The organism is Streptomyces sp. NPDC015171, assembly GCF_043079545.1.
Lineage (GTDB): Bacteria > Actinomycetota > Actinomycetes > Streptomycetales > Streptomycetaceae > Streptomyces.
In genome coordinates this window covers 1-57,671 of sequence record NZ_JBIBUO010000028.1, presented here as the reverse complement: position 1 = coordinate 57,671, position 57,671 = coordinate 1, and the positions used below count along the sequence as shown (strand labels likewise).

The following is a 57,671-nucleotide window of genomic DNA, read 5'->3' as shown; positions in this document are numbered from 1 at the left end:
CGCCACGCCCACCAGGTCGCCCCGGCCGATGCCGCGGGCGGCCAGCCGGCCGGCGAGGTCGCGCGCGGCGCCGAAGAGGCGGGCGTAGGTGACGCTGTCCCCGGCGTGCTCCACGGCGACGGCTCCGCCCCGCCGTGCGGCTTGCTCGGCGATGAGGCTCACCACCGGGCGGGCGGGGGCGCGCAGCGGGCCGCCGTCCAGGACGGGTACGGCGGCCGGAAGCAGCGGCCGGTCGGGGCCCGCCGACGCCTCGTCGAGCAGGGCGAGCAACCCCTCCTGGAACGCGGCGGTTTCCTCTTCCGTGTACAGGTCCGGGTTGGCGTCCACCGCGATCCGCAGCCCGGTGCCGTCGGAGCGGTCGTACACGTTGACGGCCAGGTCGTCGACGGGGCCGGCGGAGACGTTGTGGACGGTGCTGCGGTGTCCGGCGAAGCGCAGGTCGTACGCGAAGGGCATGATGTTGACGCCGGGCCCGGAGAGTCTGCGCCGGCCGCCCACCAGCCTCAGGTCGCGGCGCAGTTGCTCGTAGCGGTAGCGCTGGTGCGGCAGACCGGCGCGGAGTTCGCGGGAGACGCGGGCGGCTAGGTCGCGCAGGCTGTCGTCGGCGAAGACGGCGACGCGCAGGGGCAGGATGTTGCGCACCATGGCCGGTACGCGCAGCGACACGGAGCCGAGGCGGCCCATGGCCGGCAGGCTGAGGACGATCTCCGGCGCCCCGGTGAGCCGGTGCAGGTGGGCCGCGGTCGCGGCGAGCAGCACCTCGGACCAGGTCACCGACAGCTCACGGGCGACCGTGCGCAGGGTCTCGGCCCGGGCGGCGTCGAGGTCCGTGACACGGCGGTGGAAGGTGCGGGCGGGCAGCGCCGAGCGGCCGGCCGCAGTGGCCACCGCGGGGCGGTCGGCGTACCGCTCGGTCCAGTAGGCGCGGTCCTCGGCGTACCGGGCGGACTCCCGGTAGGCAGCTTCCTCGGCGCGTACGGACTCCAGGGTGCCGAAGCCGCAGGCGGGGACGGGTTCGCCCGCCATGAGGGCCGTGTAGACCTGGGCCACCCGGCGGGCCACCAGGGAGAGGCCGAAGCCGTCGAGGGCGATGTGGTGGACGCGGTGGTACCAGAGATACCGGTCGTTCGCCGTCTTCAGCAGGGCGTGGCCGAACACGGGGCCGCGGGTGAGGTCCGCCGGACGGGCCATGTCCGCGGCCATCCAGGCGAGCGCGGCGGCGTGCGGGTCCGGTTCGGCGGAGAGGTCGGCCGTGTGCAACCGCCAGTCGGAGGCCGGGGTTTCGGTCTCCCAGGGGCGGCCTTCGCCGTCCGTGACGTAGGTGACGTTGAGGGCCTCGGTCTCGGCGACGACGTGGCGCAGCGCGGTGCCGAAGACGGCGGCGTCCACCGGGCCGGCTATCCGGACGTACTCGGCCGTGTTGTAGGCGGGGCTGTCCGGGTCGAGCTGCTGGCCGGTCCAGATGCCTTCCTGGGCGGCCAGCAGCGGGTGGCGGGGCACGGGTTCAGGTGTCGGCATGCGCCGTACCTCCCTGCCGTTCGGCCAGCAGCTGCCACCACTGGGCGAAGGAGGTGCGCTCGGCGAGGTCCACGAAGCCGACGTCCGCGCCGGCGGCCCGCCACCGTTCGATCAGGGTGACGATGCGCAGGGAGTCGAGGCCCGCGTCCAACGGGGCCTCCTCCAGGTCGACTTCGTCGGGCCGCAGGTACAGGAATTCCGCGAGGTCGGCGCGGAAGCTCTCCTGGGTGAGGGGTTCAGGCATGGGTTCTCTCTACGACGATGGACTTGATGGCGGTGCCGGTCACGACGGTGCTCTTCACGACGGTGCTCGACCGCGTTCCCGGAGGCGTCAGTTGACCTTGCGGGCAGAGTCGCCCCAGAAGCGGTCGCGCAGTTCGCGGCGGAGGATCTTGCCGCTGGGGTTGCGCGGCACATGGCCGAGGAACTCGTAGGCCGAGGGCAGTTTGAAGGCGGCGAGCCGCGGGACCAGGAAGGTGTGCAGGTCCCGCGGGGTCGGTTCGGCCCCGGCGACAGGGACGACGAACGCGTGGACCCGTTCGCCCCAGCGCTCGTCGGGGGCTCCGACGATCACCGCCTCGGCCACGCCCGGATGGCTCTCCAGGACGTTCTCGATCTCGGCCGGGTAGACGTTCTCGCCGGCGACGAGAACGGCGTCCTTGATCCGGTCCCGGACGAAGAGGTAGCCGTCCTGGTCGATGTACCCGGCGTCGCCGGTGTGGATCCAGCCGTCGACCAGGGTCTCGGCGGTCCTGTCGGGCAGTCCCCAGTACTCCGCCATCCGCGCCGGGGTGTGCAGACACACCTCGCCGATCTCGCCCGACGGCAGTTCCCGGCCCTCGTCGTCGATCACCTTGGCGCGGACACCCGGGTACGGGCGGCCCGCGGCCTGCATGCGCGGGCCGCCGGGGAGATGGTCGCCCGGGGGGAGGCACACCGCGGTGTTGCCCGTCTCGGTGAGCCCGTAGATCTGCGCGAACTCGCAGTCCAGTACGGCGATGCTCTCCTCCAGCAGGCTCTCGGAGATCGGCGAGCCCCCGTAGACGGTCTTGCGGAGTGTGGTGAAGTCCTGGGCGCCGACCCCCGGTTCGGCGAGCATCATGCGGAGCATGGCGGGGACCACGCAGGCGGTGGTGACGCCGAGGTCGCGGATCAGCTCGACGGCCCGGCGGGCGGCGAAGGCGCGCATCGCCACGATCGTCGTCCCCGCGTTGAGGTTCTGGGTGGCCCACCACAGGCCGCCGATGTGGAAGCCGGGGATGCCGACGAGGGCGATGTCGCCCTCCCGCCAGTCGATCCAGTCGAGCCCCTCGCTCGCCAGTGCCTCCCGGATGGCGAAGAAGCTGCGGTGCGCCAGCACGACGCCCTTGGGGAGGCCGGTGGTGCCGCTGGTGTAGAGCTGGGCGACGGGGGTGTCGGCGGTGGCGTCCGTCGTCGTCCCGGAATCCGGGTGCCCGGCCTTCCAGCGCCCGAAGTCCGGGCCGAGGGGTACGACCGTCTGGGGCGGCGCCGTCGGCATCCGCGCGACGACGGGCGCGAACTCGTCCTCCAGGAAGAGGAGCCGGGTGCCGGAGTCCTGGAGGATGTGGCTCACCTCGGGTGCGGTGAGCCGCCAGTTGACGGGCACCAGCACGGTGCCGCTCTTGGCGCAGCCGAAGAGGATCTCGTAGTAGTGCTCGGACTCCTTGCCCAGGTACGCCACCCGGTCGCCCTCGGTGAGTCCGGCGGCCCGGATCGCGTGGGCGACGCGGTTGCTCTCGCGGTGCAGTTCGCCGTACGTCAGGCTGCGGCCCTCGCAGAGCACGGCCGGGGTGTCGGGCCGGCGCTCGGCGTGGAAGCGGGTGGTCTGGACGAGCGTCTCCATGGCGGTCCCTTCGATGGCTCAGCTGACGTTGACGAACGCGAGGGTCGCCTCGCCGTCGCACCGGCCGCCGTCGGCGTCCCAGTAGCGGTAGGCGGTCTCGGCGTGCAGGAACGGCTTGCCGCCGGCCGGCTCACGCCGGGTGACGGACCGGAAGGCCAGCTCCCCCGAGAAGGAGCGGGGGTCGACGGGACGCCGGAAGGTGCCCGCGAAACGGGTGAGGAGGATGTCCGGGAGCTGGTGGTGCCAGAAGTCGTCCAGGGTCCAGTCCCGGAGGGCGGGGAGGAGCCCCTCCCGCACGGACTTGGCGACCAGGTAGTACATCATCTGGTTGTAGGCGATGTTGGCCTCGACCGAGTTCAGGTGGCCGGTGTCGTCGATGTAGCAGGACTCCGCGATCGCGAACGCGCAGCGGACCGAGGTGTGTTCGGGGCCGGCGAGGACCTCGGCGGACTTCAGGTACTTGCAGTGCTCCTTGTACGGCACCAGGACGCGCGCGAGCAGGCCGGCGTCGGTGGCGTACGAGCGGTCGGCGGCGGGTGCGGTCACGGCACGCGGATCCCGTCGTGCAGCTTGCGCTCGTCGTGCACGGTCACCCGGTAGGACACGGTCGGCTCGGGGGCGGCCGTGTGCCGGGCGCGGTGGATGAGGCTGCGGTTGTCCCAGATCAGCAGGTCGCCCTGCTCGAAGCCCTGCAGGTGGATGTTGTCGTGCTCGAAGGTGTCGTCGAGCTGGCCGGTGGCCTCGAAGAGGCGCTTGAGCAGGTCCTCGTCGAGCGGCTCGCCGTCCGCGTCCTCGATGCCGACGGTGAATCCCTCGCTGATGTACAGGATCGTTTCGCCGGTGAGGGGGTGGACGAAGGTGGTGGGCTGCCGGACGGCCGGGGTCTTGCGCTCGACCTCCTCGATGATCTCGGAGAGGGGGCGGTAGACGTCGTGCGGGCGGATCTTGAAGTACTTGCGGACCGAGTGACGGCAGTGCGTGCCGGCGATCTCCTTCTTCAGGTCCTGGGGGAGCCGCTCGTGGGCCCGGCCCATGTCGATGAAGTAGGTACCGCGGTTCTCCCGGGGGATGACCTGGGGGTAGATCAGCGTGATGCCGAAGGGATCGGGCATGAACTGGTAGTCGGCGTGCCAGAACTTGCCCGTCTTGGGCACGCCTATCTGCCGGCCGTTCTCCGGGACGTTGGAGGAGACGAAGACCTCCTTGATCTCGGGGTGGTGGTACATCGGCTCGTAGTAGGTCTCGGGCCGTCCGAGACGCCTGCCGAGGTCGAGGAACTGCCGCGGGGACAGGCTCTGCCCCTTCAGGACGGCGATCTTCATGGCGTAGACGGCCCGCTTGAGCGTCTCGATGTCCGCTTCGGAGGCGGTGGCGTGGTCGAAGCCCTCGACGGTAACGCCGAGGACCGAGCCGGGCTGGTCGGTGATCTTCATGGGTGTCTTCCTTCGGGGCGGGTCGGCCGTGGGAGGTCAGCGGGACTTCTTGGCGTCGATCAGTGCCGCGGTGCCGCCGAGGGTGAGGGTGGGCGGCAGTTCGCTGTCGTGCACCGGGACGCCGAGGTCACGCTCGATGCGGATGCTGATCTCGACCATCGTGAGCGAGTCGACGTCCAGTTCGGCGTAGGTGGCCTCGGGGGTGAGGCGGTCGGCCGGGGCGTCGTGCACCTTCGCGAGGATCGCGGTCAACTGGTCGTAGGTGGTGGTGCTCATGAGGCGGTCTCGTCTCCTCGGTCGTGCGGGTCGGCGGGTACGGGAGGCAGTTCGGGCCAGGTCAGCAGGCAGGAGCCCCAGGTGAGGCCGCCGCCGAAGGCGGTGAGCAGGAGCCGGTCGCCGGGGCGGAGCCGCTGGCGGGCGACCGCGTCGGCCAGGGCGAGCGGGATGGAGGCGGCACCGGTGTTGCCGACGGAGCCGAGGTTGGCGACGCAGCGGTCCCTGGGCAGTCCGAGGTCGTCGGCGACCGAGTGCAGGATGCGCAGGTTGGCCTGGTGGGGCACGAAGTGGTCGACCTCGTCGGTCTGCCGGCCCGCCATGGCCAGGGAGGCGCGCGCGGACTCGGCCATACGGGTGACCGCGTGCCGGTAGACCTCGTTGCCGCGCATCGCGAAGTGCCGGTCGCGCAGCGGTGCTTCGCCGCCGGCCGAGCGCTGACGTGAGCCGCCGGCGGTGACCGTGATCAGGTCCTCGTGCGCGCCGTCGCTGCCGAGGGCGAAGTGGCCGACCGCGCCGGGGTCGCCGGCCCGTCCGGCGCGCAGGACCACGGCTCCCGCGCCGTCACCGAAGATGATCGCGTTGGCGCGGTCCAGGGGGTCCACGATCGTGGAGTAGGTGTCCGCGCCGATGAGCAGGACCCGTTCGGCGACGCCCGACGTGATCAGGCCGGCCGCGGTGGCGAGGCCGTACACGAAGCCCGTGCACACCGCTCCGACGTCGAAGGCCGCGGTCCCGGCCAGGCCCAGCCGCGCGGCCACGGCGGGCGCGGTGGCGGGGCAGGGGCGGTCCGGTGTGGTCGTGGTGACGATCACCGCGTCGACGGAGCCTGCCCCGGCGTGGCGCAGGGCACGGCGTCCGGCCGCCACGGCCAGGTCCGAGGTCGCCTGGCCGGGCTCGATGACATGGCGGCTGCGGATTCCGGTGCGGGTGCGGATCCAGGCGTCGTCGGTGTCGAGCCGCTCGGCCAGCTCGTCGTTGGTGACCACGCGGGGCGGCACCCATCCGGCCAGGCCGCAGAGCACGGCGGCCGGCGGGCCGGGAGCGTTGTCGGGCACGGCTGTTCTCCAGGTGAGGCAGGTTCCGGGGGCACCCGGAAGGGACGGGACGGGAAGTGCGGGGGTGTTCTAGGGGCTCGCGGCCGTCCTGCGCACGGCGAGGGCCAGCGGGACGCCGCAGGCGATTCCGGCCGCTGCCGCGAACACGGCGGCCCTGATGCCGGCCAGCGCGGTGCCGTCCGCCGGGTGCGGGCCGGCCGCGCCGGCCAGCGCCACCAGGACCGCGAGGCCCACCGCGCCGCCGACCTGGAGGCTGGTGGAGGCGAGGCCCGACGCCACGCCCTGGTCGCCGGGCGCGACTCCGGCGGCGGCGGTGATCCACATGCCGGTCCAGGCGGCACCCTGCCCCAGGCCGAGCAGCACGATGCCGGGCAGCAGCAGGGGGTACGAGCCGTGCTCGGTGAGCGCGAGGCCGAGGGCGGCGGCTCCGGCCGCGCCGAGCGCCATGCCGCCGACCAGCATCCGGCGTACGCCGACCACGGCGACGGCCCGCTCCCCCAGCTGGGTGCCGGCGGCGACCACCAGGGCCGGGACGAGGAAGGCGAGGCCGGTCGCGAAGGCGCTGTAGCCGCGTACGTTCTGGAAGTAGAGGGTGAGGAAGTACGGGAGCGAGCTGAAGGTGGCGCTGTAGACAGCGGTCACCGCCATCGCGATGACCAGTCCGCGGTGTCCGAACAGCCGGGCCGGCACCAGCGGTTCACGCGAACGCGTCTCGACCAGGGCGAAGAGCGCCAGCAGGGCCGGTGACAGCACCGCGCTCACCAGGACGGACGGGCTGCTCCAGCCGGCCCCGGGCGCGTGGACCAGCAGGAACACCAGGAGGGTGACGCCTGCGGTCCCGGTCAGCGCCCCCGTCACGTCGAATCCCCGTGCTCCGGTCCGCGGGGCGTCCGCGGGAAACAGCACCCGGCCCGCCCAGGCGATCGCCGCCGCCACGGGGACGTTGACCAAGAACACCGACGGCCAGCCGAACGCCTCCACCAGCACCCCGCCGAGCAGGGAGCCGAAGCAGAGGCCGCCGGCCCCCGCGGCTCCCCACACCGCCAGCGCCCGGTTCCTGGCCGGTCCTTCGGCGTAGAGCGTGTTGATCAGGGACAAGGTGGCCGGGAACAGCAGGGATCCGCCGAGGCCCTGGACCGCCCGCACGGCGACCAGCGTCCCCGGGGTCCCGGCGAACCCTCCCGCCAGTGAGGAACCCGCGTAGACCAGCGCCGCGGCGACGAACGTCCGGCGCCGGCCCAGCAGATCGGCGACCCGGCCGCCCAGCAGCAGGAAGCCGCCCGTCGTCACGACGTAGGCGCTCACCACCCACTGCAGGTCGTGCTCCGCGAAGCCGAGGCCCGCGCCGATGTCGGGGAGCGCCACGTAGACGATGTTGTAGTCGAGAGCGATGACCAGCTGAGCCAGCGCCAGGACGAGCAGGGGCAGTCGTGCCGACATCGCCCGGTCCCCCTCACCAGCAGAAAGAAAATAGAAAACGAGACGAATTCCGAATCCGTCGATCATTTTCGGTCACGATAGCACCCCGAAGAGAACTTGAGAATGGCCGTCCCGCGCACTTCCTTTGGGCCGGATATTCACTTTTCCAGGCAGCACTGATAACCGACAGTGCGAAACTGCCGGTTCATTTCACAGGAGTTTCAGGCGGTCAGCCGTCTCCCATCAGTCGCCTGATCTCCGAGATGAGTACGACCAGTGCCCGGCGTTCCGCGACGGTCGTCTCCGGGTGCCAGAGGTCCACGAGCAGGCAGGTGCGCGGCCGTTCGCCGCCGTTGTGCGCCGCATGCTCGAAGGAGTAGTCGAAGAGCAGGCAGCGGCCCTCCTGCCAGGAACGGGTCTCACCGGCGACGGTGATGCCGCACCCGTCGGGGATGTCCACGGCGAGATGCAGGTTGATACTGAAGTTCCACAGGTCGCAATGCGGGGCGATGGACGCGCCGGGAAGCAGCGTGGAGAAGTGGCATTCCAGGAGAGGGCATATCGTCTCCGTTTCCACGGCGAACTCCCGAAGCACCTTGTAGGCGGTGGGGACGGTCGCGGCGGATTCCTCGACCAATACCCCGTCCCGGTAAAGGTAGAGAGCCTGCCAGTCCTGCTGCCTGGTCAGATAGTGCTCATAGTCGGAGAACGCCTCCCGGCGCTCCGTCCAGGCCGATTCCAGCTCGTTCTTGATGGCCGGATGAGCGGATTCCAGTGCCGCGACGACGGGGGCCAGTTCCGGATAGGCGTAGGGCTCGTGCCACGGGGTGGGGGACAGGCCCGGCAGGATCCACTTGGCGCCCTTCTGGAGCGGATGCCGCGGCCCGCCCCCGCCGGGTGCCAGCATCCGTTCCACCCTGCTGAGGGATCCGGCGCCGTGTTCGCTTCTGATCGCCGCGAACGCGTTCTCCATCTCCGGTGTCATGAGTCCCTCCTGACCGATGCCGCGACCGTGTGTCGTGCCGCGCCGTCGCACCAGTAGTCGGACGGGCGGCCGGACGAGTTCCCGCGACTTCCGGTCAAGGCCGCCCTCTTGGAGGCGAATCGATGCCTCCGTTCACCGCGCGGGGCCGGGCAGGCGTCGGGCGGGGCCCCTGCCTGCCGGACGGCCGGGCCCCGGGAGAGCCGCTGCCGAGCGCGGTGTGATCGCCATCTGGTCTGTCCCACGTCTCAGTAGTCGTACGCCCGCGCCCACGAGTTCCCGCCCGTCGCGGCGACCGGACCGGGAACTCGCGACCGCGCATCCCCGACTACTACTGCGTGACCTGGAACACACGACGTATCGCCGCCTCGTTCAGACGCCCGGCCGGTCCGGTCCTGGCTCCCCTCGCCGCGTGCGCCGGAGCGCTGGCACTGCTCGTCGTCTACGCGGAGAGCGGCGCGGCCGGCGGTGCGCCGCCGCGGATCAGCGTGGTGGACGCGCGACTCGTCGCTCCGCCCGGAGCCGCCTCCGCCATCGCCTACTTCGAGATCCGCAACGGCGGTGCCGCCGGCGACACCCTCCTCCACGCCGACTCCCCAGCGGCGGGCATCAGCATGATCCGCACCACCGGACCCGGACGGACCGAACGGGTCCGGTCCGTCCGGGTGCCGGCCGGCGGCCGGGTGCGCATGGCTCCGGGCGGACTCGGCGTCGTGATCCTGGATCCGCCGGCCCTGGCCCCCGGGGCCGTGGTCGACTACAACCTCTGGTTCCGGTACGCGGGCAGGGTGTCCGTGCGGACGCCGGTGGTGGCGAGCCCGCGGTGACGGGCGCCGGCGCCGCCTCCCCCGTCGCTGCGGAGCCGGGCGCCGGCACCGTCGCCCTCAGGCCACCGCGGCGCCCTGGGCGGACGTACGGCGGTCGGCGTCGCGCGCGTCCGCCCGCGGGCCGCTTCCGTCGGCCTCGACGAGCAGCCCCAGGAGGGTCATCCGGGCGCGGGCCACACGGGAACGGACCGTGCCGATCGGGCAGCCGGACAGCCGGGCCGCCTCCTCGTACGACACTCCCACCACCTGCGTCAGGACGAACGCCGCACGGCGTTCCTCAGGCAGTGCTTCCAGCAGGTCGAGCAGCGCGACGCCGTCGTCGAAGCCCGGCAGGCCGCGCGGCTGGGCGCACTCGACGGCCAGCTGCCAGTCCTGGGTGTCCGCCGTCCGGGGCCGTACGGCGGCGCGGCGGAAGCTGTCGATCACCGCGCAGCGGGCGATGGACAGCAGCCAGGTGCGGGCCGAGGCGCGTCCCTCGAACCGGTGCAGGCTGTCGAGTGCGCGCACGAAGGTGTCCTGGGCCAGGTCGTCGACGTTCTGCGGATCCGCTCCCAGGTGGGCGACGTAGCTGAGCACGTCGGCGTGCAGGGCGCGCACGAAGCGTTCGGCCGCGTCCGGGTCGCCGCTCCCGGCGGCCAGTGCCCAGGCGGTCGCCGCCTCGTCCGCCGCGGCTCTCTGCGTGCGCGGAGCGTGCAGGACAGAAGTGATCACGAGGTGTCCTTCTCAGGTCATCCGGAGCCCGGCCCATGGCGGGGCCGCAGCTCTCCGGCGAGTGGGGTGCAGCCGTACTGCTGGTACGGCGGTGCCCGGGGCTCGCGCAGGCTCGCGTCGGTGGGACGGCGCGCTCAGATCGCGCTGGAACCGCTCACGACACGGCTGGTGAAGTCTCCTCAGGACGGGTCAGGACGCCTGTCGGAACAGGAGGCCTGCCGAGAGTAGGGAGAAGAGGGAAAGGTGAGCCCCGGTGGATCCGGCTGTCTCAGGCGACAGCGGTACCCACGGGCGGCCCCCGGGAGACGATCGTGTAGCAGAGAAGGAGCCGTGCCAGGGTCCGGCGACCGGAGTCGCGGCCCCTGCGCACGGGTACCCGGCGCGTCGGCACGGGCAGGGCCAGCAGCATCCGCAGGGGTGCCACCAGCCGGGCGGCCATGGCCCGCAGGATGCGGAAGACCGCGCGTTCGCCGTACGCGAGCCAGAGGCCGCACAGGACCGCGGCGAGCAGGTGGGCGGCGAACATGCCGAACGCGGCGCCGCCGCCTCCCATGCTGTGCGCACCGTGCGGGCCGGCCCCCAGGTGCGCCATGGAGCCCGCCCCCATATGGCCCATGCTGGACATGTCCATCGTGTCCACAGGGATGGAGCCCATAGGCATGGCGCCCATGTCCCGGGCCGGGCCGGACGGGTGCGGCTGTGCCAGGGAGAAGACCTCGTGGAGCACCGCCTGGGCCGCGACCACGACGGCGACGATCAGTGCGGCTCCGCGCTCACGGCCGGCCAGGCACCAGCCGGCGGCGCCCGTACCGGCGGCGCCGGCCGCCATGGCCCACCAGGGCACCGGGACACCGGACATCAGCACGTGGCCGAGGGCGGCGAGCAGTACGCAGGCGGCGGCGAACACACCGGCCCGCAGCGTGCGGCACCACCCACTGACAGTCATGACGCGCCCATCTTCGCACCCGGGGTCCGATCGTTGTCAGGGGGTACGTACGGACACCTGCCCCCGGACTCAGCCAGAGCAGGGTGACACACGCCACACCCATCGTGGGGGAACTCGACACGCCTCGGCGGCGACTTCCCCCACGCGACCACCTGGCGGCCGGTCCCCGCCACGCACACCAACCGCTCTCAGAAAGCGACCGTTCCGGGCCGGACCACGACGGCGGGCAGCTTCACCCGACCGCTGCGGCTGAACGTCAGCGTGAAGGAGACCAGGTCTCCCGCACGCCACTCGCCGGCCGGGGCCGTCACCGTCAGGTCCACCCCGTGCGGCGACATGGCGAGGCTCTCGCCCGCCCGTATCTCGACCGACCCGACCGGGGCGCGGTAGGCCGCCGTGCCGCCCCTCATACGGGGGCGGGCCAGACCCACCCCGCCGGGAGCGTCGGGCGAGGTGACGCCCACGAGGCGGTCGGCCGAGCCGCCCTCGTTGGTGATGCGGAAGAACGCCGCCGTCTCGGCGGACCCGGCTATGGGGAGGAGGACGCGTCCCTCGGTGACGGTGACCCGGGGCGGACTGCCCGCGTTGCCGGTACCGACCCAGGTGGTCAGGCCGGCCAGGGCCAGACTGGACGCGGCGACGGGTACGAGGACGGCGAGGAGGGTGTCGGCCAGGCGCCGGCGGTCCGTGGACCGGGCCGGCAGGCGGGGGCGGAATCCGTTCACCGGTGACCGGCCCTCCCCTGGCGTCGCCCGCGCACCGGGGCCGGCGACGGCTGCCAGGCGCGCAGCCGCAGGCTGTTGCCCACCACCAGCACGGAGCTGGCCGACATGGCGGCTGCCGCCACCATGGGGTTGAGCAGACCGACCATGGCGAGCGGCACGGTGACGACGTTGTAGCCGAAGGCCCAGGCCAGGTTGGCCCGGATCGTGCCGAGCGTGCGCCGGGCGAGCCGGACGGCGTCCCCCAGGGCTTCGATGTCCCCGCGCACGAGCGTCAGGTCGGCCGCGCCGATGGCCACGTCCGTGCCGCTGCCCATCGCGATGCCCAGATCGGCGGCGGCGAGCGCGGCGGCGTCGTTCACGCCGTCACCGACGACCGCGACCCTGCCGCCCTCCTCCTGCAACCGCCGGACCAGGGCGGCCTTGTCCTCGGGGGCACAGCGGGCGTGCACCTCGTCGATGCCGAGCGCCTCGGCGACGGCCCCGGCGGGGGCCTCGCGGTCGCCGGTGGCGAGCACCGGGCGGATCCCGAGCCTGCGCAGCCGGTCCACGGCACGGTAGCTGCCGGGCCGGACGACGTCTCCGACCGCGATCAACGCCTCGGCCGCCCCGTCCACCCGCACGAGGACCGGAGTGTGCGCGGCGCTCTCCGCCCGGGCGAGGGCGTCCGCCAGCACCGCCGGCAACGCGCCGTCAGGCGCCAGCACCTCCACCGTACGGCCGTCCACCCGGCCACGGACCCCGCGCCCCGGCGTGGCCGCGAAGCCCCGCACCGGGGGCAGCGGCTCCTCGGCCGCGCAGCGCCGCGCGTGCGCGGTGACGGCCCGTCCGATGGGATGCTCCGAACCCTGTTCCACGGCACCGGCCAGACGGAGGACGACGTCGTGACCCGGGCCGTCCGGGGCGGCGGTGACCTGTGCGACGCTCATGTGGCCGCTGGTCAGCGTGCCCGTCTTGTCGAGGACGACCGTGTCGACGTGCTGGAGCGCCTCCAGCGTCCGCGGACCGCTGACCAGCACGCCCAGCTGGGCCCCGCGGCCGGTGGCGGCCATCAGGGCGGTGGGCGTGGCCAGGCCGAGGGCGCAGGGGCAGGCGACGACGAGTACGGCCACGCACGCGGTGACCGCCGCCTGCGGGTCGGCGCCGGCCCCGAGCCAGAATCCGAGCACGGTGACGGCGACGGTCAGCACGACGGGCACGAACACCCCGGCGACGGCGTCGGCGAGCCGCTGCGCCCGTGCCTTGCCCGCCTGGGCCTCCGTCACCAGCCGGGTGATACGGGCCAGCCGGGTGTCGGCCCCGACCGCCGTGGCACGGACGAGCAGCAGGCCGCCGGCGTTGACGGCACCGCCGACCAGGTCCGAACCGGGCCCCACCTCGACCGGCTCGCTCTCGCCGGTGACCAGCGAGAGGTCCGCGGCGGAACTTCCCTCCACCACCCGGCCGTCGGTGGCGACCCGCTCGCCGGGCCGCACGACGAAGACCTGCCCCACCCGCAGCTGCTCGACGGGGACGGACCGCTCACCGTGCTCGTCCCGTACGCACACCTCCTTGGCCGCCAGGTCCGCCAGCGACCGCAGGGCCGCTCCGGTCCCCCGCCTGGCCCGCGCCTCCAGGAAGCGTCCGGTCAGCACGAACAGCGGGACGGCGACCGCGGCTTCCAGGTACACGTGCGCGGCGCCGTCCGACGCGGACGGCAGCCAACTGAACGCCATCCGCATACCGGGGTCGCCCGCTCCGCCGAGGAACAGCGCGTAGGCCGACCAGGCGAAGGAGGCCACGACACCGAGCGAGACGAGCGTGTCCATGGTGGCCGCCGAGTGGCGCAGGCCGCGTACCGCCCGGGTGTGGAAGGGCCAGGCACTCCACACCGCGACCGGCGCGGCGAGCATGAAGCACAGCCACTGCCAGTTGCGGAACTGCAGGGCCGGCACCATCGACAGGACCAGGACGGGCAGGGCGAGCAGCGCCGTGACGAGGAGCCGCTCGCGTTCGCGCCGGGCCGCCGCCTCGGTCCCGTCCCCGTCCGCCGCCGTCCCCCGGGGGGGCTCGGGCGCGGGAGGTTCGGGCAGCGCCGCCTCGTATCCGGCCCGCTGGACGGCCGCCACGAGGTCGTCCGGCAGGACGCTCGCCGGATGGCTGACCCGGGCGAGGCCGGTGGCCAGGTTGACGGTGGCCGTGACGCCGTCGAGTCCGGCCAGCTTCTTCTCCACCCGCCGCACGCAGGCGGCGCACGTCATCCCGCCGACCGTCAGGTCCGTGACCACCGGCGGCGCCATCGGTTCGGCTTCCATCACTCACCGCCCCCGTGCATCCCGGGCATGTCACCCGTGCCGCCGCCGCCGTCGCCGCCCGGACCGCCACCGGTCCCGGTGCCGTGCATGCCGGGCGCCACCGGGCCGGAGGCGGACCCCACGGCGTAGGAGACGGAGAAGACCAGCACCAGCAGCACCATGAAACCGCAGAGGGCGGGTGGGGGCATCAGCTTGCGGGGGACGAAGCCCGCGAGGCGGGACGGGTGTCGGGGCTCGGCCATCTTCGGCCTTCCTGGTCGCGTCGAACCGTCGTACGGCGGAGAGCTGTCGCAGCCGTACCGGTCTAGGAGTCGGACGGATCGGGGGCCGAGTTCCGCCGCCGGACGATGACGTACGCCACACGGCTGACATGCGCCCACGGCGCCCTCTCCGCGACCGGCCTGACCTGGTCGCGCTTCGCGGGCGGCCACTTCGGTGAGGCCCTGGACGCGTTGCGCGCCGGTACGCCCGGTGTGTCCACCGCCCTGCCCGGCGCCTCCGCCGGCGCGACCGGGGGCCACCACGGTGGCCCGGCGCACTCCCCCGGCGCGGCGGGCGCCGACCCGAAGGCCGTCGACGGCGTCCTCGGCACGGCCCGCCGTGACGGTCTGTCCGGTCCCGTGGAGATCAGCGTGCCGTAGGACGGCGCCACGGCCTGGACCGTTTCGCGGACCCGCGACCAGTGGCCGGTCGGACGGGACAGCGTCGCCGTCGACGCGGCCACCGGCCGGGTGGTCGACCGGTGGACTTCGCCGACTGGCCGGTGCCGGGCAAGCTGACCCGCCGGGGCGTCAACGCGCACGCCGTCGCCGCTGTCGGCTGGGCACTCCCCCTGTTCGGCATACCCCTCGCCGTCTTCCTGGCCGTGGGCGCCGGCGGGCGGCGACGGCGACGGCGGGGGGCTGCCTCCGGTAGCTGGGTTCAGGTCCTGGTCACTGAGGTGTCTCCTCCCGGGACTCCTCCCCGGCGGGCAGGCCCTCCGGGCGGCGGCCCTGCGGCTGCTGGGGCTCGGGGCGCGCGGGAGCGGGCGGTACCCGGCGCTCCACCGGCGCTTCGGCGGTCACGGTCAGGGGCTCCCCGAAGTGGCGCACTTCGAGCGGTTCGCCCTCCACCAGCCGGTAGCGCACCCGGGTCTGCTCGATCTCGACCTTCAGCCGGCGTCCGCGCACCAGCACCGTGAACGCCACCCGGGACAGCGCCTCGGGCAGGCGCGGTGCGAAGCCCAGCACGTCCGGCCGGCCGTCGGCGAGGTGTCGCCGCATACCGCCGAAGCCGGCGATCAGGGCGATCCACGTACCGGCGAGGGAGGCGATGTGCAGACCGTCACGGGTGTTGTGCTCCAGGTCGCCGAGGTCCATGAGCGCGGCCTCGCCGAGGTAGGCGTAGGCCAGGCGCAGATGCCCGGTCTCGGCGGCGAGCACCGCCTGGCAGCACGCCGACAGGGAGGAGTCGCGCACGGTCATCGTCTCGTAGTAGGCGAAGTTGCGTGCCTTCTCCTCATCGGTGAACGCGTACGGGCACTCCATCATCGCCAGCACCACGTCGGCCTGCTTCACCACCTGCTTGCGGTACAGGTCGAAGTAGGGGTAGTGCAGCATGAGCGGGTAGTTCTCGGGCGGTGTCGCCTCGAAGTCCCAGTGCTGGAAGTGCGTGAAGCCGGCCGACTGCTCGTGCACGCCGAGCGTCTCGTTGTAGGGCAGCGCCATCCGTGCCGCCGCGTCCCGCCAGACGGCGGTCTCCTCGTCGTCCACACCGGCTTCGGCGGCCCGGTCCGCATGGCGCGTGCACACGTCCGCCGCGGCCACGAGGTTATGGCGGGCCATCAGGTTCGTGTACAGGTTGTCCCGCGCGATGGCGCTGTACTCGTCGGGTCCGGTGACCCCGTCGATGTGGAAGACGCCCTCCGCGTCGTGGTGGCCGAGGGAACGCCACAGGCGGGCGGTCTCCACGAGGAGGTCGAACCCCTCGCGCCGCTCGAACTCCTCGTCCCCGGTCATCATGACGTACCGGACCGCGGCCGTGGCGATGTCCGCGTTGATGTGGAAGGCGGCCGTCCCGGCCGGCCAGTAGGCGGAGGACTCCGAACCGTCGATCGTCCGCCAGGGGAACACCGCCCCCGACAGACCCAGCTGACGGGCGCGTTCCCGCGCCGCCGGCAGCATCCTGTGCCGCCACCGCAGCGCCGACGCGACGGCCTCCGGAGCGGTGAAGGTCAGTACCGGCAGCACGTAGGACTCGGTGTCCCAGAAGGAGTGCCCGTCGTATCCGGTTCCGGTCAGCCCTTTCGCGGGGATCGCCTGGTTCTCGCCGCGGGCGGCGGCCTGGAGCACGTGGAAGAGGGCGAACCGTACGGCCTGCTGGATCTGCGCGTCCCCGTCCACCTCCACGTCCGCTCCGGCCCAGAACCGGTCCAGGTAGTCCCGCTGTCCGGCCACGAGACCGTCCCAGCCGGTGCTGACCGCGGCCGCCACCGCCGCGTCCACCTGGTCGTGCACGGCCGGCAGCGAACGCTCACCCGACCAGCCGTAGGCCACGAACTTCACCAGCCGCAGCGGCTGTCCGGGCGCCAGGTCGGCGGTCACCGTCAGCCGGCTGACGTCGGGCTCGCTCTGCGCGGTCCAGCGGGTGCTGTCCGGGCCCTCGACGAGATGGTCGGCCGCCGCTCCCACCCGCAGCCCGCTGCGGTCGGTGCGGTGCACGAGCCGCAGCCTGGTCTCCTGCGCGAAGCTCTCCTCCGCCCTCAGCGGGGACTCGGTCGCCGCGGCGACGCGCGGGTCGCCTTGGAAGCGGGGCAGTTGTTCGTTGGCGACGAGTTCGGACTGCACCGCCACCGTGGCCGGTCCGTCGACCGGCTCGACCTCGTACACCACGGCGGCCACCGCCCGCTGGGTGAACGACACCAGCCGCCGCGAGGTGATCCGGACCGTCCGGCCACCGGGCGAGGTCCACCGCGCGGTGCGGCTGAGCACACCGGTACGGAAGTCCAGCACCCGCTCGTGTGCCAGCAGCCGGCCGTACCGCAGATCGCAGGGGTGATCGTCGACCAGGAGACGGATGATCTTGCCGTCGGTGACGTTGATCATGGTCTGGCCGGACTCGGGATATCCGTAGCCCGCTTCCGCGTAGGGCAGCGGATGCAGCTCGTGCACGCCGTTGAGGTAGGCGCCTGGCAGCCCGTGGGGCTCTCCCTCGTCGAGGTTGCCCCGCCATCCGATGTGCCCGTTGGACAGCGCGAACACCGATTCGCACTGGGCGAGCACGTCCAGGTTCAGCTCGGTCTCGCGCAGGCACCACGGTTCGACCGTGAAGCTGGGATGGGTGATCACCGTGACTCCAGGAGTTCGGCCAGATCGCGGACCACCACGTCCGCTCCGTGCGCTCGCAACTGCTCCGCCTGGCCGACCCTGTCGACCCCCACGACCACGCCGAACCGCCCGGCCCGCCCCGCCTCGACACCGGCAAGGGCGTCTTCGAACACGGCGCCCCGCGCGGGCTCCACGCCCAGCGCCCTGGCCGCCTCCAGGTAGGTGTCCGGAGCGGGCTTGCCCCGCAGCCGGCGTTCGCGCGCCACCACCCCGTCGATCCGCTCGTCGAACAGGTCCTCGATGCCGGCGGCGGCCAGCACGTCCCGGCAGTTGGCGCTGGACGACACCACCGCGCAGCGCAGGCCGGCGTCCCGCACCGCGTGGACGAAGCGGACCGAGCCCTCGTACGGTTCCACCCCGTCCTCGCGGATCCGCTCCAGCACCAGGTCGTTCTTGCGGGTGCCGAGTCCGTTCACGGTCTCCGCCTCCGGCGGGTCGTCCGGCGATCCCTCGGGCAGGCGCACACCGCGTGCGGCGAGGAACGTGCGCACCCCGTCCTCACGGGGCCGGCCGTCCACGTACGCGTCGTAGTCGTCGACCGCGTCGAAGGGGACGAAGTCGGTGCCCTCGCGTGCCGCGCGTTCGCGGAGATAGCCGTCGAACATCTCCTTCCAGGCGGCCGCGTGCACCTTGGCGGTCCGGGTGAGCACCCCGTCGAGGTCGAACAGGCAGGCGCGGACGTCAGCAGGCAGCCCAAGCATGGTGCCGAGGCTAGGCGGCGCCGGCGGCAGGCGACCGCGGGGCACGGCCCGGCACGCCGGAACACACCCGCTCGGTCGAGAGCCGCGAACGCCCTGTGCGCCACCCGGCCGAAGGCGACCCCGGGGGACGGCAGGAACACGCGGCGTACGCCGGGTCCGCGCCGGGGCCGGGGCTCAGTCGAAGCGCAGGTCGGAGAGCTGCCGTTCGAGCGCGGTGTCGTCGTCGCCGCGGGTCTCCGCCGCCGGGCGGCCGGCCATGAGGGCGGCCAGCTCGGCGCCCGCCCGCGGTCCGGGCGGACCGACGGCGGACCGGTGGTGGGTTTCATGCGGATTCTTCCTCGCCTGTCAGATTGTTCACGGGCAGCGGACGCCTGAGCATCCCGAACGGAAGATGACTGAAAAGCGAAATGCGGCGCCGATGGAATTCAGCTATCGGGCACTAAGCACCAGGGAAACGGGAGGGCGAACGGCACACGACGTTAGTGCACGCCAGGTACATGCACCGTGCACTGCTCGCGGCGCGGCCCGGCAGTCCGCCGGCGAAGTGCCGCGACAGCAGGTGCATTTTTGGACATCAGCCGGTGCGCCCATCGGCAACATCCCTGGCAGGACCTGGCGTACGGTCGTCCGGAACCGTACGAGCACTCAGAGCAGGGGGCGGAGTGAAAATCCCTCTTTCCAATTCCGCGGACGCTTTCCCGATCGTTTTCCCCACGGAAGTCCGGATCAGTGTGGCCGGCGAACGGTGGGTACCCCTTCCCGCGGAACTCCGTTACGAGGTGACCGACCCTTATGCCGTGCGTCTGTCCATAGGCGCCCCGCTGGCCTCCTCCGTCGACTGGGTCTTCGCCCGGTCGCTCCTCGCCCGGGGAATCCACCGGCCGGCGGGGATCGGGGACGTGGTGGTCATCCCGCGGCACCGGTGCGATCCGCGGTCGGTCCGCATCCTCCTGAGGACCCGTGCCGGGGCGGCGCTCCTCGCGGTCTCCGCCTACGCGGTCAGGGACTTCCTGCGCCGGTCCGACGCGCTGGTGCCGCCGGGCACCGAGCACCGCCTCATCGATCTGGACCGGCTCGTCCGCCGGCTGGCGCCCGACGGGGAGTGAGCCGGGCGGGTGCGGTGAGGATCCGCCGCGCCGGCACGTCGCGCACAGCGCGAGCGAGAGCGAGAGGGAGAGGGAAGGGCCCGTGTGCCGCCGGCCGCTCTGACCGGCCGCGGCGCCGCGGCCGGTCAGGCATCGTCCCGGCCTTCGGCCCGCGCGCCCCGGCTCCCCGCACCTTGGCCCGGAGCGCCCCGGGCCCGCACACCCTGCCCCCGCACGCCCTCGCTCCGCACGCCTCGGCCCGGTGCGCCTCGTCGGCCCTGAGCGCCTCGGCCCTGAGCGCCTCGGCCCTGTGCGCCTCGGTGCGGTGCCGCCCGTGGGGCCGGGCCGGGGCGGCTGCGGAGCAGTGAGGCGGCGGCGGCCACCAGGGCCATGGTGATGGCCAGGGTGAAGACGACGGTCAGGCCGTCGTGGAAGGGCTGGGAGATCAGACGGGGGAAGAACTCGCGTCCGGTGAGCACCTCGGCGTCGGGGCGGGGCAGCCGGCCGAGGAGGGCCGGGCCGAGCAGTTGCCGGACGGGGTTGTAGCCGAGGAAGGCGGCGAACAGGATGCCGACCGGCGGCAGCACGGCGACGGTGTGGGCGGCCGGCGCGGGAACGTGCCGCGCGGTGAGGCCGGTGCTGAGCGTGTGCGGCAGGGAGCCGGCGAGTCCGGCGACCATCAGGGAGAAGAACAGGCCCATGGACAGGACCGTGCCGGCGTTCTGGAAGGTGGCGCGCATGCCGGAGGCGGCGCCGCGGGCGTCCGCGGGGACGCTGGACATGATGACGGAGGTGTTCGGCGCCGCGAACAGCCCGTTGCCCAGGCCGTTGAGGAAGCACAGGAGGGCGAAGAGGGAGTAGGGGAAGTCGGTGGGCAGGAGCAGGAGCCCGGCGAAGGACACCGCCGTCACGACACAGCCGGCCGCGGCGAACGGCCGGGCGCCGAACCTGTCCGACAGCGCTCCGGACACCGGCCCGGCGGTGAGGAAGCCGACGGTGAGGGGCAGCAGGTAGATGCCCGCCCACAGCGGGGTGTCGGCGTAGTCGTAGCCGTGCAGCGGCAGCCAGATGCCCTGCAGCCAGATGATGAGCATGAACTGCAGGCCGCCCCGGGCGATCGCGCCCAGCAGCGTGGCCGCGCCGGCGCCGGTGAACGCGGCGTCGCGGAACAGCCGCAGCGGGAACATCGGTTCGGCGACCCGGGTCTCGACGACGCAGAAGACGACCAGCAGGAGCATGCCGCCGAGGAGGCCGGTGAGCACCCAGGGGTCGGTCCAGCCCATGGTGTGGCCGCCGTAGGGCTGGATGCCGTAGGTGATGGCGGCCAGCAGGGCGGTGAGGCCGGCGGCGAAGGTGAGGTTGCCCCACCAGTCGATCCGTCCGGGGGTGCGGGTGCCCGTCTCGTGCAGGGACTTGTACGCCCACACCGTGCCGATCAGCCCGATGGGCACGTTGACCCAGAAGATGTAGCGCCAGTCCCACTCCACGAGCACCCCGCCGAGGACCAGTCCGATGAACGTGCCGGCGATACCGGCGACCATGTTCACGCCGAGCGCCATGCCGCGCTGCCGGGCGGGGAAGGCGTCGGTGAGGATGGCGGCCGAGTTGGCCATCAGCATCGCGCCGCCGACGGCCTGCACGATCCGCCATCCGATCAGCCACAGCGCCCCGCCCGCGCCCTGCAGCGGATCCAGGGACAGGATCACCGAGGTGACGGTGAAGACGAGGAACCCCGCGTTGTAGGTGCGGACCCGGCCCCGCATGTCGCCGAGCCGGCCGAGGGTGACGACCAGGACGGCGGTGACGAGGAGGTAGCCCATCAGCATCCACAGCAGGTAGCTGACGTTGCCGGGCCGGAGCGGGTCGAGGTGGATCCCGGTGAAGATCCCGGGCAGGGAGATCAGCACGATCGAGCCGTTGACGCTCGCGATCAGGATGCCGAGCGTGGTGTTGGTCAGCGCCACCCATTTGTAGCGGGGATGGCCGGCGCCGATCCGGGTGCGGCGCGCGCGGGGCGGCCCGGCGGGGGCGGTGCCCGCGGGGCGGGGCGTTCGATCGGTGGCCACCGCCTCTCCTCCCTTCCCTCCTTGCTTCCTGTGGGCGAGCCCCCTCGGGGGCGCTTCCCGGGGCCCGGGTCAGTTCACGGCGGCCGGTCCGAGTGCCGGCGCGGCGGCCGTGACGGCCGTCCAGGGCGCGCGTTCGACGACCAGCCGGCGCAGCATGCGTGCCTGGCGGGGGGTGTTCCAGCCGAGTACGCCGACCACGCGGCCGTGGTGGCCGTAGGCCGCGGTGAACCGTCCGTCGGCCGGGGTGCCGTGGACGATCCGCGGCTCCGCGCCCTGCGGGAAGATGCCGTAGGCCTGGATCCGGGTGTCGTACTGGTCGGTCCAGAAGTAGGGGACGGGGGCGAACGGGACGGCGTCGCCGAGGAGGTTGCCGGCCGCCGCCATGGCCTGCTCGGTGGCGTTCATCCGGTGCTCCAGGCGCATGCGGGTGCCGAAGCGGGGGTGGGGCCAGGAGGCGACGTCGCCGGCGGCGTGGATCCCGGGCGCGGCCCGGCACAGCGCGTCGCACTCGACCCCGTCGCCCAGGCGGAGCCCGGAGCCCGCGAGCCAGTCGGTGGCGGGCGTGGAACCGAGGGCCAGGACGACGACGTCGGCCGGCAGTGTGCCGCCGTCGCCGAGTTCCACCGCCGTCACCCGGCCGCCCGCGCCGTGCAGCCGGCGCACCCCGACCCCGCAGCGCAGGCGGGTGCCGTGGTCGCGGTGCAGTGCGGCGACCAGTTCGCCGATCCGGTCCCCGAACGGGCGCCGTACCGGGAACGGTTGCGGCTCCACGACGGTCACCTCCAGGCCCATGGTCCGGGCAGCGGCGGCGACCTCGGTGCCGAGGAATCCGGCGCCCACCACGACCACTCTCGGCCCGGCGAGCAGTGCCGCCCGCAGGGCGAGTGCGTCGTCCAGGGTGCGCAGCACGTGGACCCCGGCCGGCTCGCTGTCGGGGAGCCGGCGGGGTGTCACACCGGTGGCGATGAGCAGACCGTCGAAGGGGACGTCTCCGCCGTCGCCCAGGCGCACCCGGCGGCCCGGGACGTCGAGGGCGACGGCGCGCTGCCCGAGCCGCAGATCGGCCTTCAGCGCGGCGAGGTCCTGCGGGGAGCGCAGGGTGACCTGTGCGGGCTCCCACGCTCCGGTCAGGATCTCCTTGGACAGCGGCGGGCGGTCGTACGGGGGACGGGACTCGTCCCCGATCAGGGTCAGGTGACCGGTCCAGCCGCGTCGGCGGAGGGTCTCGGCGGCGGTGAGTCCCGCGGCCGAGGCTCCCACGATGACGATCCGCTCCATCGGCCTCACTGCCCCTCCCCCTGGTCCCCGTGTCCGGCAGCCGTCTCGTCCGTCACCCAGATGACCCGGGCCGGGCACAGGGCGGCTGCCTGCCGGACCTCGTCCGCCAGGTTCTCGGGCGGGGTCTCGGTGAGCAGGACGACGATGCCGTCCTCCTCGCGCTGGTCGAACACCTCGGGCGCGCTCAGCACGCACTGTCCGGAGGCCACGCACTTGCTCTGGTCGACGATCACCTTCATGGGATGCTCCTTTCCCACACGGCGCTCGGCCGCGGTCACCAGGTGACGGGCAGTTCGTAGACGCCGTAGACGAGCCCGTCGTGCTTGAACGGGATCCGGTCGAAATCCACGGCCAGGCGCAGGCCCGGGACGCGGCGGTACAGGGTGGCGTAGACGACCTGCAGCTCGACCCGGGCCAGCGGCTGGCCGAGGCACTGGTGCACGCCGAAGGCGAAGGCGAGGTGGTGGCGGGGGTTGCGGGTGACGTCGAGCCGGCCTGGGTCGGGGAAGGCGTCCGGATCGCGGTTGCCGATGTCATTGGCGATGATGACGCCGTCGCCCGCGCGGATGGTGACTCCGCCGATCTCGATGTCCTCCCGGGCCACGCGGCGCCGTCCGCTGTGGGTGATGGTCAGGTAGCGCAGGAGTTCCTCGACCGCCGAGGCGATCAGCCGGGGGTCGTCGCTCTCGCGCACCAGGGCCAGCTGGTCGGGGTGGCGCAGCAGGGTCAGGGTGCCCAGGGCGATCATGTTGGCCGTCGTCTCGTGCCCGGCGATCAGCAGCAGCACGCCCATGTCGGCGGCCTCGCGCCGGGAGAGTTCACCGGCCCTGACCCGTTCGGCCAGGGTGGAGAGCAGGTCGTCGGCCGGGTGGGCGAGTCTGGCGCCGATCAGCCGCTCCAGGTACTCGGCCAGCCGCAGGACGGCCTCCCGCCCCTGCCGCGCCGTCGTGCTGCGCTTGACCAGGATCCTGCTGTTGGCCTGGAAGAAGTCATGGTCGGCGTAGGGGACGCCGAGCAGTTCGCAGATCACCAGCGACGGCACCGGCAGCGCGAACGCCTGGACCAGGTCCACCGGCTTCGGGCCGGCCAGCATGGTGTCGATCAGGCCGTCGGCGATCCGCTGGATCGGGGGACGCAGCGACTCCACGTTCTTGATGGAGAAGGCCCCGGTGACCATACGGCGCAGCCGGGCGTGGTCCGGATCGTCCATGGTGATGAAGGTGCGGGACAGCGTCCGGCGCTCCCGCTGGGCCGGGCCCGTGTGCGGGTAGTGCGCCTGGTCGCTGTCCGAGCTGATCCGCGGATCGGCCAGCAGCGAGCGCTGGTCCTCGTAGCGTGTGACCAGCCACGGGGTGCTGCCGTCCCACAGCCGCACCCGGCTGATCGGGGTCTCGTCCCGCAGGGTGCCGAGGGCCGGCGGCGGGTCGAAGGGGCAGCCGGTCGCCCGGGCCATGGGGTAGTCCGGTATCCGCGCCGAGGGGGCGCCGGTGCCGGGTGCCGACGTGGTGGTCATGGTTCTCCGCCCTTTCCGGAAGCTCGGACAGTGCGCGCGGGTACCGGGACCGGGGCCCGCCGCGCGGGGGGCGCGACGGGGCAGCGGGGCGGGTCCCGCCCGTGGGAGAAACCGTCGAAGAGCGCGGCCGGGAGGCCGGCCGGGCGGCTCAGGGAGCCGGTCTGTCGCCCGGGACGCGGGAGCGCGGGGCGGCCTGGACCATCCGCTGGACGATGGGCAGGGCCGTGTGCATGGCCTCGCCCAGTGCGCGGACGTCCTGCTCGGGCAGGGCGGCCAGCAGGTCGGCCACCCGGGCGCTCTGCGTGTGCCGGCGTTCGGCCAGCAGCTCGCGCCCGGCGTCCGAGATGCCGACGAGGCGGACGCGGCCGTCCTCGGGGTGTCCGACGCGTGACGCCAGGCCCTGGGCTTCCAGTCGCTGCACCAGCACGGTCATCGACGGCTGGGCGAGGCCCTCGGCCGCCGCCAGCGCCGTCAGCCGGACGGGTCCTTCCCGCTCCAGCCGGCTGAGCACCGCGGCGGTGGTCAGGCTCATTCCCTGCCGGTCCGACAGCAGGAACCTGACCAGTCCGGTGGCCAGCTCGTTGAGCGCCGCCGCGACCTCCTGGGGACTCTCTTCAGATGTCTCACCCATCTCCCACTCATATCACTCATCTATATAGATTGTCTATATAGATGAGGGGTGATGTGACCGGAGGCGGGTCCACAGGTGCCGGATCCCGGCTCGCGGCACCGCTCTTTGGCGGTCAGCTGCAATGCCCGGCCGTCCCCGGGTGTGGGACGCTCACCGTGTGGTGCGCTGCCTCATCGTCGACGACAGCCCCTGCTTCCTGTCCGCCGCTCGCTGTCTGCTGGAACGCGAGGGCGTGACCGTGGTGGGGGTCGCTTCGACGGGCGCCGAAGCCACCGAACGCGTCGCGGAGCTACGGCCGGACGTCGTCCTGATGGACGTCGAGCTGGGTCCGGAGAGCGGGGTCGAGGTGGCGGCCCGGCTCCACCGGCAGGCCGCGGGCGGAGCGCCGCGCACGATCCTGATCTCCGCGCGCGCGGACCAGGACTGCGCGCAGCTGGTCGCGGCCTCCTCGGCGATCGGGTTCCTGTGCAAGACCCGGCTGTCCGCGGCGGCGATCCGCGCCCTGCTCGACGGCGAACACGACGGCTGCCCCGGCGACGGGTGAGGCCCCGTGTCAGGGGGCCTGCAGAAAGGCCAGAACCGCTCGTACGCGCCGGTGGTCGTCGTCCGTCTCGGACAGGCCCAGCTTGCCGAGGATGCTGTGCACATGCTTCTCGACGGTGCCCTCGGTGACCCAGAGCCGGCGGGCGATGCCGACGTTGGACCGGCCCTCCGCCATCAGGGCCAGCACCTCACGCTCGCGCTCGCTGAGCACGTCGAGGGGGTTCTCCCGGCGTCGCACGGACACCAGCTCCTGGATGAGGGCGGGGTCCACGACGGATCCGCCCTTGGCGATCCGCCGCACCGCCTCCAGGAACTCCTCCACATCCGCGACCCGGCTCTTGAGCAGGTACCCGACCCGCCGGCCCCCCGCCAGCAGCTCCATGGCGTGCTCGACCTCGATGTGTGCGGACAGCACCAGGATCCCGACGTCCGGCAGTTCCCGGCGGATGACGCGGGCCGCCTCCAGTCCCTCGGTGGTGTTGGTCGGCGGCATGCGGATGTCGACCACCGCCAGGTCGGGGACCGTCTCCCGGGCGACGCTCAGCAGGGCGTGACCGTCCCCCGCCTGGCCCACGACGGACATCCCGGACCGTTCGAGCAGGCTGGCCAGGCCCTGGCGGAGCAGCACATCGTCGTCCGCAAGCACCACTCGCAACTGCGTCATACCGCGCCTTCCACCGTCCCGTGCGGCATGGCCGCTCTCCTGTGCGGCACGGCCGGCCTCCCGGTCCATGGCGGGGAGAGCCCGCCTGTCAGCAGGCTCTCACGGGCGTCGGCACCGGGGCGACCGCGCGAGGGGCCGACGGGGGCACCGCCCGCCGGGCGCGGCCCCCCGGCACGGCGTTCGGTGCCACACTTGATGAACGCACACTGCGCAGGCCAGGCAAGGGAAGCTACGCGATGAGCCATCGCGGGGTGAACGCACTGCGCCGGCACCGGCTGAACGGGCTGTTCGCCGGTACGGTGCTGGTGGCTGCGGTCACCGGTCTGCTGGACGCCCTCGATCCGTACGTCGTGCCCCTGCACCTGCTCTCGATGTACATGCTCCCGGTGATGGCCGTGGCGGTGGTCTGGGGCACCGCGCTCGCCGTCGTCGCCTCGGTGCTGAGCGTCACGGCCTACGCGTATCTGTTCGCCCGGCCGCACGGACTGGAGATCACCCACTCGCAGACCGTCGTCACACTGATCGCCTTCCTCCTCACGGCGACGGTCGTCGGCCAGCTGGCGGCCCGGCTGCGGCGCTCGGCTCTGCTGTCGGAGCGGCTTTCGCAGGAGCAGTCCGCATTGCGCGAGGTCGCTACGCTCATCGCGCGCTCCGCCCGGCCGATGACGGTGTTCGAGGCCGTCACCCGCGAGGCGGGCCAACTCGTCGGCGCCGATCTGGTCCGCGTGGAGCGGTACGAGGCCCACGGCGCCCTGCGCGGCGTCGCCGCCTGGTCCCGGTCGGGCGGGCCGGACGCGGCGGCGGTGGCCACCCCCTTCGCCCTCGACGGGCTGCGGGTCGCCCGTGAGGTCGGACGGACGTGCGACACGGTCCGCGTCGAGGGCCTCGCCCGCATCGAGGACGTGCGCCCGGCGGCACACGTCGCGGGCACGATTCCGGTCGGCGGGGCGGCGCGGACCCCGGGGGGCCGCTCGTCGGTCGGGTGCCCGATCGTCGTGGGCGGGCGCCTGTGGGGGGTGATCCTGGCCTGCAAGAGGAGCGACGCCCCCTTCCCGGCGAAGACCGAGTCGCAGATGGCCGCCTTCACCGACCTCGTCGCGATCGCCATCGAGAACGCCAGGGCCCACGCGGAGCTGAACGCCTCACGCGCGCGGATCGTCACCGCCGCCGACGGCGCGCGCCGCCGCATCGAACGCGATCTGCACGACGGCGTCCAGCAGCGGCTGGTCTCGCTGCTCCTGCTGCTCCGCAACACACAGGCGGCGGTTCCGCCGGATCTGGAGCGGCTCCACGCGGAACTCGACGACGTCGCCGCCGGGCTCTCGGACACCTGCGACGAACTCCGCGAGGTGGCGCGCGGCATCCACCCCGCGATCCTGGCGCAGGGCGGCCTCGCTCCCGCGCTCCGGGCGCTCGCCCGGCGCTCGGCCATCCCGGTCGATCTCGATGTCCAGGTCCTGGAGAGACTTCCCGAGCGGGTGGAGGTCAGCGCCTACTACGTCGTCTCCGAGGCGCTGACGAACGCGGTCAAACACGCCCAGGCCTCGGTCGTCACCGTCACCGTGGACGCCGAGTCCGAGGTGCTGCGGGTCCGGGTGCGGGACGACGGGGTCGGCGGGGCCAGTTTCGCCGCCGGCACGGGTCTCGTGGGCCTCAAGGACCGGGTGGAGGCGCTCGACGGCAGGATGTTCCTGGACAGCCCGAGGACCGCGGGGACCACGCTCCGCGCGGAGCTGCCGTTCACCCCGGCCCGGCACGCGGCCGACGGCTAGCGAGCCGGGGGGCCGGGCGCCGGGCCGGCCGGGCAGCGGAAGGGGCCGGCCCGAGGGCCGGCCCCTTGGGGCAGTGCGGTTGGCGTCACCAACCCCAGCTGCCGTAGTCGCCGTAGTCGCCGCCGTGGTCGTGGTCGTGGTCGTAACTGCTGTACCAGCCGTGGTCACCGTAGTCGTGGCCGCCGTAGCCGTAGTCGCCGTGACCGCCGTAGCCGCCGTCGTGACCGCCATAACCGCCGCCGTCGTGACCGCCGCCATAACCGCCGCCGCCGTGGCCGCCGCCGTAGCCACCGCCGCCGTGGCCGCCGCCACCGCCGCCATGGCCACCGCCGCCACCGCCGCCGTGACCGCGTGCGAAGTCGACCGAGGCGATGGAGTGACTGAGCTGGTGGTGGGCGTTCGCCGGCGCGGCGACGGCCGATGCCGTGGCGCCGCCCACGGCCAGAGCGAGACCCGCGACAGCTGCGAGGGGCCATGTGAACTTACGCATGTGAATCTCCTGGAGTGGTTCGAAGCTGAGAGCGCATCCACGACGCGCGGAACACGGGCCACCGCAGACGTTCGCCCGTTTTGTTCCCTTTAGACGTATTCCACGGTGCTCTCGCGGGAAGGCGCGGGACAACCAGGCGAGCGGGAAGCGGCTCTACCGGCCAGCGGTAATCGTCCGCCGCCTCGACGGCCTCGCCCCGGCGCCGTCCAACGGCACGGCACGGGCTCCGGGCCCGGCCGCCCGGGGCGTGCCGCACGACCGCTCCAGCGCGTCCTCGCACCGGCCCGGCCGCCGCGGGCCGGCTACTCGGCACCGCGGGGCGGAGCCACCCGGCCACCGGCCCCGCAGTGGTGTAGAACCGACCAATGATGATCAGTACGCACGGCTCTGCCGCCGGGTACGCATGGCTCTCCGAACGCCGACGGGCAGCGGTGAGCACGCTCGTCGCGGCCGGCGTGACGGCGGGCCTCCTCCTGGTCCGCGCGCTCGACGGCGGATCCGCGCTGATCTCCGCGGCGGACGTGGGCGTCCTGGTGCTGTTCGCCTATCTCTTCTGCTATCTCAGCGTCACCCTGATCGCCTTCTCGACCGCCTCTCCGGCCCAGATCCGCACCTGGGCCCGGCGCACGGCGCGGGGCACGGTGGTGCAGCGGTACGTCCTCGGGACCGCGCCGGGGCCCGGGGTGTCGATCTTCATCGCGGCGGCAGCGCTCGTGGTGCAGGTGGTGTGGCGCCCGGGGCACCTCGGTTCGGCGCTTCCGGTGGTGCTCCGGGTGGTGATGGCGTTCACCCTCGTCGTCGACGCGTGGGTCAGCGTGCTGGTGTCCTTCGCGGTCGCCTACCACGCCGACGATCTGGTGGAGAACCAGCGGGCGCTGCAGTTTCCCGGGGACGGCACCCCCGTCTGGTCCGACTACATGTACTTCGCCCTGTCGGTCATGACGACGTTCGGCACCACCGATGTGACCGTGGCCTCGCGCGCGATGCGGCGGACCGTGGCGGCCAACGCCGCCATCGCGTTCGTCTTCAACACCGTGACGGTGGCGAGTCTGGTGGGCGCCCTGGACAGCGGCTAGCGTCGGACGAGGCCGTGATGGCGGCCCGGGTTGACCACCGTGGACAGGCCGTTGAGCAACAGGCGGGTGCCGCCGCGCAGATGGGCGACGTCCTGGCTGCCGTCTCCGCTGGGCACGAGCCAGGTGAACTGCTCGGTCCAGGTCAGCCGGGAGCCGGCGGCGTCGTCGGCCAGTTCGACGGTGACGAGGGAGATCCAGCGGCGGCTGCCGTCGACCTCGGCCTCGTAGGCGTAGACGATCCGGGAGTCCGGGACGATGTCCAGGAACCGGGAGCGGTAGGCGAGGCGTTGCTCGATGTCCCCGGAGACGAAGACGTTGCGGGCGCTCTCGCCGCCGCCGACCCGGAAGTCCAGCGCGTGCTCGGCGGTGGAGGAGCCGCCCGGGAGGCGGAACCAGCGGCTCCGCAGGGAGGTTTCGGCGAAACCTCGGAAGACCTCCGCCCGCGTCACCGTGAAGTCCAGATCGACGGAGAACGTCCCGTGCAGAACGGGGGGTAACGGATCAGCGGCCGGGGAATCGCCCGACTCCACCCGCGTGAGGTGACCTGCGTCCATTGGCTCAACCTAACACGGGCCGCGGCGCCCGGCGGGGCACCGCGGCCCGTCCGGTCAGAGCCAGCCGTCCAGCGATTTCAGGAAGCCGTCGACGTCGTCGCGGTGGACGCAGTGGCCGGTGTCCGGGACGTACACCACCTCGAATCCGCGCCCGCGCAGCCGCTCGGCCAGTTCGTCGGGGACGAGGTGGTGGTCGCCGGCGCCCTGCACGAGCGAGGGCACTTCGGCCCGCGCCGGGATCAGGTCCCGGTCGCTGCGCAGCCATTCGATGGCCCGCACGTCCCAGCGGGCGTACCCGGCCAGCTCCGCCTCGATGTCCTCGGGCAGCCAGCGGGGGCACAGCTGACGGATGCTCTCGGCGGTGGCCACCTTGGTGGCCTGCGCGAACTCCCTCACCTCGTCGACCGATTTGGCGCCGAGCTTCCACGCGGGGTCGCTGTAGACGACCTTGGCCGGGCGCAGACCGGGGACCGCGAGGGCGAGGACGGGGGCGCCGAAGGAGTGGGCGAGGGCGAGGTCGACGCCCTCCGGGACCGACTCCACGAGGTCGGCCGCGAGGAGTTCGGGCGTGTACTCGTCGGCGTGCGGGCTGTCGCCGTGGCCGCGCAGGTCCGGCATCAGCACGCGGTAGCCGCGCTCGGCGATGAGCGGCGCCACGCGTCGCCAGGTGGCCGCCGACGACATCACGCCGTGGACGAGCAGCACCGTCCGGTCTCCGTCGCCGACCTCGTGCAGTGCGAGCTTCATGATCGGGGGTGTCCTTTCGAGGCGCGGTTGCGGTCACGGGATTGCCGTCATGGGGTGGCCGGAGCGGACCGGCCGACCGGCGTCCGCCCTCAGGCGTCGGCCGGTGTCACCAGCTCCAGCAGGGCCTTCGCGGCCAGCCGGTAGCCCATCGCGCCGAGGCCGACCACGATGCCGGAGGCCAGCGGGGCGATCACGGACTCGTGCCGGAACTGCTCGCGGGCCCACACATTGCTGAGGTGCACCTCGATCCAGGGCCGCGGATAGGCCGCGAGGGCGTCGCGCAGGCTCCAGCCGGCCATCATCAGAGCCCCGGGATTGACGATGGCACCGACGGTGTCGTCGTGGTGCCGGTGGATGTCACGCACCAGGTCGCCCTCCCCGTCGTGCTGGAGGGAGAGCACCTCCCAGCCCGCGCCGCTCACCTCGGCGGCCACGGCCTTCTCGATGTCGGCGAGGGTGTCGGTGCCGTAGATCTCCGGCTCCCGGCGGCCCAGGATGCCCAGATTGGGGCCGTTCAGCAGGAGCAGGGTGCCGCTCATGAGGTCACCTCGCTGTTCGGCGAGGCGGAGCGGCCCGAGTCGTCGTCCTTCAGGGCGAGTTCGGCCTCGGCGCGGTCCTCGGCACGCGCCATGGCGAGCCGGAGGACGGGCGGTGTCATCAGCGAGGTCACGATCGCGACCAGGACGATGATGGTGTACGAGTCGGTGTTCAGGACGCCCAGACGCAGCCCGGTCATCGCCACGACGACCTCCACCACACCGCGGCAGTTCATGCCCGCGCCGAGGGCGAGCGCCTCCCAGCGGTTGAGGCGGCTGAGCCGCGCGCCGAGGAAGGCGCCGGAGAACTTGCCGATGACGGCGACGGCGAGCACGGCGCAGGCCGCGGCGAGGATCTCCGGGTGGCGCAGGGCGGTGAGGTCCATCCGCAGCCCCGCGGTGGCGAAGAACAGCGGGGCCAGGAAGGCCAGCACGCAGGTCTTCAGCGGCTCCAGCTTCTCCCGGTCCAGGTCCTTGCTGGTGCCGACCAGCACACCGCAGACGAAGGCGCCGAAGATCGCCTCCAGCTTCATGGCCTGGGTGGCGGCGGCGCCGAACACGACCAGCACCACGACCGTCGTGATCGTGGCCGCGGAGCCCTCGCTCCGCGCCGCCCGGCGCAGCGCGGCGCCCACCAGCGGGCGGCCGATCAGCAGGGCGAACAGCACGACCCCGACCGGGTGGAGCACGGAGGTCGCGACGACGCCCGCGGTGAGTCCGGCGGTGGCCATCGCGGAGACCACGGACAGCAGGAACCAGCCGACGATGTCGTCCACCACACCCGCGGACAGGATCAGCTGGCCGATGTCCCGGTGCAGCAGTTTCATGTCGAGCAGTGTCTTGGCGATCACCGGAATGGCGGTGACGCACATCGCCACGCCGAGGAAGAAGGCGAAGACCTTGGCGTCGACGCCGGCCGGCATGAGGACGCCGCTCAGCGCGAAGCCGGTGGCGATCCCGAGGCCGAGCGGCAGCACGAGTCCGGCGATGCTGACCCGGGCCGCGGTGACGCCGCGTTTGCGGACGAGGCCGAAGTTCAGTTCGGCGCCGGTGACTCCGACGAGGAGCAGCACACCGAGCTGTCCGGTCGCGTCGAGCAGGTGCATCTGCTCCGGCTGCTGGGGCAGCAGCCAGCGGGAGAAGGCGGGCAGCACGTGCTGGAGCACGGACGGCCCGAGCAGCATGCCGGCGCACAGCTCGCCCACGACCGCCGGCATGCGGAAACGCTCGGCGAGCCGGCCCAGGACGAACGCGAGCAGCAGCAGGAAGGCTATCTGGAGGAGGAAGACCAGGAGTGAGTGCGGAGCCATGGTCGGCACCGGGTCGGCGAACGTCACGGGCTCTTCCCTCGTCGGAGCGGTCGATGGGGGTCAGCGGGCGGTGCCGGCGCCCTGACCGGCGAGGCTGCGCTTCAGCAGGGCGATGACCTCGGCGCTCCGCTCGACGTGGAAGAAGTGACCGCCCTGGAAGACCTGTACGTCGGTCGGCCCGGTGGTGTGCTCCTCCCAGGCGCGTGCCTCTTCCAGCGAGGTCCGCGGATCCGCGTCACCGGTGAGCACGGTCAGCGGGCAGTCGAGCCGTCGGTCGGGGTCGTGCCGGTAGTTCTCGATGGCGGTGTAGTCGCTGCGGATCGCCGGCAGGAACATCGCCAGTACCTCGGGGTCGGCCAGCACCGCCTGGTTGGGGCCGCTGAGCGTGCGCAGTTCGGCCAGGACCTGTTCGTCGGTCGCGGCGTGCACGCGCTCGTCGCGGTACCGGGAGGGCGCGCGCCGGCCGGAGGCGAACAGCCGTACCGGGGCGGGCAGTTGGGCCTGCCGCATGCGCAGGGCCACCTCGTAGGCGAGGACGGCGCCCATGCTGTGCCCGAACAGGGCCAGCGGCCGGTCGTCCAGGTGGCGCAGTGCCGCGAAGATCTGGTCGGCGTACTCCGGGATGTTGTCGATGCCGGGTTCCTGCCGGCGCATCTGACGGCCCGGGTACTGCACGGCCAGGACCTCGACGGCGGGCGTGAGGGCGGTGGCGACCGGGAAGAAGAAGCTCGCCGAGCCGCCGGCGTGCGGCAGGCAGACGAGCCGTACCGCGCTGTCCGGCCCGGGCCGGAAGACGCTGACCCACTTCTCGAACTGTGCCGTTGTTCCGGGCATGCCGAATGGCTCGCTTTCACGTCGGGGACTCAGCGTCTGGTACGGGACTCCGGCAGCGTAGGCCGGGGCCGTCCGGGGCCGGTATCCCTCAACCTGATAGCCCGCCGCGGATTCCGGCCGGAGCCGGGCACCGGGCCCGTACGCTCACCACGAGTCACCCGAGCAGGGCCCGTCCACCGGGCAGCACCGAGGGGGTTTCATGTCCGATGTGTCATCGAACGGCGTGCCGGCGGACGGCGGTTCACCGCGGCGGGGGCCGGCGACGGATGTGCTCGTCGTCGGGTACGGGCCCGTCGGGTCGGTGCTCTCCGTGCTGCTGGCCCAGCGCGGCTGGCGGGTGACCGTCCTGGAACGGCGCCGGCGGCCGTACACCCTGCCCCGGGCGACGAGTTTCGACGGGGAGACCGCCCGGCTGCTGGCCGGTACCGGGATCGGCGGGGAGCTGGGCCGGATCACCGAGCCGGGCACCGGCTACCGGTGGCGCACGGCGGACGGCGAGACGCTGCTGGACATCGCGTTCACCACCGAGGGCCCGTACGGCTGGCCCGACGCCAACACCATGCACCAGCCCGCGCTCGAGGAGCTGCTGGCCGCCCGCGCCGCACGGCTCCCGGGCATCACGGTGCTGCGGGACCGCCGGGTGGTCGACATCTCCGAGGGACCCGCGGGGGTGACGGTGACCGCCGAGGACGACGAGGGCACCGCCCAGACCTTCGAGGCGCGCTGGGTGGTCGGCTGCGACGGCGCGAACAGCTTCGTCCGGGAACGGATGGGCGTGTCCGTCACCGATCTCGGGTTCTCCTACGAGTGGCTGCTGTGCGACGTGGAGCTGCGCGAGCCGCGCGAGTTCGCGCCGACCAATGTGCAGCTGTGCGATCCGGCCCGGCCCACCACGCTGGTCGGGAGCGGGCCGGGGCACCGGCGCTGGGAGTTCATGCGGCTGCCGGGCGAGCGGGCCGCCGACCTGAACCGGGAGGAGACGGCGTGGCGGCTGCTGGCGCCGTACGGCGTCACCCCGGAGACCGCCCGGCTGCTGCGCAGCACCACGTACATCTTCCAGGCGCGGTGGACCGACGACTGGCGGGCCGGGCGGGTGCTGCTGGCCGGCGACGCGGCCCATCTGATGCCGCCGTTCGCCGGGCAGGGCATGTGCTCGGGGATACGGGACGTGACCGGTCTGGCGTGGCGGCTCGACCTGGTGCTGCGCGGCTCGGCCCCGGAGTCCCTGCTCGACACCTACACCGAGGAGCGCAAGGCCCAGGTGCGCGAGTCGATCCTGGCGTCGGTGCAGCTGGGTCGGCTGATCTGTGTGACGGATCCGGCGGCGGCCAAGGAGCGCGACGCCACGGTGCTGGCGAACCGGCGCGGGCGGGGCCCCGGCCGGCCCGATCCGGCGCGGCCGATCACCCGCGGGCTGCTGCACCTGCCGGAGGGCGCCGGTGCACAGACCCGGGTGCCGCCGGCCGGCGAGGTGCTGCCGCACGCCCGGCTGCACGGGCCGTCCGGCGCGGAGCCGCTGGAGGATCCGGTGGCCCGTGGTTTCGTCCTGTTCGCCGAGGCCGAGGCCGAGCTGGGCCTCACCGCGGACCGGCTGGCGTTCCTGCGGGACCTCGGCGCCGAGGTGGTCCGCCTGAGGCCGGCCGCCGGGTCGTACGACGGCGCGGACGGGGTGGTCGACGCGGTGGACGCCGACGGGGTGCTGCGCGGCTTCCTTGCCCGGTACGGCGCGACCGCGGTGCTGGTGCGTCCCGACTACCACGTCTTCGGCGCGGCGGCCGGCCCGGCCGCCACGACGGCACTCGTGGACGACCTGCGCGCACGGCTGACCGCACCGGCCCCGGCGACGGCGGGCCACACCGGCTGAACCGGGTGGGGCGGCCGGGTCGAGCGGAGCGGACGGAGCGGGCGCACCGGGCGGGCCGCTCCCCCGCCCCGGACGGGGCCGGGTCGCGTGGGGCACGGGGCGTGCGTCCGGGCGGTGGTGTCGGTGTTCGCCGGTGCGGGCGTCGCCGGCGGGGTGCGGGCCGTGGCGGGCGGTCAGAGGCGTCCGGCGAGGAGGAGGGCGCCCCGCAGGGACGACAGTCCGCCCAGACGGGCCGGGCCGAGGGGCGGTACGGGGTGGCCGGGGCGGCCGAGGGCTGCCAGACGGGCGGTGACGGCGTCCAGCAGGTCCGGGATGCCCGCGGCGAACCCGCCGCCGAGCAGGACGCGTTCGGGGTGCAGGAGTTCGCTGACTCCGGCGATCGCCGTCGCGAGGGCGCGGGCCGAGCGGTTCAGTGCCTCGACGGCCCAGGGCAGCCGGTCGCGCAGTCCGGTCCGCAGGTCGTCGAAGGCTACGGGGGAGCCGCGCAGCCGGGCGGCGTGGCCGAGGGTGGCCGGTCCGGACGCGGTGGCCTGGAGGCAGCCGCGCCGGCCGCAGACGCACTCGGGTCCGTCCTGGTCGACCACGAGGTGACCGATCTCGAACGAGCCCCGGCCGGGGCACGGGGCGCCGTCGAGCACGAATCCGCCGCCGACTCCGGTGCCGACGCCGATGTAGAGGAGATGGGGGCAGTCCGCCTCGTACGCCTCGGCCAGGGCACCGAGGTCGCCGTCGTCCGCCCAGGCCACGGCAGCGCCGGGGAACAGCTCGCGCAGGGCCGGGCCGAGGGCGAGGCCGGTCCACGCGGGGCGGCTGGGCCAGGCGGTGATCCGCTCGTCGGGGCCCACGGTGGCGGGCATGGCCACGCCGACGGCCCGTACGTCCGTGAGCGAGGGGAACGCCTTCAGGTGCGCGGCGAGATCGGCCAGGTCGCGGCCGGCGTCCCGGTGCGGGCCCCAGGTGAAGGACGACTCCTCGGTCCGGCCGTCGCCGTACCGGGCCCGGAAGGCGACCTTGGTGCCGCCGACGTCGACGCCGAGACGGCCCTGGGCGGCCCGCACGGTCAGTCGCCCGGTACGGAGGGGCACAGCGCGAGCAGATCGCCCGGCCGCCGCAGGACCGCGTCGGGCCCGGCGGCGAGCAGCTCCTCCTCGTCGGGGCCGACCCACAGGGCGGCGGCGGAGGCGACGCCGGCGTCCCGGGCGCTGGCCAGGTCGGTGGGCGCGTCGCCGACCATGATGGCCTGCTCGGGTTCCACGTCCAGCAGGTGCAGGGCGCGTCGCACGATGTCGGGCGCCGGCTTGGGCCTCGGCACCTCGTCGGAGCCGATGACGTGTGCGAAGAACGGCAGCAGGCCGAGCCCGTCGAGCAGCGAGCGGGCGCGGTCCCCGGCCTTGCCGGTGGCCACGGCCAGCCGCAGCCCGCGCACCCGCAGGGTCAGCAGGAGTTCGAGGACGCCGTCGAAGACCTCCACGCGGTGGGCGAGCCGGTAGCTCTCGCGGACGAAGGGCTCCTCCATCTCCGGCGGCAGCCCCATGATCCGCATGATGTCGGGGAAGTAGCGGCCCTGGTGGCGCACGTACTCCGCGAACGGGGCCGGGCCGTCGCCGACGACCTCCGCGTAGGCGACCGCGAAGGCCTCCCGCATGACCGGGAAGCTGTCGACGATCACCCCGTCCAGGTCGAAGACGACCGCCCGCCGGGGTTCCGTCAGGAGACCGGCCGGGACGACGGGCCGGTCGGTCGAGTGGACTGTCATGGGGTCCTCATCTGCTGGTGGTGTGCTGGTACACGGGCTCGCCCGGCCCCTCACCGGCGGCCCGGGCGGAGGCGTAGAGGCGCTCCATGAGCCGTACGGTGGTCCGGGCCTCGGTGACGGCCCGGCCCCGGCCTGCCGGGTCGGCGAGGAGGGCGGGCACGCCGTCCAGCTGCCGCCCGTACTCCGCGCCGACGGGTTCGGCGGGCACCGGCAGCCGGCGGGTGCCGCCCTCCCGGGTGAGGGTGAGGACGGACTCCGGCTGCCGGTTGGGGCTGAAGCCGAAGGTGCAGCGCAGTTCGGCGGTGCCGGCGCTGCCCTCGATCCGGATCAGGGAGAGGTCGCGCGCCTCGTGCGAGGCCCAGCTGGCCCGCAGGGACACGGAGACGCCGTCCTCGCGGAGCAGGAATCCGCGGGCGGTGTCCTCCACGTCGCCGGTGCGGGCGGCGGCCGGTTCCTCGCGGCGCCAGGCAGCGGACCACGCGCCGGCGTTGAGGAAGTCGTCCGAGGTGGCGCCCACGGCCTGGCGGACCGGGGACGGGCCGAGCAGCGCGGTCAGGGTGTCCACGAGGTGCCAGCCCAGGTCGACCAGGGCACCGCCGCCGGACTCGCTGCGCCGGGTGAACCAGCCGCCGGCCTGCGGTACGCCGCGGGCCCGCACCCAGGCCAGGTCGACGTGCCGGACCCGGCCGAGGTCGGGCAGCAGCCCGGCGAGTTCGCGTACGTCGGCGCGGTGCCGGGCGGCGCTGCCGGCCAGCAGTACGCCGCCGCCGTCGCGCTCGGCCGCCGCCAGGGTGTCGGCCTCGGCGCTGGACAGGCAGACCGGCTTCTCCAGGAAGACGGACACGCCACGGCCGAGGAGGCCGGCGGCGACGCCGGCGTGCAGATGGTTGGGGACGGCGACGACGGCCAGGTCGACCGCCGCGGCGTCGAGCGCGGCCGGTTCCGCGTGCGCGGGCGGACCGTCCGCGGCGCCGACGGCCGCCCGCACGGCGGGGTCCGGGTCGACGACGGCGACCAGGTCGAAGTCCGGGTGGGCCGCCAGCCGGGGCAGCCACAGCTCCCGCCCCGCCCAGCCGAGCCCCACCACGGCGGCCCGTACGCTCATATCGCGGCCACGGCGTCCGCGACGATCTCGGCCGTGATCTCCAGGTCCTGCTCACCGGCGAGCAGCACCCGGTGGTGCAGCCAGACGCAGTCGCTGCTGATGGCCTCGCTGTGGGGGCAGCGCTCGGCGATCTGCTCCACGGTCTCGTCGGGGGCGCCCGTCTCCCAGAAGGCGTCGGTGCGGTAGATCGCGCGGAACGCGGCGAACGCGGGCAGCCCGGCCTCGACCAGCCGGTCGACGAGGGCGTTGCGGTCCTCCTCGGAGATGCCGGGGAGGCGGAACATCGCCATGTAGTGCGTGTTCTGGTCGGCGCGGACGTCACCGCCCTGCGGCACGACTCCGTCGATGGCCCCGAGCAGCCGGGACAGCAGCGCCCAGCGCTTGTCGCGCAGTTCGGTCTGGGCCGGCAGGCGGCGCAGCTGGGCGCGGAGCACGGAGGCGGAGAACTCGTTGAGCCGCATGTTGGTGCCGGCGACCGCGTGCAGATAGCGGCGGTCGGTGCGCGGCCGGCCGCAGCTGTGCCGCAGGAACGCCGCCTCGTACAGGTCGCTCTCGGGGAACACGACCGCGCCGCCCTCGCCCGCGGTCATCAGTTTGCCGTTCTGGAAGGAGAACGCGGCGACCGAGCCCAGTTCGCCGACCCGCTTGCCCTGCCAGCGGGCGCCCTGGGCGTGGGCGGCGTCCTGCAGGATCGGCACGCCGGTGTCGGCGGAGAGCTTGCCGAGGGCGTCCATGTCGGCCATCAGGCCCGCCATGTGCACGGGCATGATCGCCTTGGTGCGCGGGGTGACGGCCGCGGCGGCGGCGGCGATGTCGATGTTGTACGTGTCCGGGTCGACGTCGACGGGGACGGCTACCGCGCCGATGCGCTGGGCGGCCTGCGACGAGGAGATGAAGGTGAAGGCCGGCACGATGACCTCGCTGCCCGGACCGACGCCCATGACCTGCAGGGCGAGTTCCAGGGCGTGGGTGCCGTTGGTGACGGCCAGGGCGTGCGGGGCGCCGTGGAAGTCGGCGAACTCACGCTCGAAGGAGTCGACTTCCTCCCCGCCCATGCGCCACCACTGGCCCTGTTCAAGGGCCCGGATCAGTCCGGTCCGCTCATCGTCGTCGTACTGCGGCCACTTCGGGAATTCCGGTGCCGGTCGCGCGTTCATGGTTCTCCAAATCTCCGTCGGGAACGTGCTGGGCGAGAGGAGCGGGCGAGGCGAGGAGGGCGGTACGCCGGTCCGGACGGTGCGCGCGATGCTGGCCGTCCTCAGACTAGGACGCGGTGTCCCGGCCCTCCCATCCCCCGGTCTGGTAGTCGGCCGCCGGCGGGTGCTGCCGGGCGGTGTGCGGGTGCCGGCCGGTCAGAGCGGCACCTGGGTGGTACGCACCGCGTTGGCCGTGAACAGCTCCGCGACGGCGAAGGCGAGTTCCATGGCCTGTTCGGCGTTGAGGCGGGGGTCGCAGGCGGTGCGGTAGCGGGCGGGCAGGTCCTTCTCGGACAGGCCGGACGCGCCGCCGACGCACTCCGTGACGTCCTCGCCGGTCGCCTCCAGGTGCAGGCCGCCGGGGTGGGTGCCGAGGGCGCGGTGCACCTCCAGGAAGCCGGTGATCTCGCCGAGGATGTGGTCGTAGTGCCGGGTCTTGTAACCGGTGTCCGTGGTGCGGGAGTTGCCGTGCATCGGGTCGCACTGCCAGATCACCTGGCGGCCGGAGGCGGTGACCTTCTCCACGATCGGCGGGAGCACCTCGCGGACCCGGTCGTGGCCCATCCGGCTGATCAGGGTGACCCGTCCGGGCACGCCGTGCGGGTCGAGACGGCGTACGTACTCCACGGCCTGTTCCGGTGTGGTGCCGGGGCCGATCTTCACACCGATGGGGTTGGCCAGCAGTTCCGCGAAGGCGATGTGCGCGCCGTCGGGGCGCCGGGTGCGCTCCCCGATCCACAGGAAGTGGGCGAGCCCGCTGGACAGTCGCGGTTCGGGGCCCTCGTCGTCGATCCACAGCAGGGTGCGTTCGTAGTCGAGGAGCAGGGCCTCGTGGCTGGTGTAGATGTCGCCGAGGCGTGGCGCGGGGGCGCCGATGCCGGACATGAAGCGCAGCCCGCGGCCGATCTCGGCGGCGCGTGCCCGGTGCCGGCTGCCGCCGGGCGCGGTGCCGACGAAGTGCCGGTTCTCCTCGTGCAGGGCGTGCGCGTCGGCGAGGTCGCCGTGGGCGAGCCGGCGGACGACGGCCATCGCCTCCCGGGCGTGGGCGTGGGCCCGCGCCATGCGTTCGGGGTCGGGGGTGCGGGCCGTGCGGGTGGCTTCGGCGGAGTTGACGATGTCGCCCCGGTAGACGGGCAGCCCGTGGGCGTCGACGGTGGCGGAGCGTGGCTTGGCGTACTGTCCGGCGGCGCGCGCCACCGTGACCACGGGCAGGCCGGCGGCGTGGGTGAGGACCAGCGCCATCCTGCGGAGCAGTCCGAGGTTGGCCCGCAGATGCGGTTCGGTGGTGTCGGCGAAGGTCTCCGCGCAGTCACCGGACTGCAGCAGGAGGGCCTCGCCGCGGGCGACGGCTCCGAGCCGGTCGAGCAGCCGCCGGGTCTCGGCGGGGGTGACGAGTGGTTCGCCTGCGGTCAGCCGGCGGACCACGGCCTGGGCCCGGGCCGGGTCGGGCCAGCCGGGCTGCTGTGCGGCGGGCCTGGCCAGGGCCGCTTCGAGCCGGCCGGCGAGGGTGCGCTCGACCGCTCGCCGCCGGGTCCGCCCCGGGGCGCCGGGCGGCCACCGTGGTGTGTACGTCATGTCACCGCCGCCTCCGTTCCCGCGGCCCCGGCGGGCCGGAGCGCGGCGGCCTGGCGCACGGCCTCGGTGGTGGTGCCGCCGGCGGAGACGGCGGCGGAGCGGGCCGGTCCGATCGGGGTCCGGCGCGTCGCGGTGGTCTCGGGCCGCCCCGCCGAGCGGGTGCCCGGCACCGGTGCGCGGACACCGCCGCCGCGCGCCCGGGACGGTGAGCCGGACAGGAACCTCGCCGCGGTGGAGGCCCCGTACGCCGCGTTCGTGCGGTGCTTCTCGGTGATCCCGGGCAGCGCGGGGTGCGCGCCGGGGCCGATGAGCACCTCGTAGGACCGGCCGCCGCAGCGCGCCGGGACTTGTGTGGTCACTTCCGTCTCACCTTGTTCGGTTGCGCGCGGACTCGGTCGGTCGCCCGGAGCCCGGCCGGCGGCTCACCGCGCGGCCGGGTCTGTGTGGCGGGCTGGCCCGGGCGGGCTACTGGCCCGCGGTCACCCGGCGGATGCGCGACTCGGCGCGCTCCTTGCGGTCCTGCTCGTCCAGGTGCGGGTAGGACGGGCAGCCGAAGACCCGCTGGAACGGCGAGAAGGTGTCCCATTCGGGACGCCGGCGCATCTCCTGGGCGACCGCGTTGTGCTCGCTCCAGAAGTCGCCGCCGATCAGCCGGATCATGTACCGCTCCAGCGCGTCGCGGTCGGTGGTGCGGCCGGCGTCGGCGGCGACCGAGACCAGCTCGCCGTCGTAGAAGGCGTGGATGAGCCGGATGTAGGTGTCGTAGCCGGTCTTGAAGAAGTTCTCGTACTCGCCGATCAGGCGGTCGGCGTCCTCCGGGTTCTTCAGGGCCTCGCCGATGGTCTCGGCGGCGCGGACCGCGGTGGCCGAGGCGACGAGGACACCGCCGGAGAACATGGGGTCGCCGAAGCAGCCGGCGTCGCCGACCATGACCCAGCCGGGCCCGGTGACGGTGTCGGCGTGGTAGCAGTAGTCGGTCTCGATCTTCAGGTCCATGATCGGGCGGGTGCCGGTCAGCCGGGAGGTGATCCGCGGCACCCGGGCGACGTGCTCCTCGAAGACCTTCTCCGGGGTGGAGGCGCGCAGCACGTCGCGGGGCATGACGGTGCCGACGCTGATGACGTCCTTGGACAGCGGGATGGCCCACACCCAGCCGTCGCCGTGCGCGCCGACCTGGATGTCGCCCTCGACACCGAGGTTGTGCTTCTCGTCCAGGCCCTCGTAGTGCCGGAACACCGCGACCATGCGCAGCTTCTCCAGCGTCTTGCGCAGCCCGAACTTGTTGGCGATGCGCCCGGCACGCCCGCTGGCGTCGATGACGTACCGGGAGCGGACCTCGTGCTCCTCGCCGTCCTTGGTGTAGCGGACGCCGACCATGCGGTCGCCCTCCATGAGCAGTTCGCCGACGGTGGCGCCGAGCTGCACCTGGGCGCCGGCCTTGCCGGCCTCCTCGACGAGCATGCCGTCGAACCTGGCCCGCTCGACCTGGAACGCCCGGTCGTAGCGGCCCTCGCCCTGCTTGGTGAAGTCGGCGCGGAAGACGCCGGAGAAGAACTTGGTCTCGGTGGGGTCGATGAACTCGCCCCCGAACTTCGGGACGTAGCCCTTGGTCTCCACCGCCTCCCGGATGCCGATGCGGTCGAACAGGCCCATCATGTACGGCAGCAGTGACTCGCCGATGTGGAAGCGCGGGAACTCGTCGCGCTCCAGGAGCACGACGGAGTGCCCCTGCTTGGCCAGCACGAAGGCGCTCACCGCGCCGGCCGGTCCCCCACCGATGACGACCACGTCGGCCGAGTTGTTCCCCATGGAATGTCTCTCCCTGCGTTCGCTGGTGACGTTGGGTTGGTTGGTCTGCCGCCGGGTCACGTGAGGTCGCCGGGGTCGAGGTCGCCGCTGAGGATCGCGGCGACGAGCCTGCGGTGTTCGTCCTCGTCGACGACGGTGCGGACGCGTTCGCGGCCGTCCCGGACGACCAGGTAGCGGTGGCCCTTGAGGACGGCCTGGCCGTTGTCGAACGTCCGGCCGCACAGGGTGCCCTGGCCGTCGTCGTCGCCGGCCGCCGTGGCGTGGTGGGCGCGGGCCCGGTCCTCCAGGTCCTTCCAGTCGTGCCACTGGCGGGGCTGCGGCCGGAACGTGTAGACGGTGCCCCACCGGGTGACGCGTCCGCGCCGCTGGAGGGCGATCGCGCCGTCGTCCTTGTGGACGAGCCGGTACTGGCAGCCGTACTGGGCCTGCACCTCGTCGCCGACGCGCAGCGGTTCGAGGTACGACGGTCCGGGGTAGCCGACGTCGACGAGCCATTCCTCGCCGTCCACGACGGCCCGGATGAACATGTGCTCGATCTCGGTGCCGAAGTTCTCCCGGCCCTCGGCGGTGCTGGCGGCGAGCAGGGTCACCTCGTAGCCCAGTGCGGACAGGAGCCGGTGGAAGAGCCGGTTGAGCTGGAAGCAGGTGCCGCCGAGGCCCTCCATGACGCCGGTGCGGAACACCTCGTCCTCGTCCACGTCCACGAGGTTCACGCCCTGGTCGAAGCCCTGTCCCGCGACGTTGTACGGGAGTGCCATCAGGTGCCGTTTGTGCAGGGTGCGCAGGGTGTCGAGGTCGGGCCGGGGTCTCGGCCCCGACCAGCCGATGCGGCGGAGGTAGGCATCCACGTCGAACATGCGGTCAGCTGCTCCCTTCGGGGTGGTGGGGTGGGCGGACGCCTCAGACGGAGAGGGCCGCGGGCCCGGTCGCGTCCTCGCCGTACATGCGCTCGGCCAGATGACCGACGATCCGCTCCGGGGTCGGATGTTCGAAGACCAGGCCCGCGCCGAGCTTGGTGCCGGTCAGCTCGCTGAGCCGGTTGCGCAGTTCGAGGGCGGTCAGCGAGTCGAAGCCGATCTCGAACAGGCCCTGGTCGGCGTCGACCTGGTGGGTCGCGGCGTAGCCGAGGACGACGGCCACCTGGGTGCGGACCAGCTCCAGCAGGGCCTCGGTGCGCTCCGCGGCGGGCAGCCCGGCCAGACGTTCGGCCAGCCGGCGCCGCTCGTCCCCGGTGACGGCGGACCGTGCCGACTGCCGGCCGGCGCGGACGAGCCCGCGCAGCAGCGACGGTACGGCGGCCCCGGCGGTGGCGTCGGCCCGCAGTCCCCGCAGGTCGAGCTTGGCCGGTACGAGCAGGGTCCGCTCGTCGGCGAGCGCGGCGTCGAAGAGCCGCATGCCCTCCTCGGGCACCAGGGCCAGCACGCCGCCGCGGCGGCTGAGGCGGCCGCGGGTGAGTTCGTCGGTGCGGGCCGCCATACCGGTGGTCTGCTCCCAGAGCCCCCAGGCAAGCGACCGCGCCGGGAACCCGGCCGCCCGCCGACGCGCCATCAACCCGTCCATGCAGGCGTTCGCCGCACCGTAACTGCCGGTACCCGCACCGAGGAAGACGCCCGAGACCGAAGAGTAGGTGACGAACGCGTCCAGATCAGGGGCGAGTTCACGGGTCAGAGCGTCCAGGTGCTCGACGGCGGCCACCTTGGGCGCGAACACCCGGGCGAGCCGCTCGGGTTCGATCTCACCGACGACACCCGCGTCGTACAGGCCGGCCGCGTGGACGACGGCGGTCAGCCGGGGCCCGGTCAGCCCCGCGAGCAGCGCCCGCGCCGCCTCCCGGTCGGTCACATCACACGCCGGCACCGCAACCGACGCCGCACCCAGTCCCTCCAGCTCCGCGACCAACTCCCGTGCTCCCTCGGCCTCCAGCCCGCGCCGGCTCACCAGCACCAGATGCCGGACACCGTGCCGCACGACCAGATGCCGCGCCAGCACACCCGCCAACGAGCCCGTGCCACCGGTGATCAGCACCGTGCCCTCCGGATCCAGCACCGGCGCCTCGGCACCAACCGGAGCCGTCCGCGCCAGCCTCGGCACGAACAGAGCACCACCCCGCACCGCCACCTGCGGCTCACCGACAGCCAGAACCGAACCCAGATCGACCTCACCATCCGCGTCCGTGTCCGTGTCCGTGTCGACCAGAATGATCTGGTCCGGGTTCTCCGCCTGCGCCGCACGGACCAAACCCCACACCGCCGCACCGCCCGCATCGGTGACCGCCGCGTCCCCACCGGCCGGAACCGCACCCCGGGTCACCACGACAAGCCGGGTGTCTTCGAGGCCGCCGCCGGCGAGCCAGGTCTGGACGACCTCCAGGGTGCGGTCGGTCACGGCGAGCGGGGTGTCGTCCGGGCCGGCCGTCGCGGCCTCCAGGACGACGGCGGCGGGCAGTTCGCCGGTGGCCGCGGCGTCCTCGGCGAGGGTCGCCACCTCCTCCGCCGTGGACACCCGGATCCAGGCCGGCGTCCCGGGGTCCTCGGGCCTGGGCAGCGAAACCCAGTCGACGCCGAAGAGCATGTCGCCGCCGCCCGTGGCGCGCAGCTGTTCCGGGGCGACCGGGCGGAACACCAGCGAGTCCGCGCTGAGGACCGGGCTGCCGGTCTCGTCGGCCGCTTCCAGGGACAGCGCGTCCGGCGCGGGCCTGGCGACCCGGATCCGCAGCGCCGCGGCCCCGGAGGCGTGCAGGGTGAGCCCGTTCCACGCGAAGGGCAGCATCGTGCGGTGCTCGCCGGTGCTCAGGAACGCCTTGGTGTGCAGGGCGGCGTCGAGGAGCGCGGGGTGCAGCCCGAACCCGCCGGCGGCCTCGTGCTCCCGCTCCGGCAGGGCGATCTCGGCGAAGAGTTCCTCGCCTCGCCGCCACACCGCGCGCAGGCCGCGGAAGACGGGGCCGTAGCGGTAGTCGTGCTCGCGCAGCCCGGCGTAGAAGTCCTCCGGGGTCACCTCGACGCGTTCGGCGCCGGCCGGCGGCCAGGTGGTGAGGTCGGGGTGCGTCGCGGCGCGGGTGCGGGGGGCCGGGGTGAGGACGCCGGTGGCGTGCCGGGTCCAGCCGTCGGCGCCGGCCGCGCCGTCGCTCGCGGAGTGGATGGTGACGGTGCGGGTGCCGGTGTCGTCGGGGCCGCCGACGCTGACCTGGACGCGTACGCCGCCCTGTGCGGGCAGGATCAGCGGGGCCTCGATGACGAGTTCGTCGACGGTGGAGCAGCCGGCTTCGTCGCCCGCGCGGACGGCGAGTTCCACCAGTGCGGTGCCGGGCAGCAGGACCACGTCGCCGACGGCGTGGTCGGCGAGCCAGGGGTGGGTGCGCAGGGACAGCCGGGAGGTGCACAGCACGCCACCGGTGTCGGGCAGTTCGACCACCGCGCCGATGAGCGGGTGGTCGGCGCCGGCCAGGCCGAGCGAGGCCGCGTCGCCGCCGGCGGCCGGGGCGGGGAGCCAGTAGTGCTGGTGGTCGAAGGCGTACGTGGGCAGGTCGACGGGGCGTGCGGTGGCCGGCAGGACGCCGGTCCAGTCGACCGGGACGCCCTTGACGAACAGATCGGCCATGGCGGACAGCAGCCGACGGGGGCCGCCGTCGTCGCGGCGCAGGGTGCCGGTCACCAGGGTGGCGGCGCCGTCGGCGGTCTCGCTGATCGCCGGGGCGAGCACCGGGTGGGCGCCGATCTCCACGAACACGGTGTGCCCTGACGCCAGCAGGTCGGCGACGACGGGGCCGAAGCGCACCTGGCGGCGGACGTTCTGGTACCAGTAGTCGCCGTCCAGGACACCGGCCTCGGTGACCCGCTCGCCGGTGACGGTGGAGTGGAACGGGATGACGGGCGCCTGGCCGTGTACGTCGGCGAACGCCTTGGCGAGGAGTTCGCGCACCGCGTCCACCTGCGGGGTGTGGGAGGCGAAGTCGCACACGATCCGCCGGGCCCGGACGCCCTGGGCCGACAGTGTCTCGACGATCTCGTCCAGTACCTCGGCGTCCCCGGCCACCACGGTCGAGGAGGGGCTGTTGACCGCGGCGACGTGCACGCGTCCGGCCCAGGGGGCGACGGCGGCGGCCGTCTCGGTCTCGGGCAGCGCCACGGCGACCATGCCGCCGTGCCCGGACATCCGCTCGGCGATCACCTGGGCGCGCAGGGCCACCAGTCGCGCCGCGTCGGCCAGCGGCAGCGCTCCGGCGACGCAGGCCGCGGCGATCTCGCCCTGCGAGTGGCCGACGACCGCGTCCGGTACGACTCCGGCGGCGGCCCAGACGGCCGCGAGGCCCACCATCACGGCGAAGGCCGCCGGCTGGGTGACGTCGGTGCGCTCCAGCAGGCCGGCCGGTGCCTCGCCGCGCAGTACGTCCGTCAGGTTCCAGTCCACCCAGGGTTCGAGGGCGCGGGCGCACTCGGCGATCCGCTCGGCGAACACCGGGGAGCTGTCGAGCAGTTCGCGGCCCATGCCGGCCCACTGGCTGCCCTGGCCGGGGAAGACGAAGGCGACCTTTCCGGTGCCGGCCGCCGTGGCGGGAGTGCCGGTCACCACGGCGGGGCTGTCCGCACCGCGGGCCAGCGCGGTGAGTCCGGCCAGGGCCTCCTCGCGGCTGCCGGCCACGATCACGGCCCGCTCGGGCAGTACGGCCCGCCGGGTCACCAGGGCCGCCGCGACGTCGGCCGGCGCGGCGCCGGTGTCCGCCAGGAACGCGGCGAGCCGGGCGGCCTGCCCGGCGAGCGCGCCGGTGCCGCGGGCGGACACCACGAGCGGCAGCACGCCGGCCGGCTCGGGTGCGGCAGGCCGCACAGCCGCGTCGGGAGTCGCGTCGGGCCCAGCGTCGGTCGCGTCGGGCCCTGCGTCGAGGGCCGCGGCGGGGGCCGCCTCCGAAGTGTCGGCGGCCTCTTCCAGGATGACGTGGGCGTTGGTGCCGCTGAGCCCGAACGAGGACACCGCGGCCCGGCGCGGCCGTCCCGGGTCGGCCCATTCGCGGGCCTCGGTGAGCAGTTCCACCGCACCGGCCGACCAGTCGACCTGCGCGGAGGGCGCGTCGACGTGCAGGGTGGCGGGCATCTCGCGGTGCCGCAGGGCCTGGACGGCCTTGATCACGCCGGCGACCCCGGCGGCGGCCTGGGCGTGTCCGATGTTCGACTTCAACGAGCCGAGCCACAGGGGCCGTTCCGGGTCCCGGTCCTTGCCGTAGGTGGCGAGGAGGGCCTGTGCCTCGATCGGGTCGCCGAGGACGGTGCCGGTGCCGTGGCCCTCCACGAGGTCCACGTCGGCCGGGGTGAGCCCGGCGGCGGCGAGCGCCTTGCGGATCACCCGCTGCTGGGACGGGCCGTTGGGGGCGGTGAGCCCGTTGGAGGCGCCGTCCTGGTTGACCGCGCTGCCGCGGATCACGGCGAGCACCGGGTGCCCCTTGCGCCGCGCCTCCGACAGCCGCTCCAGGACGACGACACCCGCGCCCTCGGCCCAGCCGGTGCCGTCGGCGGCGTCGGCGTACGACTTGCACCGCCCGTCGGAGGCCAGGGCCCGCTGCCGGGAGAACTCCATGAACATGCCGGGGCCGGCCATCACCGTCGAGCCGCCGGCCAGGGCGAGGGAGCACTCGCCGTTGCGCAGGGCCTGGGCGGCCAGGTGCAGGGCGACCAGGGAGGAGGAGCAGGCGGTGTCGACGGTGACGGCGGGGCCCTCGAAGCCGAAGACGTACGACACCCGGCCGGACGCCACGCTGGCCCCGGCGCCGGTCAGCGCGAAGCCGCCCACCTCGTCGGGCACCTCGCCGCCCGAGTAGTAGTCGACGCCCATGATGCCGCTGAACACGCCGACGTCCGTGCCCTTGAGCGCGGTCGGGTCGATCCCGGCCCGCTCCAGTGCCTCCCAGGAGGTCTCCAGCAGCAGCCGCTGCTGCGGGTCCATGGCCACGGCCTCACGCGGCGAGATCCCGAAGAACAGCGGGTCGAACAGCGGTGCCTCGTGCAGGAAGCCGCCCTGGCCGACGTAGGAGGTGCCGGCGTGGTCGGGGTCGGCGTCGAAGACGGTGTCGATGTCCCAGCCCCGGTCCGTGGGGAATCCGGTGACGCCGTCGCGGCCCTCGCGGACCAGCCGCCACAGGTCCTCGGGTCCCGCGACCCCGCCGGGCAGCCGGCAGGCCATGCCGACCACCGCGATCGGCTCGTCCGGGTCGTGCGCCACGGCGGCCTGCGCGGTCGCTGCCGGGGTGACGCCCTCGAACTCCTCGTGCAGATGGCGGGCGAGGGCGAGGGGGGTCGGGTAGTCGAAGACGGCGGTGGCGGGCAGGTTCAGCCCGGTGGCCTCGCGCAGCCGGTTGCGCAGTTCGACCGAGGTGAGGGAGTCGAACCCGGCCTCCTTGAAGGCCGCTTCGGCCCTGACCCGGTCGGGTCCGGAGTGTCCGAGGACGTTCGCGACATGGGTGCGGACCAGGTCGAGCAGGAGCGCCTCCCGCTCGGCGGGGGCCAGCCCGGCCAGCCGTCCGGCCAGCCCGTCCCGGCCCTCGCTTCCGGTGCCGCGCGCGGCACGCCGGCCGGCGCGGACGAGCCCGCGCAGCAACGGCGGTACGGCGGCTCCGGCGGTGGCGTCGGCCCGCAGCCCTCGCAGGTCCAGTTTCACCGGCACGAGCAGGGTCGGCTCGCCGGCGAGCGCCGCGTCGAAGAGCCGCATGCCCTCCTCGGGCCCGAGCGCCAGCACACCGCCCCGGCGGTTCATACGGCTGCGGGACAGGTCGTCCAGGTCGGCGCCCATGCCGGAGGTCTGCTCCCACAGCCCCCAGGCCAGCGACCGCGCCGGGAACCCGGCCGCCCGCCGACGCGCCATCAACCCGTCCATGCAGGCGTTCGCCGCACCGTAACTGCCGGTACCCGCACCGAGGAAGACACCCGAGACCGAGGAGTAGGTAACGAACGCATCGAGATCCGGCGCGAGTTCACGCGTCAGCTCGTCGAGGTGCTCGACGGCGGCCACCTTGGGCGCGAACACCCGCGCCAGGCGCCCGGCGTCCAGCTCGGCGACCACACCGGCGTCGAACACACCGGCCGCGTGGACGACGGCGGTCAGCCGGGGCCCGGTCAGCCCCGCGAGCAGCGCCCGCGCCGCCTCCCGGTCGGTCACATCACACGCCGGCACCGCAACCGACGCCGCACCCAGCCCCTCCAGCTCCGCGACCAACTCCCGCGCCCCGTCGGCCTCCAGCCCGCGCCGGCTCACCAGCACCAGATGCCGGACACCGTGCCGCACGACCAGATGCCGCGCCAGCACACCAGCCAACGAGCCCGTGCCACCGGTGATCAGCACCGTGCCCTCCGGATCCAGCACCGGCGCCCCAGCACCGACGGGAGCCGTCCGTGCCAGCCTCGGCACGAACAGAGCACCACCCCGCACCGCCACCTGCGGCTCACCGACAGCCAGAACCGAACCCAGATCGACCTCACCGTCCGCGTCCGTGTCCGTGTCCACCAGAACGATCTGGTCCGGGTTCTCCGCCTGCGCCGCACGGACCAGACCCCACACCGCCGCACCACCCGCATCGGTGACCGCCGCATCCCCACCGGCCGGAACCGCACCCCGGGTCACCACGACAAGCCGACCGTCCTCGCCGACCTCCTCGCCCCCCAGCCACGCCTGCACAGCCGCCAGCACCCGACCGACCACCGCCTCCGGCGTCTCGCCCACACCGGAACGGGCCTGGACCACCGACACCACCGGCGCCTCACCGACACCCGGCACCACCGGCACGACCGGCAGCTCACTCCAGTCGACCTGGAACAGCGAGTCGGCGCCGGTCGCACCGGCCGCCGCTACGAGCTGCTCACCGGAGACGGCCCGCGAGACCAGCGAGTCCAGGGTCAGGACCAGATCGCCGGCGTCGTCCACGGCCTCCAGTGACAGTGTGTCGGGGTCGGGCCGCAGCAGCCGCACCCGGATCGAGGCGGCGCCCGAGGCGTGCAGCGTCAGCCCGTTCCAGGCGAACGGCAGCCGCACCACCGGCTCGTCGTCCGCCACGGCACCGTCGGGCACCTCGGCGGCCGCGTCCAGGATGCTCGTGTGCAGTGCCGCGTCGAGCAGCCCCGGGTGGATACCGAACCCGGCGGCGTTCTCCCGCTGTTCCTGTGCCACGGCGACCTCGGCGAACAGTTCGCCGGCACGCCGCCAGACCTTCCGCACGCACTGGAACGCCGGGCCGTAGGCGTAGCCCGCGCGCGTCAGTTTCTCGTAGCCGTCGGTGATGTCGACCTGCTGGGCGCCGGGCGGCGGCCAGACGGTGAAGTCGAAGGTGCCGGTGGGGGGGACGACCGTGCTGAGGGTGCCGCTGGCGTGCCTGGTCCACCCCTCGGCGCCGCCCTCCGCGTCGACGTCCTGGCGGGTGGAGTACACCTCCACGCTCCGGGATCCGCTCGCGTCCGGCCCGCCGACGGCGACCTGGACCCGGACACCGCCCTGCTCGGGTACGACCAGGGGCGCCTCGATGACGAGCTCGTCCAGCACTCCGCAGCCGACCTCGTCACCGGCGCGTACGGCGAGTTCGACCAGACCGGTGCCGGGCACCAGGACCACTCCCCCGATGGCGTGGTCGGCCAGCCAGGGGTGGGTGCGCAGGGAGAGCCGGGAGGTGAAGACAAGACCGTCCGACTGCGGCAGCTGGACCACAGCACCCAGCAGCGGATGATCCGCGGCGCCCTGGCCCAGGGCGGTGGCGTCCAGAAGAGGACGAGGGGCCGGGAGCCAGTAGTGCTGGTGGTCGAAGGCGTACGTGGGCAGGTCGACGTGGGTCCGGGTGGCGCCCTCGGGAAGGAGTTCCGCCCAGTTCACTTTGGTGCCGCGTACGAAGAGTCCCGCCACGGCGGCGAGCAGCGCCTGCTCCTCACCGCGGTCGTCCCGCAGGGCCGGGACACTGACCGCGTCCTCGGCGGCGGACTCGGCGATCGCACCGGTCAGCGCACCACCAGGGCCCAGCTCCAGGAACACCGACCCCTCGGACGCCGCGATGCCCTCGGCGAAACGGACGGGACGGCGGACGTGGTCCACCCAGTAGGCGGGGTCCGTCAACTGGCCCGGCTCGGCGAGCCGGCCCGTCACGTTCGACACCACCGGAATCGACGGCTCGTTCCAGGCCAGCCCCGACAGAGCAGCCGCGAAGTCAGCCAACATCGGCTCCATCAACGCCGAATGGAAGGCATGCGAGACGGTGAGCCGCTTGACCCGGCGGCCCTGCTCACGCAGCTTCTCCGCCACAGCCAGAACGGCCATTTCCTCCCCGGACAGGACGACCGAACCCGGCGCGTTCACCGCCGCCAAATCCACCCCGTCACCCAGGTGTTCAGCGATCTCCGCCTCGGTCGCCGCGACCGCGACCATGGCGCCACCCGAGGGCAGCGCCTGCATCAAGCGACCACGCGCGGCCACCAACGCCGCCGCATCCTCCAGCGACAACACACCAGCCACATGCGCGGCAACTACCTCACCGATGGAGTGCCCGGCCACGACATCCGGCCGCACACCCCACGACTCCACCAGCCGGAACAGAGCCGACTCCACCGCGAACAGCCCAGCCTGCGTGAACACCGTCTGGTCCAGCAGACCGTCACCCTCACCCCCGCCGAAGATCACATCCTTCACCGAGTGACCCACCGAGCCGCTCAGCCGCGCGTCCAACGCCGCGCACGCCTCGTCCAACGCCCGCGCGAACACCGGATACCGGCCATACAACTCCCGGCCCATCCCCACCCGCTGCGAACCCTGACCCGGGAACACGAACACCGTCCTGCCCCCGGTTACGGAGTCCTTGATCAGGGAGGGAGCCGGTTCGCCGTCGGCCAGTGCCCGGAGTGCGGTCAGGGTCTCGTCCCGTGATCCGGTGAGGATCACGGCCCGCTCGGGCAGCACCGCCCGTCGGGAGGCGAGCGATCCGGCGACGGTGGCCGGCGAGGTGTCCGTGGCGGCGACGAAGTCCGCCAGCCGTCGGGCCTGTCCGGCGAGCGCGCCGGCGTTCCGCGCGGAGACGACCACGGGCACCAGGCCGTCGGCCGGGGCCGTCGGCTCGGCCGCGGGCTCCTCCGGGGCCTGTTCGAGGATCACATGGGCGTTGGTGCCGCTGACGCCGAAGCCGGACACACCGGCCCGGCGCGGCCGGTCCAGCCGGGGCCACTGGCGGGCCTCGGTGAGCAGGCGTACGGCGCCCGTGTTCCAGTCGACGCGGGGGGACGGTTCATCGACGTGCAGGGTGGCCGGGAGCACGCCGTGGCGCATCGCCTGGATCATCTTGATCACGCCGGCGACACCGGCGGCGGCCTGGGTGTGACCGATGTTCGACTTCAACGAGCCCAGCCACAAGGGCTGTTCGCGGTCCTTGCCGTAGGTGGCGAGGAGCGCCTGGGCTTCGATCGGGTCGCCGAGGACCGTGCCCGTGCCATGGCCCTCGACGGCGTCGACATCGGCGGGCGTCAGGCCGGCCGCGGCGAGCGCCTTGCGGATCACCCGCTGCTGGGACGGGCCGTTGGGGGCGGTGAGCCCGTTGGAGGCGCCGTCCTGGTTGACCGCTGTGCCGCGCACGACGGCCAGTACCCGGTGGCCCTTGCGCTGTGCCTCCGACAGCCGCTCCAGGACGACCACGCCGGCGCCCTCGGCCCAGCCGGTGCCGTCGGCGGACGACGAGTATGCCTTGCAGCGGCCGTCGGCGGCGAGGCCGCGCTGCCGGGAGAAGTCGATGAACAGGCCGGGCGTGGCCATGACGGTGGCACCGCCCGCCAGGGCCATGGTGCACTCGCCGCGCCGCAGCGCCTGCGCGGCGAGGTGGATGGCGACCAGGGAGGACGAGCAGGCGGTGTCGAGGGTGACCGCCGGGCCTTCGAAGCCGAAGACGTAGGAGATACGGCCGGAGGCCACACTGGAGGCGGCGCCGGTGCCGGTGAAGCCCTCCAGCTCGGGCGGGACGCTGCCGCCGGCGAAGTAGTCGACGCCCATGATGCCGTTGAAGACGCCGACGTCGGTGCCCTTCAGCGAGAGGGGGTCGATGCCCGCCCGCTCCAGCGCCTCCCACGAGGTCTCCAGCAGCAGCCGCTGCTGGGGGTCCATCGCCAGCGCCTCACGCGGCGAGATCCCGAAGAACTCCGCGTCGAACCGGCCGGCACCCTGGAGGAAGCCGCCTTGGTCGACGTAGGAGGTGCCGGTCTTGTCGGGGTCGGAGTCCAGCAGGGTGTCGAGGTCCCAGCCGCGGTCGTCCGGGAAGCCCGACACTCCGTCGCGGCCCTCGGCGACCAGCTCCCAGAGGTCTTCGGGTGTGCTGACGCCGCCGGGCAGCCGGCACGCCATGCCCACGATGGCGATCGGCTCGCGCGAGGCGCTCAGCAGCTGCTGGTTCCGCTTCTTGAGCGTGCCGACCTCTTCCAGCGACTTCCGCAGCGCCTCGACAAGCTTCTCGTAGGAAGCACTCACTTTCCCTGCCCCAATCAGTCGTGTGCCGCGTCAGCTTTCGAGGGAGTCGCTGTCACCCAGCGCCAGGTGTACGAGGTCGTCGACGTCCAGGTCGGCCAGCGCCCCTCGCGCGGTGTCCGGTTCGTCGGGCGCGGGTGCGCCGGGTTCCAGCGCGGCGAGTTCGACCAGCGCGTCCAGCAGTCCGGCCTCCCGGAACCGGTCCAGCGGGAGCGCCAGCAGCGCGTGCCGCAGCCGTTCCTCGTCCGCTTCCGCCGCCGGCCGCTGTCCGGCGCCGCCCTCCGGGAGGAGTTCGCCGTGCAGGTGGCGGGCCAGGGCGAGCGGCGTCGGATAGTCGAAGACCACGGTGGCGGAGAGGTTGACGCCGGTCGCGCCGCGCAGCCGGTTGCGCAGTTCCACGGAGGTGAGGGAGTCGAAGCCGGCGTCCTTGAACGCCGTCTCGGCACCGACGCCGTCGGCGCCGCTGTGGCCGAGCACGCCGGCCACATGTCCGCGGACGACGTCCAGCAGCACGGCCTCCTGGCGGTCTCGGTCGAGCCCCGCGAGCCGGCGCAGCAGGCCGTCACCGCCGTCGCCGGCGGCGGCCCGCGCCGACTGCCGCCCGGCCTTGACCAGTTGGCGCAGCAGGGGCGGTACCCCGGCGCCGGTGGCCGTGGCGGCGCGTACGGCCCTGAGGTCCAGTTTGACCGGGACGAGCAGGGTCTCGCCGCCGGCCAGGGCCGCGTCGAACAGGGCCATGCCTTCCTGCGGGGCGAGCGGCAGGATGCCGCCGCGCCGGTTGCCGCGGGTGCGGGCCGCCGCCTCCGAGCCGGCGGTCATCCCGGTGCTCTGCTCCCAGGGGCCCCAGGCCAGGGACAGCGCGGGCAGGCCGGCCGCCCGGCGCCGGGCCATCGCGGCGTCGAGCCAGGCGTTCGCGGCGGCGTAGTTGCCCTGGCCCGCCGAGCCGAACAGGCCGGAGGCGGAGGAGAAGACGGCGAACGTCGTCAGGTCAAGGGCGCGGGTCAGCTCGTCCAGGTGGCGTACGGCCGTCACCTTGGGCGCGAAGACGTGGTCGAGCCGCTCGCGGTCGAGGGTGCCGATCACACCGTCGTCCAGGACGCCCGCGGTGTGCAGGACGGCGGTGAGCGGGTGTGCGTCGGGTACGGAGTCCAGCAGGGCGGCCACCGCCTCGCGGTCGGCGATGTCGCAGGCGGCCACCCGTACGGTCGTGGCGCCGAGCGCGGTCAGCTCGCTCGCCAGGTCCCGCGCGCCTCCGGCGTCCGGGCCGCGCCGGCTCGCCAGCAGCAGATGGCGCACGCCGTGCCGTTCGACCAGGTGCCGGGCCAGCAGGGCACCGAGCGAGCCGGTGCCGCCGGTCACGAGGACGGTGCCGTCCGGGTCCCAGCGGGCGGGCCCCGCCGCGGGGGCGGCGCGTACCAGGCGCGGCGCGCGGACGGTCGTACCGCGCAGCGCGAGCTGGGGCTCTCCGGCCGCGAGCGCGCGGGTGAGCAGGGCGGACACGGACTCGTCGTCGTCCTGGGGTGCGTCGGTGTCGACCAGGACGACCCGGTCGGGGTTCTCCGCCTGCGCGGCCCGTACGAGCCCCCACACGGCCGCGCCCGCCGGATCGGTCAGGGTCTCCTCGCCCCCGGCGGGTACCGCGTCCCGGGTCACGACCACGAGCCGGGAGTCCGCGAGCCGCTCGTCTGCGAGCCACGCCTGGAGGACGTCCAGGATCCGGGCGGTGCGCTCCAGCGCGTCGTCGGTGCCGTCGGCCGGTACCACGAACAGCTCCGGCACGGTGTCCGCCGCCGCCGGACCGGCGAGGTCGGCGGCCGTGGCGACCCGTGCCCAGACCGGGGCCCGGACGCCGGCACGGGCGGGCGCGGCCGACTCTGTCCACTCCACGCGGAACAGCGCGTCCGCGCCGGGCGCACCGGCCGCCGCCTCCAACTGCTCGGCGCTCACCGCGCGGAACACCAGGGAGTCGGTCGTCAGCACCGGCTCGCCGGTCTCGTCGGCGGCCTGCACCGACACCGCGTCGGGTCCGGAAGGCGCCACCCGCACCCGCAGCGCCGAGGCCCCTGTCGCGTGCAGGGCCAGCCGGTTCCAGGCGAACGGCAGGACCGTGCGCGGTCCTTCGCCGGGAGCGGGCGCGTCGGCAGGGGCGACGAATCCGTTGGCGTGCAGCGCGGCGTCCAGCAGGGCGGGGTGGATGCCGAAGCGGGCCGCCTCCTCCCGCTGCCCGTCCGGCAGGGCGACCTCGGCGTACACCTCGTCGCCGCGCCGCCACACGGCCCGCAGGCCCTGGAAGACCGGGCCGTAGGTGTACCCCTTCGCGATGAGACCCGAGTAGAACGCGTCGACGTCCACCTCGACCGGTTCGGCGCCGGCCGGCGGCCACGCGGTGAAGTCGAAGGCGCCGGTCCCGGTCACCGTGCCGGCGAGGGTGCCGGTGGCGTGCCGAGTCCAGGTCCCGGCGCCGATCTCGCCGGCCGTGTCCTCCCGGGCCGAGTAGACCGCCACAGTGCGCGAGCCGTTGTCGTCCGGCCCGCCGACGGCGACCTGGACCCGGACACCGCCCTGCTCGGGTACGGCCAGGGGCGCCTCGATGACGAGTTCGTCCACGACACCGCAGCCGACCTCGTCACCGGCGCGCACGGCCAGCTCGATCAGCCCGGTGCCGGGTACCAGGACCACCCCGCCGACGGCGTGGTCGGCCAGCCAGGGGTGGGTGCGCAGGGAGAGCCGGGAGGTGCACAGCACACCACCGGTCTCCGGTACCTCCACCACCGCGCCCAGCAGCGGATGATCCGCCGTGCTCTGGCCGAGCGCGACCGCGTCGGTGGCGGCGGCCGGCTGTAGCCAGTAGTGGCGGTGGTCGAAGGCGTACGTCGGCAGGTCCACATGAGCCTCGGTGGCGCCCTTCGGGAGAACTGCCGCCCAGTTCACGTGGGTGCCGCGTACGAAGAGTCCCGCCACGGCGGCGAGCAGCGCCTGCTCCTCACCGCGATCGTCCCGCAGAGCCGGGACACTGACCGCGTCCTCGGCGGCCGACTCGGCGATCGCACCGGTCAGCGCACCACCGGGGCCGAGTTCCAGGAAGACCGATCCCGCGGACGCCGCGATGCCCTCGGCGAAACGGACGGGACGGCGGACGTGGTCCACCCAGTAGGCGGGGTCCGTCAACTGGCCAAGTTCCGCCGGCTTTCCGGTGACGTTCGAGATGACGGGAATGACCGGCTCGTTCCAGGTCAGCTCCGACAGAGCAGCCGCGAACTCCGCCAGCATCGGCTCCATCAACGCCGAATGGAAGGCATGCGAGACGGTGAGCCGCTTGACCCGGCGGCCCTGCTCACGCAGCTTCTCCGCCACAGCCAGGACCGCGGTTTCGTCGCCGGACAGGACGACCGAGCCGGGGGCGTTCACCGCCGCCAAGTCCACCCCGCCACCAAGGTGTTCAGCGATCTCCGCCTCGGTCGCGGCCACAGCGACCATCGCACCACCCGAGGGCAGCGCCTGCATCAACCGACCACGCGCGGCCACCAACGCCGCCGCATCCTCCAGCGACAACACACCAGCCACATGCGCGGCAACTACCTCACCGATCGAATGCCCGACCACGACATCCGGCCGCACACCCCACGACTCCACCAGCCGGAACAGAGCCGACTCCACCGCGAACAGCCCAGCCTGCGTGAACACCGTCTGGTCC

Annotated in this window: 45 protein-coding genes (1 of these 45 running past the window's edge); 7 read left to right on the top strand and 38 right to left on the bottom strand. The window is 73.5% G+C overall.

Annotation, left to right across the window (positions count from 1 at the left end; translation table 11 throughout):
- From ACF073_RS39175 to ACF073_RS39135, 9 genes are all read right to left on the bottom strand, one after another.
- Positions 1-1,518, bottom strand: the beginning of a protein-coding gene (locus ACF073_RS39175; RefSeq protein WP_392076294.1) for an amino acid adenylation domain-containing protein. Its footprint begins 2,763 nt before the window's first position; only the first 1,518 of its 4,281 coding nucleotides appear in the window; its start codon is at positions 1,516-1,518; its stop codon lies off the left edge, out of view.
- Positions 1,505-1,762, bottom strand: a complete 258-nt coding sequence (locus ACF073_RS39170) for a phosphopantetheine-binding protein (RefSeq protein ID WP_392076293.1) — start codon at positions 1,760-1,762, stop codon at positions 1,505-1,507. Before ACF073_RS39170 ends, ACF073_RS39175 begins: the two co-directional genes overlap by 14 nt.
- Positions 1,763-1,849: 87 nt before the next feature.
- Positions 1,850-3,382 (bottom strand): long-chain-fatty-acid--CoA ligase, encoded by a 1,533-nt coding sequence (locus ACF073_RS39165; RefSeq protein WP_392076292.1) that lies wholly within the window; start codon positions 3,380-3,382, stop codon positions 1,850-1,852.
- Positions 3,383-3,400: 18 nt separating this feature from the next.
- The gene (locus ACF073_RS39160; protein WP_392076291.1) at positions 3,401-3,928 is read right to left on the bottom strand and encodes an FcoT family thioesterase; all 528 of its coding nucleotides are present in this window, start codon (positions 3,926-3,928) and stop codon (positions 3,401-3,403) included.
- Positions 3,925-4,815 carry a TauD/TfdA dioxygenase family protein gene (locus tag ACF073_RS39155; protein ID WP_392076290.1) on the bottom strand — a complete coding sequence of 297 codons (891 nt, stop codon included), beginning with the start codon at positions 4,813-4,815 and terminating at the stop codon, positions 3,925-3,927. The genes ACF073_RS39160 and ACF073_RS39155 overlap by 4 nt, the downstream gene beginning before the upstream one ends.
- Positions 4,816-4,851: 36 nt before the next feature.
- Positions 4,852-5,091 (bottom strand): acyl carrier protein, encoded by a 240-nt coding sequence (locus tag ACF073_RS39150; protein WP_392076289.1) that lies wholly within the window; start codon positions 5,089-5,091, stop codon positions 4,852-4,854.
- Entirely contained in the window at positions 5,088-6,146 is a 1,059-nt protein-coding gene (locus ACF073_RS39145; protein WP_392076288.1) for a beta-ketoacyl-ACP synthase III, read from the bottom strand. The genes ACF073_RS39150 and ACF073_RS39145 overlap by 4 nt, the downstream gene beginning before the upstream one ends.
- 69 nt (positions 6,147-6,215) lie before the next feature.
- Entirely contained in the window at positions 6,216-7,586 is a 1,371-nt protein-coding gene (locus tag ACF073_RS39140) for an MFS transporter (protein ID WP_392076287.1), read from the bottom strand.
- Between the two features lie 208 nt (positions 7,587-7,794).
- Positions 7,795-8,550, bottom strand: coding sequence for an aspartyl/asparaginyl beta-hydroxylase domain-containing protein (locus ACF073_RS39135; protein WP_392076286.1), 756 nt, complete (start codon positions 8,548-8,550; stop codon positions 7,795-7,797).
- A 335-nt stretch (positions 8,551-8,885) separates the two neighbouring features.
- Between ACF073_RS39135 and ACF073_RS39130 the strand changes: the two genes are divergently transcribed.
- Positions 8,886-9,374, top strand: a complete 489-nt coding sequence (locus ACF073_RS39130; RefSeq protein ID WP_392076285.1) for a copper chaperone PCu(A)C — start codon at positions 8,886-8,888, stop codon at positions 9,372-9,374.
- A gap of 57 nt (positions 9,375-9,431) precedes the next feature.
- On the opposite strand, the gene ACF073_RS39125 is transcribed toward ACF073_RS39130, so the two are convergent.
- From ACF073_RS39125 to ACF073_RS39105, 5 genes are all read right to left on the bottom strand, one after another.
- Positions 9,432-10,085, bottom strand: a complete 654-nt coding sequence (locus ACF073_RS39125) for a sigma-70 family RNA polymerase sigma factor (protein WP_392076284.1) — start codon at positions 10,083-10,085, stop codon at positions 9,432-9,434.
- Positions 10,086-10,353: 268 nt separating this feature from the next.
- Complete coding sequence (locus ACF073_RS39120) at positions 10,354-11,031, bottom strand: hypothetical protein (protein ID WP_392076283.1); 678 nt, start codon at positions 11,029-11,031, stop codon at positions 10,354-10,356.
- Positions 11,032-11,219: 188 nt separating this feature from the next.
- Positions 11,220-11,756: a copper chaperone PCu(A)C gene (locus ACF073_RS39115; protein ID WP_392076282.1), complete on the bottom strand. Its 537-nt coding sequence runs from the start codon at positions 11,754-11,756 to the stop codon at positions 11,220-11,222.
- Positions 11,753-14,047, bottom strand: coding sequence for a heavy metal translocating P-type ATPase (locus tag ACF073_RS39110; protein ID WP_392076281.1), 2,295 nt, complete (start codon positions 14,045-14,047; stop codon positions 11,753-11,755). The genes ACF073_RS39115 and ACF073_RS39110 overlap by 4 nt, the downstream gene beginning before the upstream one ends.
- Positions 14,047-14,289, bottom strand: a complete 243-nt coding sequence (locus tag ACF073_RS39105; RefSeq protein WP_392076280.1) for a hypothetical protein — start codon at positions 14,287-14,289, stop codon at positions 14,047-14,049. Before ACF073_RS39105 ends, ACF073_RS39110 begins: the two co-directional genes overlap by 1 nt.
- 105 nt (positions 14,290-14,394) lie before the next feature.
- Between ACF073_RS39105 and ACF073_RS39100 the strand changes: the two genes are divergently transcribed.
- Positions 14,395-14,688 (top strand): hypothetical protein, encoded by a 294-nt coding sequence (locus ACF073_RS39100; protein ID WP_392076279.1) that lies wholly within the window; start codon positions 14,395-14,397, stop codon positions 14,686-14,688.
- A gap of 291 nt (positions 14,689-14,979) precedes the next feature.
- Here ACF073_RS39100 and ACF073_RS39095 read toward each other — a convergent pair whose 3' ends face one another.
- On the bottom strand, positions 14,980-17,373 hold the full coding sequence (locus ACF073_RS39095) for a glycoside hydrolase family 65 protein (RefSeq protein ID WP_392076278.1): 2,394 nt from the start codon (positions 17,371-17,373) through the stop codon (positions 14,980-14,982).
- Positions 17,370-18,113: an HAD family hydrolase gene (locus ACF073_RS39090; protein WP_392076277.1), complete on the bottom strand. Its 744-nt coding sequence runs from the start codon at positions 18,111-18,113 to the stop codon at positions 17,370-17,372. Before ACF073_RS39090 ends, ACF073_RS39095 begins: the two co-directional genes overlap by 4 nt.
- A 731-nt stretch (positions 18,114-18,844) precedes the next feature.
- On the opposite strand from ACF073_RS39090, the gene ACF073_RS39085 reads away from it, so the two are divergent.
- The gene (locus ACF073_RS39085; RefSeq protein ID WP_392076276.1) at positions 18,845-19,219 is read left to right on the top strand and encodes an SsgA family sporulation/cell division regulator; all 375 of its coding nucleotides are present in this window, start codon (positions 18,845-18,847) and stop codon (positions 19,217-19,219) included.
- 125 nt (positions 19,220-19,344) lie between these two features.
- Here the strand turns inward: ACF073_RS39085 and ACF073_RS39080 are convergent, their stop codons facing one another.
- From ACF073_RS39080 to ACF073_RS39060, 5 genes are all read right to left on the bottom strand, one after another.
- Positions 19,345-21,264, bottom strand: a complete 1,920-nt coding sequence (locus ACF073_RS39080) for an MFS transporter (protein WP_392076275.1) — start codon at positions 21,262-21,264, stop codon at positions 19,345-19,347.
- A 69-nt stretch (positions 21,265-21,333) separates the two neighbouring features.
- A complete protein-coding gene (locus ACF073_RS39075) occupies positions 21,334-22,542 on the bottom strand; it encodes an NAD(P)/FAD-dependent oxidoreductase (protein WP_392076274.1) in 1,209 nt (402 codons plus the stop codon).
- A 5-nt stretch (positions 22,543-22,547) separates the two neighbouring features.
- Entirely contained in the window at positions 22,548-22,781 is a 234-nt protein-coding gene (locus ACF073_RS39070; RefSeq protein ID WP_392076273.1) for a ferredoxin, read from the bottom strand.
- A gap of 35 nt (positions 22,782-22,816) precedes the next feature.
- Positions 22,817-24,055 (bottom strand): cytochrome P450, encoded by a 1,239-nt coding sequence (locus tag ACF073_RS39065; protein WP_392076272.1) that lies wholly within the window; start codon positions 24,053-24,055, stop codon positions 22,817-22,819.
- A 148-nt stretch (positions 24,056-24,203) separates the two neighbouring features.
- Positions 24,204-24,686: a MarR family winged helix-turn-helix transcriptional regulator gene (locus ACF073_RS39060; RefSeq protein ID WP_392076271.1), complete on the bottom strand. Its 483-nt coding sequence runs from the start codon at positions 24,684-24,686 to the stop codon at positions 24,204-24,206.
- Positions 24,687-24,843: 157 nt separating this feature from the next.
- Here ACF073_RS39060 and ACF073_RS39055 point away from each other — a divergent pair, with 157 nt between their 5' ends.
- Positions 24,844-25,230 (top strand): response regulator transcription factor, encoded by a 387-nt coding sequence (locus tag ACF073_RS39055; RefSeq protein ID WP_392076270.1) that lies wholly within the window; start codon positions 24,844-24,846, stop codon positions 25,228-25,230.
- Positions 25,231-25,239: 9 nt separating this feature from the next.
- Here ACF073_RS39055 and ACF073_RS39050 read toward each other — a convergent pair whose 3' ends face one another.
- Complete coding sequence (locus ACF073_RS39050; RefSeq protein ID WP_392076269.1) at positions 25,240-25,893, bottom strand: response regulator; 654 nt, start codon at positions 25,891-25,893, stop codon at positions 25,240-25,242.
- A gap of 236 nt (positions 25,894-26,129) precedes the next feature.
- Here ACF073_RS39050 and ACF073_RS39045 point away from each other — a divergent pair, with 236 nt between their 5' ends.
- Positions 26,130-27,665: a DUF4118 domain-containing protein gene (locus ACF073_RS39045; protein ID WP_392076268.1), complete on the top strand. Its 1,536-nt coding sequence runs from the start codon at positions 26,130-26,132 to the stop codon at positions 27,663-27,665.
- 85 nt (positions 27,666-27,750) lie between these two features.
- On the opposite strand, the gene ACF073_RS39040 is transcribed toward ACF073_RS39045, so the two are convergent.
- On the bottom strand, positions 27,751-28,155 hold the full coding sequence (locus ACF073_RS39040) for a hypothetical protein (RefSeq protein WP_392076267.1): 405 nt from the start codon (positions 28,153-28,155) through the stop codon (positions 27,751-27,753).
- Positions 28,156-28,520: 365 nt separating this feature from the next.
- Here ACF073_RS39040 and ACF073_RS39035 point away from each other — a divergent pair, with 365 nt between their 5' ends.
- Positions 28,521-29,231: a DUF1345 domain-containing protein gene (locus ACF073_RS39035; RefSeq protein ID WP_392076266.1), complete on the top strand. Its 711-nt coding sequence runs from the start codon at positions 28,521-28,523 to the stop codon at positions 29,229-29,231.
- Here the strand turns inward: ACF073_RS39035 and ACF073_RS39030 are convergent.
- From ACF073_RS39030 to ACF073_RS39010, 5 genes are all read right to left on the bottom strand, one after another.
- Entirely contained in the window at positions 29,228-29,785 is a 558-nt protein-coding gene (locus ACF073_RS39030; RefSeq protein ID WP_392076265.1) for an SRPBCC domain-containing protein, read from the bottom strand. The two genes, ACF073_RS39035 and ACF073_RS39030, sit on opposite strands and share 4 nt — an antisense overlap.
- A gap of 54 nt (positions 29,786-29,839) precedes the next feature.
- On the bottom strand, positions 29,840-30,532 hold the full coding sequence (locus tag ACF073_RS39025; protein ID WP_392076264.1) for an alpha/beta fold hydrolase: 693 nt from the start codon (positions 30,530-30,532) through the stop codon (positions 29,840-29,842).
- Positions 30,533-30,621: 89 nt separating this feature from the next.
- Entirely contained in the window at positions 30,622-31,071 is a 450-nt protein-coding gene (locus ACF073_RS39020; RefSeq protein ID WP_392076263.1) for a type II 3-dehydroquinate dehydratase, read from the bottom strand.
- Positions 31,068-32,405, bottom strand: coding sequence for a cation:proton antiporter (locus ACF073_RS39015; protein WP_392076262.1), 1,338 nt, complete (start codon positions 32,403-32,405; stop codon positions 31,068-31,070). The genes ACF073_RS39020 and ACF073_RS39015 overlap by 4 nt, the downstream gene beginning before the upstream one ends.
- Positions 32,406-32,438: 33 nt before the next feature.
- Positions 32,439-33,212 carry a thioesterase II family protein gene (locus ACF073_RS39010; protein WP_392076261.1) on the bottom strand — a complete coding sequence of 258 codons (774 nt, stop codon included), beginning with the start codon at positions 33,210-33,212 and terminating at the stop codon, positions 32,439-32,441.
- A 199-nt stretch (positions 33,213-33,411) separates the two neighbouring features.
- Between ACF073_RS39010 and ACF073_RS39005 the strand changes: the two genes are divergently transcribed.
- The gene (locus ACF073_RS39005; RefSeq protein WP_392076260.1) at positions 33,412-35,076 is read left to right on the top strand and encodes a bifunctional 3-(3-hydroxy-phenyl)propionate/3-hydroxycinnamic acid hydroxylase; all 1,665 of its coding nucleotides are present in this window, start codon (positions 33,412-33,414) and stop codon (positions 35,074-35,076) included.
- 173 nt (positions 35,077-35,249) lie between these two features.
- On the opposite strand, the gene ACF073_RS39000 is transcribed toward ACF073_RS39005, so the two are convergent.
- The 10 genes from ACF073_RS39000 to ACF073_RS38955 all read right to left on the bottom strand — a co-directional run bounded on the left by ACF073_RS39000 (position 35,250) and on the right by ACF073_RS38955 (position 57,661).
- Positions 35,250-36,161, bottom strand: a complete 912-nt coding sequence (locus ACF073_RS39000) for an ROK family protein (RefSeq protein ID WP_392076259.1) — start codon at positions 36,159-36,161, stop codon at positions 35,250-35,252.
- A complete protein-coding gene (locus ACF073_RS38995; RefSeq protein ID WP_392076258.1) occupies positions 36,137-36,832 on the bottom strand; it encodes an HAD-IA family hydrolase in 696 nt (231 codons plus the stop codon). Before ACF073_RS38995 ends, ACF073_RS39000 begins: the two co-directional genes overlap by 25 nt.
- A 7-nt stretch (positions 36,833-36,839) precedes the next feature.
- Positions 36,840-37,937: a Gfo/Idh/MocA family protein gene (locus tag ACF073_RS38990; RefSeq protein ID WP_392076257.1), complete on the bottom strand. Its 1,098-nt coding sequence runs from the start codon at positions 37,935-37,937 to the stop codon at positions 36,840-36,842.
- A complete protein-coding gene (gene rifK / locus ACF073_RS38985) occupies positions 37,934-39,094 on the bottom strand; it encodes a 3-amino-5-hydroxybenzoate synthase (RefSeq protein ID WP_392076256.1) in 1,161 nt (386 codons plus the stop codon). The genes ACF073_RS38990 and rifK overlap by 4 nt, the downstream gene beginning before the upstream one ends.
- A gap of 195 nt (positions 39,095-39,289) precedes the next feature.
- Complete coding sequence (locus ACF073_RS38980) at positions 39,290-40,708, bottom strand: 3-deoxy-7-phosphoheptulonate synthase (RefSeq protein ID WP_392076255.1); 1,419 nt, start codon at positions 40,706-40,708, stop codon at positions 39,290-39,292.
- On the bottom strand, positions 40,705-41,067 hold the full coding sequence (locus ACF073_RS38975; RefSeq protein WP_392076254.1) for a hypothetical protein: 363 nt from the start codon (positions 41,065-41,067) through the stop codon (positions 40,705-40,707). The genes ACF073_RS38980 and ACF073_RS38975 overlap by 4 nt, the downstream gene beginning before the upstream one ends.
- Before the next feature lie 106 nt (positions 41,068-41,173).
- Positions 41,174-42,517, bottom strand: a complete 1,344-nt coding sequence (locus tag ACF073_RS38970) for an NAD(P)/FAD-dependent oxidoreductase (RefSeq protein WP_392076253.1) — start codon at positions 42,515-42,517, stop codon at positions 41,174-41,176.
- A 56-nt stretch (positions 42,518-42,573) separates the two neighbouring features.
- A complete protein-coding gene (locus ACF073_RS38965; RefSeq protein ID WP_392076252.1) occupies positions 42,574-43,374 on the bottom strand; it encodes an arylamine N-acetyltransferase in 801 nt (266 codons plus the stop codon).
- 43 nt (positions 43,375-43,417) lie between these two features.
- Positions 43,418-53,980 carry a type I polyketide synthase gene (locus tag ACF073_RS38960; RefSeq protein ID WP_392076251.1) on the bottom strand — a complete coding sequence of 3,521 codons (10,563 nt, stop codon included), beginning with the start codon at positions 53,978-53,980 and terminating at the stop codon, positions 43,418-43,420.
- Between the two features lie 30 nt (positions 53,981-54,010).
- On the bottom strand, positions 54,011-57,661 hold the full coding sequence (locus ACF073_RS38955) for an SDR family NAD(P)-dependent oxidoreductase (RefSeq protein WP_392076308.1): 3,651 nt from the start codon (positions 57,659-57,661) through the stop codon (positions 54,011-54,013).
- Positions 57,662-57,671 lie beyond the last annotated feature (10 nt).

Coding starts and splice junctions, on each gene's coding strand:
- ACF073_RS39170 (WP_392076293.1), bottom strand. CDS start 1,762: ATGCCTGAACCCCTCACCCAGGAGAGCTTCCGCGCCGACCTCGCGGAA.
- ACF073_RS39140 (WP_392076287.1), bottom strand. CDS start 7,586: ATGTCGGCACGACTGCCCCTGCTCGTCCTGGCGCTGGCTCAGCTGGTC.
- ACF073_RS39040 (WP_392076267.1), bottom strand. CDS start 28,155: ATGCGTAAGTTCACATGGCCCCTCGCAGCTGTCGCGGGTCTCGCTCTG.
- ACF073_RS39060 (WP_392076271.1), bottom strand. CDS start 24,686: ATGGGTGAGACATCTGAAGAGAGTCCCCAGGAGGTCGCGGCGGCGCTC.
- ACF073_RS39120 (WP_392076283.1), bottom strand. CDS start 11,031: ATGACTGTCAGTGGGTGGTGCCGCACGCTGCGGGCCGGTGTGTTCGCC.
- ACF073_RS39045 (WP_392076268.1), top strand. CDS start 26,130: ATGAGCCATCGCGGGGTGAACGCACTGCGCCGGCACCGGCTGAACGGG.
- rifK (WP_392076256.1), bottom strand. CDS start 39,094: ATGAACGCGCGACCGGCACCGGAATTCCCGAAGTGGCCGCAGTACGAC.
- ACF073_RS39050 (WP_392076269.1), bottom strand. CDS start 25,893: ATGACGCAGTTGCGAGTGGTGCTTGCGGACGACGATGTGCTGCTCCGC.
- ACF073_RS39035 (WP_392076266.1), top strand. CDS start 28,521: ATGATGATCAGTACGCACGGCTCTGCCGCCGGGTACGCATGGCTCTCC.
- ACF073_RS39165 (WP_392076292.1), bottom strand. CDS start 3,382: ATGGAGACGCTCGTCCAGACCACCCGCTTCCACGCCGAGCGCCGGCCC.
- ACF073_RS39100 (WP_392076279.1), top strand. CDS start 14,395: ATGACGTACGCCACACGGCTGACATGCGCCCACGGCGCCCTCTCCGCG.
- ACF073_RS39010 (WP_392076261.1), bottom strand. CDS start 33,212: ATGCCCGGAACAACGGCACAGTTCGAGAAGTGGGTCAGCGTCTTCCGG.
- ACF073_RS39005 (WP_392076260.1), top strand. CDS start 33,412: ATGTCCGATGTGTCATCGAACGGCGTGCCGGCGGACGGCGGTTCACCG.
- ACF073_RS39135 (WP_392076286.1), bottom strand. CDS start 8,550: ATGACACCGGAGATGGAGAACGCGTTCGCGGCGATCAGAAGCGAACAC.
- ACF073_RS39065 (WP_392076272.1), bottom strand. CDS start 24,055: ATGACCACCACGTCGGCACCCGGCACCGGCGCCCCCTCGGCGCGGATA.
- ACF073_RS38990 (WP_392076257.1), bottom strand. CDS start 37,937: ATGAGCGTACGGGCCGCCGTGGTGGGGCTCGGCTGGGCGGGGCGGGAG.
- ACF073_RS39110 (WP_392076281.1), bottom strand. CDS start 14,047: ATGGAAGCCGAACCGATGGCGCCGCCGGTGGTCACGGACCTGACGGTC.
- ACF073_RS39030 (WP_392076265.1), bottom strand. CDS start 29,785: ATGGACGCAGGTCACCTCACGCGGGTGGAGTCGGGCGATTCCCCGGCC.
- ACF073_RS38995 (WP_392076258.1), bottom strand. CDS start 36,832: ATGACAGTCCACTCGACCGACCGGCCCGTCGTCCCGGCCGGTCTCCTG.
- ACF073_RS39155 (WP_392076290.1), bottom strand. CDS start 4,815: ATGAAGATCACCGACCAGCCCGGCTCGGTCCTCGGCGTTACCGTCGAG.
- ACF073_RS38965 (WP_392076252.1), bottom strand. CDS start 43,374: ATGTTCGACGTGGATGCCTACCTCCGCCGCATCGGCTGGTCGGGGCCG.
- ACF073_RS39150 (WP_392076289.1), bottom strand. CDS start 5,091: ATGAGCACCACCACCTACGACCAGTTGACCGCGATCCTCGCGAAGGTG.
- ACF073_RS38980 (WP_392076255.1), bottom strand. CDS start 40,708: ATGACGTACACACCACGGTGGCCGCCCGGCGCCCCGGGGCGGACCCGG.
- ACF073_RS39090 (WP_392076277.1), bottom strand. CDS start 18,113: ATGCTTGGGCTGCCTGCTGACGTCCGCGCCTGCCTGTTCGACCTCGAC.
- ACF073_RS39020 (WP_392076263.1), bottom strand. CDS start 31,071: ATGAGCGGCACCCTGCTCCTGCTGAACGGCCCCAATCTGGGCATCCTG.
- ACF073_RS39025 (WP_392076264.1), bottom strand. CDS start 30,532: ATGAAGCTCGCACTGCACGAGGTCGGCGACGGAGACCGGACGGTGCTG.
- ACF073_RS39070 (WP_392076273.1), bottom strand. CDS start 22,781: ATGAAGGTGATCGTCGACCAGAGCAAGTGCGTGGCCTCCGGACAGTGC.
- ACF073_RS39075 (WP_392076274.1), bottom strand. CDS start 22,542: ATGGAGCGGATCGTCATCGTGGGAGCCTCGGCCGCGGGACTCACCGCC.
- ACF073_RS39105 (WP_392076280.1), bottom strand. CDS start 14,289: ATGGCCGAGCCCCGACACCCGTCCCGCCTCGCGGGCTTCGTCCCCCGC.
- ACF073_RS38970 (WP_392076253.1), bottom strand. CDS start 42,517: ATGGGGAACAACTCGGCCGACGTGGTCGTCATCGGTGGGGGACCGGCC.